The sequence below is a fragment of the Beijerinckia mobilis genome (assembly GCF_000745425.1).
In the GTDB taxonomy this organism is placed as follows: Bacteria; Pseudomonadota; Alphaproteobacteria; order Rhizobiales; family Beijerinckiaceae; genus Beijerinckia; species Beijerinckia mobilis.
In genome coordinates this window covers 1-41,465 of sequence record NZ_JQJH01000025.1, presented here as the reverse complement: position 1 = coordinate 41,465, position 41,465 = coordinate 1, and the positions used below count along the sequence as shown (strand labels likewise).

Here is a 41,465-nt window from a genome sequence, read left to right as displayed (position 1 = left end):
GTCTCGCCGACACCTTCGGTCTCATTCAAGGCTTCGAGCAGCGTTTCCCACAATCCAGCCAGCGTCCAGCGCCGAAACTGGCGATAAACTGATGACCATTTGCCGAAATGCTCGTGCAAATCGCGCCATTGCACGCCCGTGCGGGAAATCCAGAAAATACCATCAAGAACAAGGCGATGGTCCTTCGCACGTCGCCCGCTATGCGGCCCGCGCCGCGTCACGAACGGCTCAAGACAGGCCCATTCTTCATCCGACATCAGCCCACGAATCAAAGTCGCCTCCTTCTGAAAGCGACTTTGAATCAGAACCTTCGCAACTTGGGAATCCTATTCGTCAACAGGACCTAGACTTTCTGTCAGCTTCGGATCAACCGGGCTGGCGGCGCTAAGCCGCCACCACGGCGAGATTCACGTGAGCGAAACAACGGTTTCGACGATGACGGTCTCGCCGTCATCAATTTCTTCGCCATCAAGCCCCAGCATGACAAGCAAAATGACCATCTATTGCTCTATGTCGATCGAACAGTCTGCAACGAATATACATCGCCTCAGATGTATACCGGCTTGCCAGGACTTCGGCATTGAGCCCTTCGACATGCTGCATCCATCGCAAGGCATAGAGGGTTTTCCGCCCTCACGTCCGATGGGTTTTACTTCCCATTGTTCGTTAGGCAACGCGACGCGACGGCCGGAAGCTTGCCGCTATCATAGGCGAAGTTCCCGCACCGATGATTGAAGCATTGGTTCTCTCTTCAGGCTTGAGTTGGAACTGTTCGATGAGACGCGACAATTCATTGGCTTCATTTACTAAGGAATGGCTCGCCGCGGTCGATTCTTCCACCATCGCTGCATTCTGCTGGGTTGTCTGATCCATCTGATTTATAGCGGCGTTAATCTCAGCGAGCCCCGTTGCCTGCTCCTTTGCCCCGGTCGCGATTTCGGTCACAATGCCGTTGATCTCGTTGACCTGCGCAATAATCCGATCCAAAGCTTCACCCGCCTTGTTGACGAGCTGGACACCGTGATCGACTTCCGTCGTCGATACAGAGATTAGAGTCTTGATGTCTTTTGCAGCTTCAGCGGAGCGCTGGGCCAAGGCCCGGACTTCCGAGGCAACAACCGCGAAACCTCTTCCCGCTTCTCCGGCACGGGCGGCTTCGACTCCCGCGTTGAGAGCCAGAAGATTAGTCTGGAAGGCGATTTCATCGATCACACCGATGATCTGACCGATTTGCTGTGCTGACTTCGAAATAGAATCCATAGCCTTAACGGCATCAAGGACCACTGTTGCACTCTGTCTCGCATCCTGATTTGCGTTTTCGACAACAGAATGCGCATGGGATGCATTTTCAGCCGATCGTTTCACGGTCGCGGTGATTTCGTCCAATGCAGCGGCGGTCTCTTCAAGGCTCGCCGCCTGTTGTTCGGTTCTCTTTGATAGATTATCCGCCGCCTGGGAAATTTCGCCAGATCCGGAATGGATGGCAGTCGAATTTGAAACGATTGCGTGCATCGTTTCGTTTAATTGTGCGACAGCGCTATTGAAATCATGCCGCAAGCGTTCGTATTCCGGTGAAAAACTCTCAACCAAATCGAAAGCCAAATTTCCCTCGGCCAGTTTAGCAAGGCCGGTCGCAAGGCGATCAATGGCCTGCGTCTGATACGCAAGCGACTGAGCCCGCTCTTCTTCGACAGCTTTACGCTCTTTTTCCGTGCGAGAACGAGTCTCAAGTGCTTCCTGCTCTAGCTCGTCCTTTTTGATTGCTGCGTCCTTGAAGATTTGAACAGCCTCGGCCATTTCCTGAATCTCATCGCTTAGACCCTTGCTAGGGACGGTGACCGACTTATTTCCCGCAGCCAGTTCTCGCATGGTTAGGCTGAGATCCAATATCGGCTTTGCTAATCGCCTGGCTGTGAACCAAAGGGCGATGACGCCAGCGCATACCACGCTGATTGAAACCAGGATTTGAAGGAGACGGTCCGAGGCATTCCGTTCATCCAACTTTTGGCTCAGTTCGGTCGCTTCTGCCATTGCGACCGATGTTGGAACTTCGATCAAAACGGACCATGGTGTCGATGTGCGACCCAGGGTAATCGGTGCGAAGGATTTGAAGACCCGCAAATCTCGATCTTCCGCAACCTGTGCACGGCCATCTCGAACAATTTGATTATACTGGCTCCAGTTTGCATCCAACCTCCCGAACGGCTGGCCTATCACGTCAGGATGATCGCTCGATGCCACTACCAGTCCTTTGGAACTGATAATCGACACGGATGCCTTAGCATTAAAGATCGAACTTTTGACTTTCTCGGCAAGCTTCTGAACGAATGCCAAATCGTAATCAGCACCTGCCACGCCGAGAAAACGTCCGTTCAAATTGATCGGGACCGACATAGTCGCGAGATAGACGTTTTTACCCTGAACAACATAAGGAAGGGGATCAAGGATACTTTCCCCGCCACCATTCTTAGGATTGATATACCACGCCCCCTTCATCACCCCGTTGGGATGGAGGCTTTCGCTATCATACTCGACTAGCGGCTGGATTGCCACGTGACCTTTGTTATCACGGGTCCAGTAGGGAAGGAATCGGCCAGTCCCGTCCGAGCCTAAGTCGCGTTTGTTGTGAAATTCCGCGTCACGCCCAAGCGCTTCTGGCTCCCAAGCACTATAGGTGCCGTTAAACCGTTGGTTATCCTTCAGAACTTTGAGAAGGATCGCATTGAATTGCGCTCTTTTCTCACCGAGTAATGTCGGATCATCTGTCTCTGACCTCAAACTCTCGAAGGCTCTTGCCATATCGCGAGCAGCATCGAAGGCTTCATTCAGCGTCGCGCCGATAAGGCCTGCCTGCGTCGAGGCAAGGGTTTGCAACGATTCTTTCGTTTTCGTAGCCAGAAGGGCGTTGACTTGTTCGTTCACGAAGCGTGCGCTGTTATTCGAGGCTAAAGTGTTAAAGCCGATCAGGACGAGCGTTGCACCGAGTACTGAAGCTCCAGACAAAAAGGCAATTTTAAATTGAATTGAATTCATCTTCATTGCGGCAACACCAGTAAGAATGATTAATGGAATCGCAAGCAACTCTGCATTGCTTATTTCATCAATTTCTCATGGAGTTATTACCGGAAGCTGAAACGAAAGCTTTCGAGTTGCAGTAATACAAAGGCGAATAAAGTATAATTCCATCAATCTATCTGCATTTTTTCAATCTCATAGATCAAAAATCACATCTGATTTGGTTTTGATCGGTTCCACGACATGAGTTCATCGATGTGGCTGTCGAGCCAGTCGGCAATGGTCTTCTCCATAAACTCGGCATGGATGCCGTCGCCCAGAGACAGACATCATGCTTGGCCTGCAAGGCCACATCAGCGCAATCATGCATTCCCAGAGCCGGACACAAAATATACAAGATTATTATCTCGATGACAACTATGTCATACACAGACTCCAAGCAACACGAAGAATGCAGTTACAGCGAACGCTTCCTAACAGACTGAAACGGCTTCTCCAGTACGCGCAACAGATTATGGCAAACAGCCCGCCAACGATCATGTTACGATATCGCTTTGATGCGGGGACCTCTCCTGCCCATGATCGTCTGTATTGCGTTGATTACCGCGCACCCGCTCGACTGTACAATCGGCCAGCCGATCCAGTTCTCCGAGTTCGGCGGCATGGCGCCGTCCCCATTCACACAAAGCCGTCAAGACCGGTTCCAGGCTTCGCCCGAGTTCAGTCGCGCTATATTCGACGCGTGGCGGCACCTGCCGGAATATTTCGCGGGCGACAATGCCATGCATCTCCATTTCGCGTAGCTGCTGGATCAATACTTTCTGGCTGATCTCCGGCATCAGCCGCGCCAATTCGGATAATCGCTGGGGCCGCTCGAACAGATAGTAAAGGATAATCGGTTTCCAGCGTCCAGCGATGACCTTGAGCGCCCGTTCCGCTGGAAGGATCGGTAATCTCTTGATCGGATCGCCCATGGTTACCTCAAGGTGAGTATTGCACAAATTGGTTCGTAGATCCCAGAACATCTGTATCGCTATTTGAGGCCAGAACAAGCAAATTGCGAGGCCGTTCATGAAAGCGATACAACTCACCCGGTTCGGAGAACCCGAAACCCTTGAGCTTTTGGACCTACCGACTCCTGAGCCGGGTGTGGGTGAAGTGCTCTTGCGCGTCGGGGCATCGGGGATCAATTTCGCCGATACATTGATGCGCCGGGATCGTTACGCGATCACGCCGCCACTCCCATCAGTGCTTGGAAATGAAGTCACAGGTGTCGTCGCAGCCCTGGGTCCCGGCGTGGATGGCATCGATGTGGGCATGCGCGTCGCAGCCCCGCTTTTCGCCACGCCTTGCGGCTTTGGCGGCTATGCCGAATATGCCTTGGTTCCTGCTGATTGTCTCATAGCACTACCGGATACGGTCTCATTCGGCGAAGCTGCAGCTCTGATGGTCCAGGGATTGACTGCGCTTCACCTGGTGCGGCGGGTCATGCCGGAAGGCAAGGTGGTGCTCGTCAATGCCGCTGCGGGTGGCGTCGGTTCGATGCTCGTGCAGCTTGCCCGACGCGCAGGCGCACACATCATCGCTGCGGCTGCGAGCAGCAGCGAGAAACTCGCTTTCGCACATTCACTTGGTGCCGACATTGGCGTTGACTATACACAGCCCAATTGGATCGACACACTGACAGAGGCCCTTGGCGGAAAAGGCCCTGATATCATCTATGAATCCGCCGGCGGCGCGGTGACGGCGGCAAGCCTGCAAGTCCTTGCACCGCTCGGCCAGATCGTGATTTACGGGGCGCTCAATATTCAGCAATTCGACTTCGGCGTACCCGAATTGCTCCGATTGATTTTCAACAACCAGTCGGTCACGGGCTTCGCATTCGCGCCTCTGCTGACGCCTGAAAGTCTTAAGGCGGATCTCGGCGAATTGTTCGACCTCGTCGGGTGCGGTGAGCTTAAGGTCACGATAGGTGGACGCTATCGGCTGGATCAGGTCGCGGAAGCGCATCACCTGTTGGAATCGCGCGGCTCGATGGGCAAACTCCTTCTCGTGCCACACGCGGAGACGCCAGCGGCAGATCCCGCGCCTTAACGAGACCCAGATAGCCCCGCCAGTGCCAGTACGCCTTCCATCCCGCTGCTGACGATTTCGGGGCGAACATCAAGCGGCTCGATAGGCAGATTCATCCGGTTGATCCAGGCGGTGCGATAGCCAAACCAACTCGCGCCCGCGGCATCCCAACCGCCAAAAGCGGCAAAGCCGATCGTTTCGCGTGGCATGCCGAAGGCAGAAATCGCCATGGCATAAGCCTCTGGCGCCGGCTTGAATCGAGCGACGCGATCCGTACTGAGCGGCGGCTCAAAAAATTGCGTGATCTTGTTGCGCGCCATATTTGTATTCAGCGTGTTTTCTCCGAGGTTCGACAGGAACGCGAGCCGAACGCCCGCGCCGCGCAACTTCTCGAGTGCAGGCACGACGTCAGGCCAGAGATCGAGATTGTCGTAGGCATCAACCAGCGCGATGCGTGTCGCGGCGTCGAGTTGCACCCCCATCGTCGCCGCCACATAGCGTAGCGCGGCATCCGCCAGCGTCCTGAAATCCTGATAGCGCCCCGCAGCTGTCACCAACCAGCTGTAGCCAAAGAGTTTCGCGGACCATTGTATGGCCAATTGGTCGCCGACGGGACCGAGCAGCGTTCGCGCGCGTGCCACCACTCCGCGAGGGTCGAAAATGGGGAAGCCATCGAAAGCAATTGCACGTGTCGGCTGTGTGTCGGCATGCGCTGCAGGAGACATCGCCATTGCTCCTGCGAGCCCGGCGAGGCCAGCGATCACCTTGCGGCGATTTGTTTTCCAATCCATCACGGGGAAGCCTTTTCGTTCAGTACCGATGTTTCCTCATTCGCATCCCGGAGCGGGATGGTTACACCCACGGACCAGTTTTTTCGAAAGGCTTATCCCAATGATCGATGGGCCAATGTTGGTGCTCTCCGCCAGACGGCTTGTGTTATCCGAGCCATAAAGCGACCAGTGTCGGTGATTGTCCCTCCTTACGATGCCGGAGGCTCATCGTTCATCGTAGCTCGATTGCGCTTCCCGAACCTGTTGCCAGTTTTCCTTGGCCCAATCGACCAGTCCCTGCGTTGGGCGCAGCAGGCTTCTGCCCAAATCCGTCATCTCATATTCGACGCGAGGCGGCACCTCCGCGAACATTTCCCGGATCACCATCCCGTCGCGTTCGAGATTTTTCAGGGTCGAAGAGAGCATCCGCTGCGAAATGCCCGGAACCGCCCGTTCGAGTTCCGAGAAGCGGGCGCGGCCGCCGAGAAGGTCAAGCGACAACACAACGAAAATCGTCCACTTGTCGCCGATCTTCGTCAGCAGTTCCCGCACCGCGAGCGGGTCCGAACTCCGGCAGATCGCCGCAGGGTCCAACTGTCTGGGCTGGCTCGCCTTTCCCATAACTTACCTCAACGTAAGCAACTGATTTCAAAGTGCCTTCTTCCACGAAACAGGCTTCCGATTTATAGGTAGCTCTCATTCAGTAAGCAACCTTGCGAGCCGCAGAGAGAGCCAGATGCCAAATCCGGAATATGCCGCCTACCGATCCGCCGCCCCCTATTTCTATCTCGTCCGAAATGCGCTCGGCGGCCTCGTCGATGGCGAGCACTTCTTCGATGTCATCACCGAGGACACCATTTACGAGGTTCTCTACGATGTGCCCGGCTGGCCGCGCATCATCAAAGGGCGGCCCGACCTGATGGCTGCATTCAAGGGCTATGTCGGCGCCATCGCGCTGCAATCCGCCGACAATCTGGTCGTGCACAAAACAGACGACAGCACCGTCATTGTCATCGAATACGAGGTCCACGGGACGATCCTCGCGACCGGAGTGAAATACAATAACCGGTTCTGCTCGATCATCAGGATCGAGAATCGCAAGATCGCGCATTGGCGGGACTACATGGACTCGCTCGCGGCCTGGAACGCTCTGACGGCACCGGCTCGGGGGTAAGGCAATGAAGCAGATTCTCATGATCGAAATCAGCCCAAGGGGCCGGGACTCGGCGAGCCGGGCCGTCGCCGACACGCTCGCCGCTCGGCTGGGTGACCTTTATCCGTCGGCAAAGCTCGTGCGCCGCGATCTGGCGGCCGAGCCCTTGCCTCATCTGGACGGAATTACGCTCCAGGCCATCTCGACGAAGGACCCGGCCGAAGCGGCGCAGTTGCAAGAGGCCGCCCGCCAGTCGGACCAATTGACCGACGAACTTCTGGCCTCCGATCTTCTGGTGATCGCGACGCCAATGTGGAATTTCGGCATCCCCTCGGCTCTCAAAGCCTGGATCGATCTCATCGTTCGGCCGGGCCGGACGTTTCAATATGCCGATGACGGTGTCCTCGGCTTGGCAAAGGGCAGGAAGGCAATCCTGGTCCTTGCTTCCGGTGGCGTCTTTACCGATGGCCCGTGGCGACCATGGGATTTCGTCGAGCCGTATCTGCGTCAGATCCTCAGCTTTATCGGCATCGTGGATGTGCAGACCATTCGCGTCGAGGGAATGAACATTCCGGCCTTGGCGCCGGATGCCGTGCCGAAGGCGAACAAGGCCGTCGAGGAGCTTGCGCTGTAGCTGTCGGCGACCGCTGATACTGCCACCACGCTGCTAGCGGAAACAACCTGCCGTCACTGTGTCCGTTCTTTTAGTACCAAGGGGGAGGCATGGAGGGAAATCGGCGGCGCTCGGCGGCAAGTCGTTTGTCAAACAGTCCGTTGCGGCCAAGATATTATAAGCGCCCGATGAAGAATGATTACTATGAAATCGTCATATACCTCCGAAAATACGAAGGATATTTTGCTTCGTGCGGCAATCGACGGGTTTGGGTGGCAATAGCGCAGTTGATAGCGGTGATATCGAACATTTCGTGGATAACTTCCGCTTTGCCAATGTAGGTCATCTGGTTTGCAATTCCGCTTTCTTAAATGCAGACATTTAAGGATAGATAAGTTTATATCATCAATGCAACAACAATTTGCTAGCGTCGTTTCGAGCACGTATGATGCAAGCCATAAAACTTCCGTCGACAAAGTATTTCTAATGATACCTTCGCCGCTCGCCGCATTGATGAAACTTTCGGTCACCGTCAACGGTATTTTAGTACCGTTAAAAAACGTAGAAAACGCAATCGCTCGTTTTTGCAAACCCGCGCTTTTTCATAACAAAAATGAGACCACCTATGATTTATCGAAATCCGGTTCAACCTTTCTTCTGAGGTATAAGAGGCGCAATATCGCACTCTTTACACGCCATCAGCTCGGCAACGAGCAGAGCTTATTCAAGCCAGAGCAGTCCACTATTACTTTCACCGATATCGATGGGACTGTTATAGGAATAGGGCCTATTGCAGCCTCCAGAGTACTAATGAAGCACACTGAACATTCAAATTTGGAAGACGTTGTTTTTCTTGATTATGGCAATGAACACAACAAAAGAAATCTGCGGGGACTGTTTCTTGATATCGATTCAATGAGCACTTTGAGCACTGTCAATCAAGATCTTATTAAAGTTATTTTTGCGATTGGTTATCCAACTGCCTATGGAATGATCGACATCAAATGCGATGATGATGGCATTGTCACATGCGTGAGCATGCAATCGAATAAGGTGAAACTTTACCTCAGCATAGATGAACCAATGACATTTGATCCCGAAAATCGAATTCCAATGGTACAAAACGAAAGAGCTAACCAAGAAACCATTGCCCCTGACGGAATGAGTGGCGCTCCTGTTTTCTTCGTCTGGTTAGATAATTCATCCAACGCGCATTTAGGTTTTGCAGGAATAATAACGCATGCTCGTGATCGGCGTTATATGATTTACGACGGAGAAATTTTGCGGCAGATCTTAGATAGCTCTATCAAAGATAGTCGATAACAGTTATAGATCTAAACTTTTGTACATTAGCCGCTGAGCTTACACTTTGCTAAATTACGAACCGGCCAATCATCTTTATACGATTTTTTCCTAATGGCAGCTTTCCTCGATATCCGCTGCTAAAGTTGTCGATCTGCTCTCGGCCCAATCCTGCGTCTGATCCCCTTTATTGCTTGAGCCGGTAGCCGATTCCCGGCTCGGTCACGATGAAGCGGGGCCGGAGAGGATCATCCTTGAGCTTTTCGCGCAGGTGTTGGGTGTGTATGCGCAGATAATGGGTGTTTTCCAGACTGTGCTGGCCCCAGACTTCCTTGAGCAGCTGGCCATGTGTCAGCACCTTGCCGGCGTGACGCACGAGGAGGACGAGCAGTTTGTATTCGATTGGCGTCAGATGCACCTCTTCTCCATCGACGCAGACCAGGCGGGCAGCGAGATCGACCTTCAATCCTTCGGATTCATAGATTTCCGAATTGTTAGCGCCGAGTTTTTGAGCATGGCGCAGGGCGACGCGGATACGCGCCATGAGTTCGCCGGGCGAGAAGGGTTTCGTCAGATAATCATCGGCGCCATTCTCCAAGGCAGCGATCTTCTCGGATTCCTGTTCGCGGGCCGAGACCACGATGATGGGCGTCTCGCTCCACTCACGCACCTTGCGGATGAACGCCTGCCCGTCCTCGTCCGGCAGGCCGAGGTCGAGCAGCACGACATCGGGGCGACGGGCGATCAAGCTGTTGAGACCGTCACGCGCGGTCGCGGCAATCTCCACGGCAAAGCCCTGCGCCTCCAGTGCCGTGCGCAGATATTTCGCGATTGCGGGATCGTCCTCGATCGACAGGACGCGGTGACCTTCATTCATGACTATCCCCCTTGGTGAGGGGCAGCGTGAAGATCACGCTGGCACCAGCCGGGCCGCCGGATTTCGACGCCGGATTGTTCTTGGCATAGATGATACCGCCATGGGCACCGACAATGCCGCGGCAGATAGCGAGGCCAAGGCCGGCGCCCGCGCCCTCATGCTGGTCGGGTTTGCCCGAAGCCTCGCGGTGGAACTTGTCGAAGATTCTTTCCTCCTCGCCCTCGCGGATCCCCGTGCCATTATCCGACACACGGACACGCAGAACATCCGCATCCTTTTCAGCGTGGACGGTGATCGTACCACCGGGCGCAGTGTGTGCGATGGCGTTCTCGATGAGGTTCACCAGCACCTGCTCGATCAGCGCGCCATCCATCATGATGAGAGGGATCGTCCCGGTGGTCGAGGCGTTGATCTGTCGGCCCTCGCGCTGCGGTTCGACTTCGGACATCGCCGAGCCGATGATCTCCTGAATGAGATAGGGCTGGAAATTGAGCTTCAGCCGCCCGGAGGTGATCGCAGCCATTTTGAGGAGATTGCCGACGAATTTCTGGAGGCGCGTTAGCTGGCCCCACAGCCCGGTCAATTCCTCGATCGCCTCGCGCGGCAGTTTTTTGCGCATTCTCAAAAGGTTGGCGACAGAGCCGTTCATCACCGTGAGCGGTGTTCTGAGATCGTGGGAGACCGAGGCCAGAAGGATGTTGCGGAGCCGTTCGCTCTCGACCTCGACGCGTGATTTCTCCGCCTCTTCGGTGCGAATGGCACGCTGGAGCGCGCTGGCAATGAGGTCCGCGAAAGTTTCGAACCGCATGATTTCGGCACCCGAGAACTGGTGGTCGGCATCGTCGGGCGTGAAGCCGATGACACCAAGAATTTCGTCCTCGGCCCGCAGAGGCAGATAGAGGCCCCTGGCGCTCGGCATTGTATCGGTGTGACGCCCGGCCATCCGGGCATTTTCCGCGACCCATTGCACGACGCCCATCTCCTTGACGTCATTGGTCTCTTCGCCTGCGGGATAGGACCGCAGCTGCCCCCCGGCGCGGATATGGAGCGAGACCGAAATGCCGTAGGGTCCGCTGAGCCTCCCGATCGCAACCTCGCATATGCCGTCGACGCCTCGCACCGAGGAGAGGCCCCTCGTAAGGCCGTAAAGGATCAATGTGTCCTCCTCGCTCTTGCGGGCCTGCCGGGCGTGGCCATGGAGTCGCGCCGTCATCGAGCCGACGATCAACGAGGTGACAAACATGAAGGCGAATGTGAAATAGTAATGATTGTCGTAGAATTGGAACGTGTAATAGGGCTGCGTGAAGAAGAAATTGAATGCGGCGACACTGAGAAACGAGGCCAGCAGAGCCGGACCGATGCCCAGTCGCGCGGCCGCCAACACCACGCCGACAAGATAGACCATCGAGATATCGTTCGCATCGGTCAGGCCACGAAACGGCAGGCCGATGAGCGTGAAACCGGCAATGATCGCGACAGCCCAAAGATAGCGCAGCACCGGCTCGCGGTGACCGGCATCGTCGTCAGGCTCCTGCGCGGAACCCTGCTCCGCCGCCTCCTCGCCAATCGTAACGACTTCAGTCCCGGCACCTCCTTCGATCAATTGCTGGGACAATGATTTTCGCCATTGCAGCAATCTCAGCCGGGGTCGATCATAGCCAACGATGATGCGGGTGAAGCCGTATTTGCGGGCGTATGCGAGCGCGGTCTCCGCGGGATCGGCGCTCGGCAGCCGGGTTACTGTCGCACCGAGTTTTTCGGCGAGCCGCAGATGCTTGTCCAGCCGCAGCCGCGCCTTTTCACCAAGGGCTTCGTGACGATGGGTGTGGAGATAGAGTACGGTCCACGGCGCCTTGGCGCTCACCGCCATCCGCCTTGCGTGGCGGATGAGGCGCGCCGAATGCAAATCCGCGCCGGTGAGAACGAGAATTTTGGTAGCAACCAGCGCGCCGCGAGAGCCGGAGACGGCGCTGAGTTCATCACCCTCGGCATCGACCCGGTCAGCGGTGCGGCGAAGCGCGAGTTCGCGCAGCGCGGTGAGATTGGCCTTCTTGAAAAAATGTTCGGCGGCGCGGCGGTTGGCGCCCTCTCCGACATAGACTTTACCGGCCGCGAGCCGCTGGAGAAGATCGTCGGAGGGGATATCGACAAGCGCCACTTCGTCGGCATCGTCGAAAATCGAATCCGGCACCGTTTCCTGCACCCAGACGCCGGTCAGACGGGCAACAACGTCGTTGACGCTTTCGAGGTGCTGAACATTGAGCGTCGAATAGACGTCTATGCCGTTATCGAGCAATGTCTCGACATCGAGCCAGCGTTTGGAGTGCTGCGTGCCGGGCGCATTGGTATGGGCGAGTTCGTCCATCAGGATCAGCGACGGCTTGCGCTTCAGCGCCGCGTCGAGATCGAATTCCTTCAGCTTGACGCCGCGATGGTCGATTTCTGCAAGCGGGATCGCCGGCAAACCCTCGGCGAGCGCGGCGGTCTCGGCGCGGCCATGGTGTTCGATGATTCCGATAACGACGTCACGCCCCTCGTCGAAATAGAGCCGGCGCGCCTCGTTCAACATGCTGAAGGTCTTGCCGACGCCAGCGGCCGCGCCAAAGAAGATTTTCAGGCGTCCGCGCCCGCTGACGCTGCGGTCGGCGCGGACGAGTTCGAGAAGCCTATCGGGATCGGGGCGTTCGTGTTCCGTCATTTGCCGATTGTGTCGAGCGCCTGATTCACCTCCAGCACGTTGACGCGCGGCTCCCCAAGCAGGCCGAAGGTTCGGCCGCGTGTCGCCGCCGCAATCACAGACCGCACCTTATTGTCATCCAAACCACGCGCTTTCGCAATGCGATGGACCTGATAGAGCGCCGCAGCCGGGCTGATCTCGGGATCGAGGCCGGAGGCCGAGGACGTGACGAGGTCAACCGGAACAGGAGCAATATTGTCGGGATCCGCCGCTTTCAGGACCGCGATGCGCGCTTTGGCGGCTTCGACAAGAGCGGTATTGTTGACACCAAAATTGGAGCCGGAGGACGAAGCCGCGTTGTAAGGCTCGGGCGATGTCGCCGAGAGCCGCCCCCATAAATATTCCGGTTCGGTGAAGTTCTGGCCGATCAGGCTGGAGCCGATCACCTCTCCCTCATCATTGAGAATTTGGCTTCCGTTGGCGGCCTTGGGAAAGCTGCTTTGCAGGATCAATGTGGTCAGCCCCGGATAGAAGCCGCCGGTCAGCACCGTGAGCAGCAGGAGCATCACAATGCTCGCCCGGAGATTGGAAACGATATCCTTGGAAACGATGATCACGGCCCTCTCCTTCAGGTGAGCCCGGCAGCAGCAAGCATCAGGTCGATGAGCTTGATGCCAATGAACGGGGTAAGAACGCCGCCGAGCCCATAAAACAGCACATTGCGGGTAAGAAGCTGCTCGGCGGATTCAGCCCGGTATTTGACGCCCTTGAGGGCAAGCGGCACCAACGCAATGATGATCAGCGCATTGAAAATAACCGCCGAAAGGATGGCGCTTTCCGGACTTGCCAGCCCCATGACGTTGAGCTTTGCCAGCGCCGGATAGGTGCCGGCGAACGCCGCCGGAATGATCGCAAAATATTTGGCGAGATCATTGGAAATCGAGAAAGTGGTCAGCGCCCCACGTGTCATCAGGAGCTGCTTACCAATTTCAACGATCTCGATCAATTTTGTCGGGTCACTATCGAGGTCCACCATATTGCCGGCTTCCTTGGCGGCCTGTGTACCGGAATTCATCGCCACCGCCACATCCGACTGGGCAAGGGCCGGCGCGTCATTGGTGCCGTCGCCCACCATAGCGACCAGTTCGCCGCCTTCCTGCATCTTGCGGATGTATTTCAGCTTTGTTTCTGGCGTGGCCTCGGCGACGAAATCGTCGACACCAGCTTCCGAGGCGATGGCAGCGGCGGTGAGCGGATTGTCGCCGGTGATCATCACGCTCTTGATACCCATTTTCCTCAAGTCAGCGAGGCGTGTCTTGATTTCCGGTTTGACGATATCCTTGAGATAGACGACGCCAAGCACCTGCGGGCCTTCCGCGACCATCAGCGGCGTGCCACCCTTACGCGCAATCTCCTCAACTTCGCGCATGATTTCGGGGCCGCAGAAGCCCCCTTTGAGGGCGACGAGCCTGGCGATGGCATCGCCGGCGCCCTTCATGATGTGGCGCTCGTTGATGACAATACCGCTGATGCGCTGTTCCGCGCTGAAGGGGATGAAGGTAGCGGCAAGATCCTTCGGATTGCGCTCAGGTAAGCCGAACAGCCGGCGCGCCAATGTGACGATCGAGCGGCCTTCCGGCGTCTCATCCGCGAGCGAGGAGAGTTCGGCGGCTTCGGCGAGCTGCTGACGGGTGACGCCCGGCGCAGGGTAGAATTCCACCGCCTGCCGGTTGCCGAAGGTGATGGTGCCGGTCTTGTCGAGCAGGAGGACGTTGATGTCGCCAGCCGCTTCGACCGCGCGGCCGGAGGTGGCGATGACATTGGCCGAAATCAGCCGTTGCATTCCCGAAATGCCGATCGCCGAAAGCAAGCCGCCGATTGTCGTGGGTATGAGACAGACCAGGAGTGCGATCAGCACGGTGACGGAGATAACCGAACCAGCGCCAGCCTGCGTTACCGAAAAGGCCGAGAATGGTAACAAGGTCGCACATACCAGAAGAAATACAATCGTCAGTGCCGCAAGCAGGATGGAGAGTGCGATTTCATTAGGTGTTTTTTGGCGCCTGGCGCTCTCAACAAGCCCGATCATGCGATCGAGAAAGCTTTCTCCCGGATCGGATGTGACGCGCACCACGATCCAGTCGGACAACACACGCGTGCCACCTGTCACGGCGTCGCGGTCGCCGCCGGATTCGCGGATGACCGGAGCGCTCTCTCCGGTGACGGCACTCTCGTCCACCGAGGCGATGCCGTCGATCACCTGCCCATCGGCCGGCACGAAATCACCGGCCTCAATGAGCACGAGATCACCCTTGCGCAAGGTGTTGGCCGGCACGGAATGTTGTTTCGAGTGGTCCGACGCTTTTTCGAGCTTCCTGGCTGCAACGTCGCGGCGCGCTTTCTTCAGGGAATCGGCCTGCGCCCTGCCTTTGCCCTCGGCGATCGCTTCGGCGAAATTAGCGAACAGCAGCGTGAACCACAGCCAGAACGTCACCCATGCGACGAACCATACCGGCAGGCCGCCACCGACTACGCGTGCGGGAGTAACCAGCATGATGGTGAGGATCGCCGTGGTGAGGATCGAACCGACAAACACCACGAACATCACCGGATTGCGTGCCTGATACAATGGGGTGAGCCGGACGATCGAGAGGCGCATCGCAAGGCCAACGTCGGCGCCCCGGAACGGATTGCGGGATTTTATGTGTTTCTTTTGGGACATCTTTCAGCCTCCGATCATCTGGAGGTAAGCGATCACCGGCCCGAGGGCGAGCGTCGGCGCGTAGGTGAGAATGCCAACCAGCACGAGCACGAAGATCAGCACGAGAACGAAAAGCGGCGTATGCGTTGGCAACGTGCCCGCCGAGGGCGGTGTTGTATTCTTGGCGGCAAGCGAGCCGCCGATCGCCAGTACCGGGATCAGCACGAAATAGCGGCCGACGAGCATGCACAGGCCGAGAGCAGTGTTGTAGAAGGGGCTGTTGGCGGAAAGTCCGGCAAAGGCCGAACCATTATTGTTAGCGGCCGAGGTGAAAGCATAGAGCACTTCCGAATAGCCCTGCGGACCGGAATTGAAGAGGCCGGCGCGTCCGGCCTCGGTCATGACGCCCAATGCGGTGCCGATCAGGACGCAGGCGCTGGGCGCGAGGATCGCGATGGAGGCCATCTTCATCTCGAAACTCTGGATCTTCTTGCCGAGATATTCAGGTGTCCGGCCAACCATCAGCCCAGCGATGAAGACCGTGATGACGACGAAGATCAGCATGCCGTAAAGCCCGGAGCCGACGCCACCATAGATCACCTCGCCGAATTTCATGAGAAGCAGCGGCACCATGCCGCCGAGCGGCGTGTAGCTGTCGTGCATAGAATTCACCGAGCCGTTCGAGGCAGCGGTCGTCGCCGCGGCCCACAGGCCGGAATTGACAATTCCGAAGCGGGTTTCCTTACCCTCCATATTGCCACCGGGCTGCTGAGCGGAAGCCGTCTGGTCAATTCCCAGAGATGCCAGGTGCGGATTGCCGCCCTGCTCTTCCGCGATACCGAAGAGCATCAACGGCACAAACACCAAACTCATCGCGGCCAGCAGCGCAAATCCCTGGCGTCGGTCACCAACCATGATGCCGAAGCTGTGGCAGAGCGAAGTGGGAATGACGAGGATCGCGACGAGTTCAAGAAAATTGGTGAGTGGATTGGGGTTCTCGAACGGATGCGCGGAATTGACGTTGAAAAATCCGCCGCCGTTGGTGCCAAGCATCTTGATCGCCTCTTGCGACGCGACCGGTCCGAGCGCGATGGTCTGCTTCGTACCCTCCAACGTATGGGCATCGATTGAGGCCGAGAAAGTCTGCACCACGCCTTGTGCTCCGAGCACCAGCGCGAGAATGAAAGAGAGCGGCAGAAGAATATAAAGGATCGAGCGCACCAGATCGGCCCAGAAGTTGCCGATTCCTGCAGCCTTGCGGCGGGTCATGCCCCGGATCATCGCCGCAAGCGCCGCCATGCCGACGGCAGCGGAGACAAAATTCTGCACCGTCAGCCCAGCCATCTGGCTGAAATTGGTCATCACCGTCTCGCCGCTATAGGACTGCCAATTGGTATTGGTGATGAAGCTGACTGCGGTGTTGAAGGCGAGATCGGGTGAGAGACCCGGCAGGTTTTGCGGGTTGAGCGGGAGCACACCCTGTCCGATCAGAATCGCATAGAGCAGCGCGAAACCTGAAAAGGACAATGCCAGAAGAGCCAGGGCATATTCTTTCCAGCTCATCTCTCTATCGGGATCAACGCCGCAGGCCCGATAGATCAGACCCTCGACTGGCTGGAGCGCCGGAGACAGAAAAGTGGATTTGCCCAGATAGACACGCGCCATGTGGCCGCCAAGCGGCACCACCAACGCGAACAACACAATGAAGTAGGCGACAACCTGCCACCCACCCCATCCAATAAGCGAAGCGGTCATGATGACCTCTGTTGTTTAGGGGAAGAGTTCAGGCCGGATCAACGCGACGACGAGATAGGCGAGAAGCGCGACAACGACGGAACCGAAGACGGCGTAAAGCGCGATCATGACCCGCTCCGCATCAATCGGTCGGCAAAATCGACGAACCAAAGGCTGAGCGCGAAGAACGCCGCTCCGCCGAAAAAATAGATCGTACCCATCGCAACCTCCCCGAGGGTTTCAAGAACGGTTCGATGGCAGTGCTATCCCGCTAGCCATATGGCGGGCATAAAGACGCAGCGGCGCGGCATATAGATTTCGTAAAGGCGGCACGACCCGCGAAATCCACTTGCAGGATCGACGGCGAAACGCACCCGGAGACGTCCGGCCGCGCAAAATCCTTATGAAGGTTTCATCCGACGGAATCGATGCGCCCTCTTTGGCGGCACCTTCACAGCACTCGGAGGTTGTTCCTGATCGAGATGATCACGTTGTCACAGGCGTGATTCTGCCGACGCGGGAAGCGTCGATCGGCTCCAGCTTGATCACCAAACGACGAGGATCGCGCAGATGAATCGCAAGCCACCGATCAAGGAAAGATTCGGCAGTGGGCTACGTGAGTTTTGTGACAAAGGGGAAAGTCGGCGAAGTCACAGCTTATGTTCATCAAGGGACTAGGACGCGGCTGTTAGATGGCTACCAGTTACAGGCGTGAAACCGTGACAGCTATCAAGCAAGGTGGTGCTGTAGTCGTAACCCTAGCCTCGTATCCCGCACCACTTTCATAGGTGCGGGCGATAGCCAATAAGCCTTAAGAGCACCAACATCCTGAAATCAGGATGGTGCGGCCAAGAGGACTCGAACCTCCACTGGTCTCCCAACTAGCACCTCAAGCTAGCGCGTCTACCAATTCCGCCATGGCCGCGAATCGTTGCCGTTGAAAAGTTGCTTTCGAACCGGCGACTGGGGCGTCGTCTAACAAATCAATGACGGCATGGCAAGCCGCCTTTCACAATCAATCGCTTCAATACCGATGAAGGCCGGACTTTCCCCGGACTTTCGTTTCGGGCAAATTATCCTCACTTATTACGAGAGGTCTGGCGACAGACGCGGCCCTGATTCCCGGGTCCGCTCTGGTGAGCCAAACCTCTGGGTCCAAGATCCCTGAACCAGATTCCGCTGAATCATGCGTTCCAAGGGCCTTGCAGGATGAAGCGGTTTCCGCCCCGGGAGATTTTCGTGCTTACCCGTGACAATCTTTCTCCAGCCATGCTTCCGGATGGATCCGAATCCGCCATTGAATGGCGGATCGCCGATTCCTACGTGCCCTATCCCGAAGCGCTGGCTTTAATGGAGGAGCGCGCGGCGGCGATTGCAGAGGGAACTGCCGGTGAACTTGTCTGGCTGGTGGAGCATCCCCCGCTTTACACCGCGGGCACTTCGGCGCACGATTCTGATCTGCTCGACCAGCGGTTTCCGGTCTATCGCGCCGGGCGCGGCGGCCAGTTCACCTATCATGGACCGGGCCAGCGCGTCGTTTACGTCATGCTGGATCTCAAAAAGCGAACGCCTGATTTGCGCGCCTATGTCGCCGCGCTGGAAGCTTGGATCATCGCGACGCTGGCCTCATTCAATGTGAAAGGCGAGAGACGCGAGGATCGTGTCGGCGTATGGGTCGCCCGGCCAGAAAAGCCGAGCGGTCTGCTCGGCGAAATGGCCGAGGACAAGATCGCCGCAATCGGCATAAGGGTACGCCGCTGGGTGACGTTTCATGGCATTGCCCTGAATGTCGAGCCGGATCTCTCCCATTTCTCAGGCATCGTTCCTTGCGGCATAGCGAGCGCCCATTATGGCGTGACCAGTCTCGTCGATCTTGGCCTGCCGGTGGGAATGATGGAAGCCGATCTCGCGCTGCGCCAGGCGTTTGAGCCCATATTCGGCAAGACGCGGTCGTAATGACCGCATCCAGTGACCACATCCGGTTTGAAATCATAGCAAAAGCGAAACTTTGGCTTCGCTTTTGCTTGGCTAATCAAACCTTCCGGAACATTGCTACAAGGAAAGCGAACATCCGATGACCACCGGTTATGATGTCAAATTTGCCAAGGCCTTCTTCGATCTGCCGATTGAGGCGCGACTGACCAAGATCATCGACAATTCCTTTCCCGACTGGGTCAACAATTGTAATACTGGCGTCAGTCTCATTTATGCCAATGCCTGCAAGATGCTTGAGGCGGTCACCGAGAAAGTTCTCGAAGTCAACGAGGACCAGCTAGGTGATTTCGAAGTCTTCGCTTCAAGCACGGCGCGTGAGGTCGAGACCGGCTATGACCTCTACAATCCGGATACGGGCGCGCATGTGTTGGCCGGCACGAATGGTGTCGCAGAAGGCTATTTCTATTATCTGGAAACCGGCATTCGCTGCATGAGTTCGGATAATGCCAAATTCGAACCGCGGTGGCTGGTGCCGGAGGATCCCGCCCTCGTCGCCGACCTTGTAAAAAGCTATCAGCGCGTCTTCGCTGTCCAACTGCGTTTCTGGGCGCAGGATGCCGAGGATTATCAATCGCTTTATGATACGTTCAAAGAACAGATCAAGGAATTCCCGAAAGTCAGCGTTGTCGAGAAACAGCTCTCCACCTCCTTGCGCTCGAAGCTGCGCTTCCGTCCGAAGCGCAAGGAGAAAATCGATCTCGTCGAGACGCCTGTGACTGCGATTGCCATCGGCCTCGAACTGTAAAAAGCGTCCTTTCGACCGGATAATGATTGTCCGGAGACTGTGTTTTATGATGGGGTCTCGGAATATCATTCCGGGACCTTTTCTGTTGTCATACTGTCTTATGGCATCTCGCCAGATGCGAGCGTCGTCAAAGCCACGAGGTCCTGACGCAACCGTTCCGCTTGGTTTTTCGTCAGCCTCTGCTCAAGCTCCGCATGCGCGTTCCGCCAGGCGGGAAGAGCCGCTGCCAGAACCGCGTGCCCCCGCGGCATCAGACGGAGGCGCTTACTGCGCCGATCCGCCATATCCTGCACAATCTCCAACAGACCATGGCGTTCCAGCGGCTTCAAAGCAGCGGTCAAAGTGGTACGATCCATTCCGAGGATCCCGGCGACCGCTCCCATTCCCGGCGGTACCGGCTGGTTGAGCGCCATCAGCAATGAAAACTGACCATTCGTCAGACCGAAAGGACGCAGCACTTCATCGAAATGACGCGCCAGCGATCGCGCCGCTTTCTGCATATGTAAACAAAGACAGCTGTCGCGAACGAGAATGGTGGTTTCAAAGGGAATGACTGGGGTGTTTGACATGACCCATATATGTTGATATCAATGTTTTTTGTCAAGATTGTTCATGGATGGTTCCGATTTATGGAATACCGTCACGTATTTGTCTGCGCATAGAGCATATTCGGTTCGGATTGCATCGCTACGCGATTCAAAATCATTGAAAATGCTCTAACTTTTCCAAGTGGAGCGGTTCGGAAACATTCGAACATACTCCAGGTATCTTTTCTTCGCGAAGCCGATCGGAATGGGAGGGGTTCATGGCTGACAACATCGCAACAGACGAACATTCAGCGACACAAACAAAGCACGGCATTTTCGTCTGGTATGAGCTTATGACAAGCGACACCAAGGCGGCCGAAGTTTTCTATCGAAATGTCATAGGCTGGGGCGCACAGGCAGCCCCCGGCGGCATGCCCTATACATTATTTATGACACATCAGATTCCCGTGGCGGGAATGATGACCTTGCCGCCAGAAGCCCGTGATCAAGGCGCACGCCCGGGCTGGATCGGCTACATCAACGTCGATGATGTGGATGTAAGCGCGACCCGTGTCGTCGCACTCGGCGGAAAAATTCTTCGCAAGCCGGACGATATTCCCACGGTCGGCCGTTTCGCCGTGGCTGCAGACCCACAAGGCGCGGTCTTTGTTCTGTTCAAATCGTCAGGGGAAATGCCGCGATCAGAACCGCCGCCGCCATGCACACCAGGCCTCGTCGGTTGGCATGAACTCCAGTCCTCGGCCTGGGAAGAGGCTTTCACGTTCTACAGCGCCTTGTTCGGCTGGACGAAGGATCAGCCCATGGATATAGGCGCTATGGGTATTTATCAGCTCTTTTCCTACAATGGCGGACAAGCCATCGGGGCTATGATGACCAAGCCCACGGAAATCCCCCTTCCCTTCTGGACCTATTACTTTTACGTCGATTCCATCGAGGCCGCCATCGGCCGGATAAAAGAGAATGGTGGCACGTTGACCCATGGCCCGCATCAGGTCCCAGGCGATCAATGGATTGCCCTGGGCTTTGACCCACAGGGCGCTTTGTTCGCGCTCGTCAGTCCGAATACGTAATCACGGATAACCAGACACCGCTCTTCGAGCATTCAGGATCGATGACAAGAAATCTGCTGACATGTGGAATGAGCACCGCTCGATAGATCGGTTTCACGAGCGATGCTCATTATTTGTATATGCGACAATGTTACAGGAAAGAGCACCCACCTTTAGCTTGTGTTCTTTCCTGCGAAAGGCGTCGATCGAGGATCACTCACCCTTCAGACGTTTGTTGCATTCGCTGTAATATCCGCCGCCTTTCTGAATCCATTTCAGGCCGCCATTGCCAGCACCACCCGCGGCCTTGTTCGCGTTATATTGGTCAAGACAGGTCTTCTGCCGCCCCTTTGCAGGCTTCTCAGCCTGATATTTCGCTGAAACGGCGGGCGGGAAAACCGCCGTCCCGGTTACGGCCGCCTCCGGATGTTCCGGCACGAGCTGCGGCTTTGGCGCGGTCGGCGTCGCGGGTTTGGTCGGTTTCAGCGGGTTTGCCGGCACGGCCGGCGCCGTCTGGGCCACTGCCTCGGCGGGTGCATTGGCGGCGCCTACGCGAAAATCCTGCACGCAATCGGAATAATATTGTGTCCAGTTCCTTCCGTTCAGCAGGCCGGATGCTTTATCCGCCTGATATTTCTGATTGCATTGCTCGCGGATGGTCTGAGCCTGAAGCGATTGGGCCTGCGCCGGGGCAACCGGCAGCAGAGCGATGGAAAGACCCAAACTTGCCGCACCGGACAGGAGCAGCGCAAGACGACGGCCGTTTCCTTTTTCTTCTGCTTTCATGCAACGAAGATAGCGCATCGAAAACTCCTCGGGCGAATCAGCTCGAACGCTGAGAACGGACTATTCATAGCACGCGCAATATAGAGAGCGGCTGAACGCTTTTTGACCCGCCAGCCTGAATGGAGAAAGTCTCGCCTCCGGCATGCGGAAAAGAATTTACGGCATTAAAAAACGCGTCATAGCGTTCCGGATAAATCCGAAACACCTCGATTCAGAAAAATAATTGTATTTTCAAAGCGAATCGATGTCATCGGAAAAGGCTCTGACTTCCCCCCTGCCACACCCTGAAAGGCCTTGGCTCAACGCGCCGGTTTTCTGGCGCGCGGAGTCCTGCTGGGCCATTTGACGATATGTTCGATATAATCTTCGAGAGGCACATCGGTTTCGCTTGCGGCAACGCGGCCATGAACGGAAATACCGGCTTCATGCACGCTGCGCGGATCACCGGAAACGAGTGGATGCCACCATGGGAGATCCTTGCCTTCGCCAATCAACCGATAAGCGCAGGTCGGCGGCAGCCAGCGTAGCTGACTGACTTCCTGTGGCGAAAGCTTGATACAATCAACGACCTGCTGCTGGCGATCCGGGTAATCCCGGCATCGGCAGCTTTTCGCATCAAACAAGCGGCAAGCGACATCGGTGAAATGAATTTCGCCGGTATCTTCATCCTCGAGCTTGACGAGGCAGCAACGCCCGCACCTGTCGCAGAGACTTTCCCATTCGGCTTCATTCAAATCTTCGAGCCGCCTGCCGTGCCAGAATTTGTCGATGGAGGAAACCTTGTTCATACGCTTGTCATTACCGGGAAACATGAAAGATCAGCAAGCGAATCATCATTTCTTCGGCGCCTAGCCGACGTTGAGAGAATGTTCAATTATGGTGAATTTTGTGATGCGGGTATCCTTTTGAGGCTGCGACTTTTTTCAAAAGGCGGTCAGATTTGGATCAAGCCGTCGTGGTGGAAACTGGTGAAAACTGAGCTTGACCATTTGAAATGCGCGAAGCGCGTCATACATTGAATTCATTGCTGGCGCCGTCGCCAGCTTGTGTCGTTCCGGTTTCGATGGATAGATCGTTCGTGGCGCAGCAGCGTCGAAGCGGTCACGTCTCGGACACGACGATCTTCGTGGTTTCGTCACCGGTTTTCTTCCCACGTTCCAGGTGCGGAAGAGAGGGGGGAGTTCGTGAGCACTCCGTGGTTCTCCCGTCTGCGTAAAACATTCGGACGCGCGTTCCTCGCCGTTGACGCCTGGATCGATTCCTCGCTTTACGACACGCAAAGCCGCCTGCGTGAGTCGTATCTCAATTTTTCGACATTCATGGAGCGGTTCCACATTTACGGGTGGCGCCGCATCCTCGTCGAAGCCTCCTGTGAAGCCTTTACTCTTGGTATTGGCGGTGGCCTCGTCGCATTGTTTCTCGCCATGCCGGCCTTTCAGGAAACGTCAGAAGACTGGCTCAAGAAACAGGATCTCTCCATCACTTTTCTTGACCGTTCCGGGGCAATCGTCGGCAAGCGCGGCATTAAACATGACAATTCAGTCGCCTTCGCGGATCTCCCGCCGACGCTGATCCATGCGGTGCTCGCAACGGAGGATCGGCGCTTCTTCGAACATTTCGGCATAGATGTGATCGGCACATTCCGTGCGCTCACCGTCAATGCGCGCGCCAGCAATGTGGTCCAGGGCGGCTCCTCGATCACCCAGCAATTGGCCAAGAATCTTTTCCTGTCGAACCAGCGCACGCTGGAGCGCAAGATCAAGGAAGCCTATCTTGCGCTCTGGCTCGAGAACCATCTGTCGAAACGCGAAATTCTGCGCCTCTATCTCGATCGCGTCTATATGGGTGGGGGCACCTTTGGCGTTCAGGCGGCGGCGCAATTCTATTTCGGCAAATCGGTGCGCGATCTCACCTTAGCGGAATCCGCCATGCTCGCGGGCCTGTTCAAGGCGCCGACCAAATATGCTCCGCATGTGAATTTGCCGGCCGCCCGCGCCCGTGCGAGCGACGTTTTGAACAATATGGTCAATGCCGGCTATCTCAGTGAAGGGCAGATCCAGACGGCGCTACGCAAGCCAGCGACTCCAATCGACCGAGGCCGCGACAACAGCCCGGACTGGTATCTCGATTATGCCTATGATGAAGTTAAGAAAATTGCCGAATCGGGCAAGCTTGGCGACGAGCGGGTTCTGGTGGTCCGCACAGGACTCGATTCCGGTTTGCAAAACCAGGCCGAGACGACAATTGAAGAACAATTGCGCCAGCACGGACCGGATTATCACGCCAAACAGGCCGCTATGGTGGTGCTCGAACCGTTCGGGGCCATCCGCGCTATCGTCGGCGGACGCGATTATGGCGCGAGCCAGTTCAATCGTGCGACAGATGCCTTGCGTCAGCCGGGATCATCGTTCAAACCATTCGTCTATCTGACGGCCCTGATGACAGGGAAATTCAAGCCTTCGACAGTGGTTCTTGACGCGCCAATCTGCATCGGCAATTGGTGTCCGCACAATTATGGCGGTAAATATGCTGGGCATCTGCCGCTCGTGAACGCGCTGGCGCGTTCGCTCAATACGGTAGCGGTCCGTCTCGCAACCGCCATAGGCGATGGCAGCCCGAAGGCCGGGCGAGCCAAAATCGTCGAGACGGCCCGTCTCATGGGCCTGACCACACCGCTCTTAGATACGGTCTCGCTGCCAATCGGCGCGGCGGAAGTCACCGTGTTCGACATGGCATCAGCCTATACGACATTTGCCAATGGCGGCCTGCGGACACCCGCCTATGCCGTTATGGAAATCGCCAATGGTGGCGGCGAGATCATCTACCGCCACGATCGCGACACACCGCCACCGAAGCGCATCATTCCTGAAGAGACGATCATCGACATGGATTCGATGTTGATGCAGGTCGTACAGGCTGGCACCGCCCGCAGGGCGCAGCTCGAAGGAATCGATGTCGCGGGCAAGACGGGCACGACGAATGGTTATAAGGATGCCTGGTTCATCGGTTTCACCGGCAATTATGTCGGCGCGATCTGGTTCGGTAACGATGACGATAGCCCGATGAACAATATGACGGGCGGCTCCCTGCCTGCGGCGACATGGCATGATATTATGGCCTATGCACATCAAGGCATAGAATTAAAGCCCCTGCCCGGCCGCGAATTACCCGAGGCGGTTGCGACGAGCCAATCGAAGTCCCGCGAACCATCGACCGCCAATGCCGAACCGGCGCAAATCCTCCGGCCCGCGACGCTGACGCCGCGCGGCTTCGAAATTCTGAAGGATATTGCGACGAGCCTGTCGCAGCAGGAAAAGCAGCGCCTCGCGGCAGGTCCGGTATTTCGCTGAAATCGTCGCTTTTTGCTTCGTCGTCGCCTTGCCGCTATCCGATGGGTTCGATACCAACTCCAAGCGCGTCGAAATCCTTCCAGAAACCTGGATAGGTCTTGGCGACGCAGCCCGGATCGAGAATCGTGAGCCCCTGCATCAGCAAGCCGGCGAGAGCGAAGCTCATGGCAATCCGGTGGTCATCATAGGTCTCAATCCGCGCATCCGTCGTCTGGCCGATGAGATCCTGCCTGCCGAGGACGACGAGATCATCGCCCTCTTCCCGCGCAAGATCAGGCGCAATGCGGTTCAGCTCATTGGCGAGGGCATGGATGCGGTCGCATTCCTTCACCCGTAGATTGGCAATACCTGTGAAACGCACCGGCGTCTGGTTGAATGCAGCCATGACGGCGAGAGTCGGTACGGCATCCTGAATCTGCGATCCCTCGATAACCGCGGGCATATGGGGAAAGGCGGCGATCAGCGCATGGGCCTTGGCATCCGGTTGGGTGAAGGCCCGCACCGGCGTACCAAGATCGATCGCGCCGCTGGTCAGGACTTCTGCCGCCCAGAGATAAGTTGCCGCCGAAGCGTCAGGCTCGATGGCGAAATCCCGAGCCTGATAGCCGGAGGGGGCCAGCGTCCAGGAGGCTTCATCCTCTGCAACGATTTCCGCGCCGAAATGGCGCATGGCGGCAAGCGTCAGATCGACATAGCCACGCGCGCCGATGCTCTTGCCTTGCAGGCTCACCGTGATCGGCCCCCGGCCGCAGGGCGCCAGCATGAGCAGCGCCGAGACATATTGGCTTGAAAGACCAGCGTCGATTGAGACAGCACCACCTGCCACGCCGCCGCATCCTTCGATCGTCACGGGCGGACAACCCGTCGGCGCCTCGATAGCGACACCAAGGCTGCGCAAGGCATTGACAAGCGGCGCGATCGGCCGCTTGCGCATGTTGGAATCGCCGTCAATCACGACATGGCCTTCGGCCAGCACAGCGGCGGCCGTCAGAAATCGCGTGGCGGTTCCCGCATTCCCCAGAAACAGCGCCTCGCTTGGCGTCTGAAGACGGCCAGTGCCCTTGATATGGAAAGTCGTGGCGTCAGGATTATCGATTGCGACGCCCATAGCACGCAACGCTTTCGCCATATAGGTCGTATCGTCACTTGCCAACGCGCCGGTGAGACGGCTTTCTCCGCGCGCAAGCGCTGCAAGAAGCAAGGCCCGGTTGGTGATCGATTTGGAGCCGGGCGGCGTTAAACGGCCGTGTGGAGGATGACGAGGGGGAGCAAGGCGAACGGCTTGCGCCGCGGCGGGCATGAACATTTGCGGAATCGATCCAGCTGTGCCTTAAGGCTCGTTGCGACGGAGATCACCCGTCTTGCGAAAGGCTCACCGGCAAATTATCACCGTAAGCAGCCCATCGCGGCGAAGACCAGCCTTGATTTTTCTTTCGCGAAGAAAAATCAAGGCTGATTAGGATTTTCGCGATAAGCGAAGCCGACAAAATCCGCCTATCGTCAAGGGATATTCCGGCCCGGCGCCGTACCGCCATCTACATGAGACGTGGTCCAAACCATGTCTCGACCAGTCATCGTCATCAAGATTTGGTATTAGGACGCATGGCGACATTTGTCAGGTATCTGGTGGTTCTCCTCGCCGGTTGCTTCAGCGGCCTCGCCCTCACCGCATTGGTGCTGGAACTTGGCCTGAATTTCAGCACGGTAGCGGTCGGACCCTGGAAAGATTATTCCGGGCAAGATATCCATGAACCCTATCGCCGCGCAGCTCTGGCCGTGACCGGAGAGATTCCTCTCGCGAAAGGCGAAGGAACGAGTTTTATCGCCACGCATGACAGCGACGGGCGACGCCTTGATCCCGCATGCGATTATCTTTTCACGGGGCCCATCAGCCAAGGCCGCTTTTGGACGTTGACGCGTCTTTCAACGGAGGGCTTTCCCTTTTCAGACCATTTGCGGCAGGGATTTACCTCCAGCGAGATCCTGCGGAATAATATTGGCAACTTCGACATCATTCTGTCGCGCCACGCGCGACCGGGCAATTGGCTACCCTTGAGCGATGCCCCTTTCGTTCTACTCCTCCGGCTTTATGACAACGAGCTTTACACGATTGATGCGGCGCTCACCGCCCCCGTCTTTCCCCAATTGATCCGGACCAAATGCGCATGAGGTCTTCGCCGCAGAAAAACGACCTTGGCCCCATGCGCCGTGAACGCCTGCTGATCGCCTGCCTGACTTTCACGGGCTTTCTCTGCGTCACCTTATCTATCCATATCGTCTCGATCCTGGCCTTACCGCATTATTTTGGCGACCGTGCCATGGCTTATTGGTCCACCTTCGCCACCGACGGGCATCCTGGCCTTAGAACGGATCCGCCGACCGGAACCGCTCCCCCTTTCGAGGATCCCGCGCTTCTGCAAGGCGTTTGCCTTTATGATCTCGCCTCGGCGCCATTTCGCATCCATGCCACGATCGATCCCGGACAATTCACCAGCTTCGCCTTTCACCGACCGTCAGGAGATGCCTTCTATGCAGTCACGGATCGTGCAGCCCAACAGGGAAAGATTGACATTCTCTTGATGACGCAACAGCAATTCGACGAAGATGAAGAAACATCGGAAGAGTCCGACGACACAAGCCACACATCGGCCGCGCCCCCAGAACTGCGCCTCGTTTCGGAAGATGAGAGAGGATTCGTGCTCATCAGCGCCCTTGTCGCAAGGCCGAGCGAACGGGAGAGGATCAAGACCTGGATCGGTACGATCGAATGCGGCAAGGTCAATGATATCGCTCATGATAGCATCCCCTGAGCAATGGATTTCTTGAGAAACGATCTCTGACGCGACACGTACATTGTTAAATTCGAATTACTTTCTTTCGGAAAGCAGCTTTCGCGCACCCATTCTTCGTCACTGACCACGGCATGTCTTAGGAATATGCCGAAGCATACCATACGGTGACACAGATATCAGCCTTACCTCACAGGCATCTCTCTGCACGTAAGATATTCTGGAGAATTGGGCTCCAACTCCTCCGCGCGACTGTGATATTGGACACCCGTGAAAAATATGATTTGTGCGGATAGGACCTTATCCTGCTCCTTCGTATCCGGCGCACACAAGATGGGAAATCTGTGTGGTCTCGTCGGCACAGCGCGAAACGGAATTAAATCACCCATCGTTCGATAAACCTCTTCGCGAGATATCATGCAATCGAACATATTAATGCTCCTTATTGCCATGATAGCGATCTCGTTGAAGCGCGAAGCGCCGTGAATCAGAGTATGTTGATGCAATGACAAAGTGTCATGATGGGAATTGTTGCCCCGAAACGGGCAAATTTTGATAGATCGCAGTTGCCACGCGGAGTGCACTGACTACCCTCGCTGCTACCGCAACGACCTTCCCAAGCTTTTATCCGATCGGATAAATCAGCTTTTACCGGGTTAAGCTTGTGCGGGGCTGGCTCGCTCCGCAAGGTGAGCTCGGCCGAGCGACGTCGGCATTGCATAGGAAATCTGGCACAACTTCTGGATATTCGCGCTACCTGTGGGCGGATTGAACGGAATAATCCATTGGAAATAATGGAAGGCATCCCGCCGGGATGCGCTATTGATGGCCCATCTCGGACCGGTTCAACCCTGGCTGACCAGAAGCCTTTGATTCGAGCTGATGATTTCGTCCGCCTCCGCCTGACAGCCGAGCGCCGGTGGCTTGAAGCAAGAGACGTTGGGAGATTTGAGCGAAAGCAAGATTTCATCGGAACTTGATGAGAGCGCATCGCCCTTAGGTGCGACATGGTATAGGAAAACCATCAACGATTACCCGCTGGCCGTTTTAGCAACGGTAAGCCGAACCATTCATAGGAGATTATCATGGCAACGGATTATGCGTTCATTCGTGCCTTGGGCAAATATAACGGGTCAAAGGAATCCTTCGTCGACGACGTCGTTCGCCGCGCGCGCCGTGCCAATGTGGCGGATGATGTCATGAGCTATGATGAAGAAACCAAGAGCTGGAGCCATTTTGCCGAGCTCGAAGCCAAGGCCGAGGCTGGCGATAATGAAGCCGCCGAGATGGTCAAGAAGATCCGGGAAATCATGAGATAGAGTGTTTCGGAGCCGTCCGAAACACTCTGCGCAAAGAGTTGAGAGCTTTTTCAAAGTTCCGCATCGCATCGCGATGCCATTCAAATAGAAAAGCCTCCGGATAAAATCCCTGCCGTTCATCTAGTCGGGTGCAAGAATCCGGAAGTCCCCGGGCCTCTGCCCCTCAATCTCTCGGATGATGAAAATCATGATCCGAGAGCTTCGACACGAACCCCGCGCGCTTGTTACGGGGCCAAATCGCAATGAGCATCCTCATCGCATCTTCGAAAATTAAAGAACCTGATCGAGCCCTGGGATGGCGGCGGAAATCCGGTTGAGTTCTTCCTCTCCAAACCTCTCCCGCAGATCGTGGAAAAGCGCATTTCCGAGCGTTTGAAGATCGCTCATCGAGAGGCCGAGCGACATCAATTGCGCCGCGAGCGCCATGATGCCGCCCCCCATCATATTCATGATGCCGCCGAACAAGCCGCCCTTGCTACCACTGCCTTCCTTGGCAATGGCCGCTTCCAGCGCCCCAGGAATCTGCGCCAGCAGCGCATCGACATCTTCCTTCGGACCTTCCTTGCGCAGGAAGGCGAAAATCTGCGTGATGGCTTGCCCTGTGGCATCAGGAGCAAGCCCCGTGGTCGCCGCAATCTTCTTGATCAGTTCTTCCATGCCATTCCCCTCATGAATAATTAAAGTTGCAAGCGGCGCTGCCTCGCTTCCTGGTACGAACCCAGGCGCTTTCGCCTCAATCCTGAGCCGGGCTCCGCCCCATCAAGCTGCGCCAATCACGCCCGTCGCAATCCGAGTGGTTCCGCGGAGATGCTGTGCCACAGGCGTATTATTCCTTTTTGAAATAAACGTGGATTTCATCCTAAAATTATCAACTGTTGCGGTAGTCAATGCTCTACAATAGTCAATTCGAACAGAATGTAACTCAAAACATGGGAAATTGAGGGGAAAGTGATGGCCGAAACCACGAATCCTCAAGACGCCATCGCGCATGGCCGCATTCTGATCGGCAAGAGCGAAAAATATGAATATCTTACCCTGAAAATGGGCAACCGGCACGGGCTCGTTGCCGGGGCGACCGGTACCGGCAAGACGGTCACGCTGCAACTTCTTGCGGAAGGTTTTTCACAGGCAGGTACCAGCGTTTTCGCCGCCGACATCAAGGGCGACCTCTCTGGTCTCGCAATGCCCGGAGAAAGCAAGCCAGCCTGGGTCAATCGCGCCAGAGATATCGGCATTTCCTATGTCCCGGACCGTTTTCCGGTCGTCTTCTGGGATCTCTTCGGCGAGGAAGGTCATCCGATTCGCGCAACCATTTCAGATATGGGACCGCTGCTGCTCGCTAGCATGCTCGATCTGAACGATGTGCAGGAAGGTGTCCTCAATATCGCTTTCCGACTCGCCGATGAACAGGGCCTGCTCCTGCTCGATCTCAAGGATTTGCGCGCCCTGCTGCAGCATATTGGCGAGAATGCTGCCCAATTCCGTCAATACGGCAATATAGCACCGGCAACCATCGGCGCCATCCAACGGCAATTATTGGTGCTCGAAAATCAGGGGGCAACGCAATTTTTTGGCGAACCTGCCCTCGATATCCATGATTTCATCCAGACCGACAAAGACGGACGCGGGCGCATCAATATTCTTTCCGCTGATAAACTCATGCGGTCGCCGCGCCTTTACGCAACATTCCTCCTATGGCTGCTCTCCGATCTCTTCGAGCAAATGCCGGAAATCGGCGATCCCGATCATCCGAAGCTCGTCTTCTTTTTCGACGAAGCCCACCTGCTTTTTGACAGGGCTCCCAAGACTCTCCTTACGGCCATAGAGCAAGTTGTCAGGCTTATTCGCTCGAAGGGCGTGGGTGTCTATTTCGTCACACAAAATCCAATCGACATTCCCGATAATGTGCTCGGTCAACTTGGCAATCGTGTCCAGCATGCTCTGCGTGCCTTCACCCCACGGGACCAGAAAGCGGTCAAGGTTGCTGCCAGCACTTTCCGCCAGAACCCGAAACTCAATACCGAAACCGTGATTACACAACTTGGTGTCGGTGAAGCTCTGGTCTCCATGCTTGATGAAAAGGCGATGCCGGAAATGGTCGCCCGCACGCTCATCGCTCCTCCTGCGGCGCGTGTCGGGCCGGTGACACCGCAGGAACGCGGAGAACTCATTCAAACGAGCCCGTTGCGCGGCAAATATGACACGGCGATCGATCGCGAATCCGCCTTCGAACGGCTGCAGCAGCGCGTCGGTGATCGTCAGGAAGGAACACAAACAAGCGAAACGACCGAAGGGCGGCAAGATCCATGGGGCCGGACCACACAACCTCCGCCCGCCAGCAATGGCTGGCTGGGTGGCCTTGGTCAGATCGTCGGAGGCCTGTTCAGCCGCGCGCCTGGCAGCAAAGCGCTCTCACCTGCGGAGATTGCCTTGCGATCTGCTGTTCAATCAGCCGCACGGTCAGCCGGAACACAGATCGCACATGTCATCGTGCGAAATATATTCGGCAACATCAGCAAATGAAGTGAATGGCCATGTGTTTTTCGGAGAGCGTCAAGCAATGATACAGGCTGTCATATAAGCGTCACGGCCAATGACTAAAGCCTGCTCCCAAAGAGGGGGCAATCATGGTTGATGTATCTGCTGAATCTTACTATCAAGAGAATGAGCAACCTGAACATCCGTCGCTCGACGAGCCGATGGGTACTCGTACACTCATTGGCTTGGTTTTGACAATAGCGTTAGGTTTATTTTTTACAGCATATAGTATTTATTTGGATGTCTCCAAGACCGGAACGACCGTTCAGAGCCTCTTGCCGTTCCTGTTGCTGGGTGTCGCTCTTTTCATTGCGCTTGGCTTTGAATTCGTCAACGGTTTCCACGATACTGCCAACGCGGTTGCAACGGTCATCTACACCCGCTCACTCAAGCCGCAGATAGCCGTTGTCTGGTCCGGCTTCTTCAACTTCCTCGGCGTGTTGTTCTCCAGTGGTGCGGTCGCCTTCGGCATCGTTTCGCTTCTGCCGGTCGAGTTGATCCTGCAGGTCGGCTCGGAAGCAGGCTTCGCCATGGTCTTCGCCATGCTCATCGCGGCGATCATCTGGAATCTGGGAACCTGGTGGTTTGGCCTGCCCGCTTCGAGCTCGCATACGCTCATCGGCTCCATCATCGGTGTCGGCATCGCCAATGCCCTCATGCGCGGGCGTGACGGCACCTCCGGTGTCGACTGGGGCAAGGCAACAGAAGTCGGTTACGCGCTTTTATTTTCGCCGATCGTCGGTTTTGTCTGTTCCGCGCTCCTGCTCCTCCTGATGCGCTTCCTTATCCGTAAGCCGGAGCTATACAGCGAGCCGAAAGGCAACAACAAGCCGCCGCTCTGGATTCGCGGATTGCTGATCCTGACCTGCACCGGCGTCTCCTTCGCGCATGGATCGAATGACGGCCAAAAGGGTATGGGCCTGATCATGCTCATCCTGATCGGCACCGTGCCTACAGCCTATGCCTTGAACAGGACCTTGCCGGAAAGCCATATTGCAGCCTTCACAGAGGCTTCAGATGCCGCAGCGGCAGTCGTCAAGACAAAAGGAAGTGGCTATGCCATCATCGGTGATCCACGCCCCGCTGTGACACTCTATCTGACGCAGCATGAAATCAACGAAGGAACTTTTCCTTCCCTCGCCGTTCTGATCCAGCAGATCTCGCATCAGGTCTCCACCTATGGCACGATTGCCGATATTCCTGCCGCGGACGCTGGTAATACACGTAATGACATGTATCTCGCATCAGAAGCCTTGCGCATTCTCGCCAAGGATAAAGCAGCCGAGCTGACCATGGCTGATCGCGCCGCGCTTGCCGCCTACAAGAAGGAGCTCGACTCGGCGACAAAATTCATCCCGCCGTGGGTGAAGATCGCCGTCGCAATCGCGCTTGGTCTCGGTACGATGGTCGGCTGGAAGCGGATCGTTGTGACTGTGGGTGAAAAGATCGGTAAAACGCATCTGACCTATGGCCAGGGCGCCGCCGCCGAACTCGTCGCCATGGGAACAATTTTCGCGGCGGACAATTATGGCCTTCCCGTCTCGACGACCCACGTGCTCTCCTCAGGCGTCGCTGGCACGATGGCAGCGAATGGCTCTGGTGTGCAGCTTGGAACGCTTCGCAACATCGCTCTTGCTTGGGTGCTGACCCTGCCTTGCGCAATGGCTTTGTCGGCCTTCTTGTTCTACTGCTTCCGCCAGATTTTCTGAGGGTTGCGCGGTTTCATCCAATGTGAAGCAAAACGTGGAGCGTTTCGGATCCGTCCGAAGCGCTCCACAAAAACACCTCGCATATATGCGTCGGACATGAGGCATTTCAGCGTTTTGAGCCTCTTCCAATAATTATTGGCAATGCCAGCCGCTTCAGTCTCTGTCTCTGTCTCTGTCGAACATATCGGCATATAAAAGTGCGGTGGGCCGTATATGTTGCGCATGGCTAGCAAATCGAATTTGCCTTCGACGCTCTCGGACCCAGACAATTTCACAAAGATCCGACGGCTCGCTCGACGCAGAGAACAAACCATTCAAATGGGTCTTGAATTTACTCTTGCTAGTTTCTCACCATCCGCTTGAGATCCTTGCGGCTGCCGGCAAGGCATAAACAATTCCCCGTTTCTCCGCGTTGATGACATTCTTATGATCGGATGGCCGATCTGGCGTCGGCGCTTGAAACGATATCTTTCGCTGACAGATGAAGAGACGACAGGTCCCTCGATCTCTCCCAGACACGGTCGAACATCAGATCGTCCTGAAGGATTTGACGCTCTCAATGCATCGGAGGATGACGCGTTCGATGCGTGCAACATCATCGGTCGCCGTCAAGTCGAGGGTGGCGCCATGGAAGATGATCATGATGAGCGTCGCAAGCTCCTGCTCTTCATTATCAACGATGCCGAACCGGGCCAGGATGATGCCAATGAATTTCAAACGCTCGGTGGCCACCCATCTCGCATAGCCGTCAAACCGGTCCGGATGGTTCACCGAGGTGCCAAAGATCTCGTAGAGAAGTTTCAGAAGTTTGCGGTTTTCCTGAGCGGACGTCCAGGCCCAGAGCTTGCGCAGAGCATCCTCAACCGAGGCAGCATCCTGCTGGATCCCGCGGAAATCTTCATACATCCGCTCCCTGATCGTATTGAAGATCACACACAAAAGATCCTCTCGCGAGCCAAAATGATAGGCGATATTGCGCGGGCTCGATCCGATGGCAACGGCAAGCGGACGTAACGAGAAATCCGCTATGCCGTGTTCCCAAATATAGGTGACGATCTTTGCAAGTAATGCGGCTTTCAGTTCTGGGTCAACGGGTCTGGCCATAAGCTGGATAGGGTCTCCGACAGCAATAACACCAAGTCTCGATGAGAATGACTCATTGAGACTTGCGCATCGAAACATGGTCCCCGCGACGGCGGGGCGGCAGCTTTCCTCCGAGTTTTCCTTGATCCCACCATGTTGGGATCAAGGACGCCTGGTATGAGCAAGAAAATTGATATTGCCACGTTCGTGGTAATAATGTTATTACTCCGATCGTGGCGATAATTGCATAAGGCCACTAAACAGCGAGAAAATCAACTGTTTCTCTTGCGCTCGGGTGATGAGATGCTCTGCACACGGTGCCGAGGGAGGCAAAAATCGGGAAGGAAGTGCCATGACGGAAATCGACCATGAGGCCGTGAAACAAGAAACAATGGCGCGATGGGACAGCCAGCAACGCTCGGCGGCGTCGCGCATCTTCAATGAAATCGTGCCCGTGCCATCAGGTGACACTATCCTGACCGGGGGAGAAACGGAATGGACCCGCACGGGATATCTGGTCACGAAGGGGCAACATTTCAGTGTAAGTTCGAGTGGTGCCAATATCCTTGACCAGGATCACGCTGTCATCATTCAGCCCAAATATTCGCTCTGGGTTCGGATCGGCGGAAATGGTCCTATCCGGAAGATCGTTTTCGAGGCGGAAACCGTCTTTGAGGCTTGGGCTGACGGGGAGATCGAGACGTTCTGCAAGGCGCTGTCCTGGTGGGACGGGACCGATGGCGCCGTGATTCCGGGCGCCAGAACAGCTTTAGGCGGTGGCATTGGTTATTCAATCAAACTCACGGACGCCCCTCCGACCAAAGTGACACCGCCCGATCATTGGACATTCATGAATATGTTCGGGGAGGTGAACATCTTCTCTGGCACCGGCACCGACATTCTGGTCGATACACATGATGGCGATTGCTGTATTCTCCAGACGGCTCTCGACATTCCACTGAATGAGCAAACCAGACTATCCTGGTCATGGCTGGTGGAGAAGCTCCCCTCTGAATTGCCAGAGGATCTGGCATTGACGCATGACTATATCAGCGTGGCAGTCGAATTCGATAATGAGTTGGATATAACCTATCTCTGGAGCAAGGAACTGCCAACGGGCTATCATTTCGCTTGTCCCCTCACGTGGTGGTGCGATCGTGAGACTCATTGGATCGTCGAAACGGGCACGGAAAAACTTGGCAAGTGGAAAGACGAGACCCGGCCTATAGCTGCCGATTATCGCAAAGCGATCAGCAATGAGGTACCGACAAGGATTGTCGGCGTCTGGCTCATCGCAAATTCGCTCTTCCAGCGTCTTGGGGGTCGAGTTCGTTTCCGCGATATTAGAATTTTCGAGGATGATTCAGGCCGTTCGGTCGTCGCCGGCAGCGGGATCCGCTGTTATGCCGTCACCTGAGGGCATAACCGCTAAGTTTTTGAATTGGGCGTCCGAAGATATTCGGCCGCCTGCTCCGGAGATATTCAGACAAGACTATCGATCGCCGCTCCGCACGCGGATACCAACTGCCCGAGGCTGCATCCCTTTTGGTAAACTGCGCTTTATCATTATTGGAATAACAACAATAATAAATTCTACACTCAATAATATTAAGGCGAGTTTTAAAGCAGAATATTAAATTATATTATAATATCCTTAAAGTCTTACTAGAACGTCATCTCCCTGCAATGTTCGCTCATTTAAGAAAAACGGATTCACCATTGCGTGAATTCTTAAGGGAGAATTTAATATGATGCCATTCCGGCGTTTTTTTATGGCAAGTGTTGCCTTGTTAAGCGTTTCTACGGCCGGTGGGGCAAATGAATTGCCGGATCCGTTAAAGGGTCAATTGGGCAATCATTTGAAACATGTCCTGCTGATCAGCGTGGACGGCATGCATGAGGTCGATCTGCGGCTCTGGATCAAAAACCATCCCAATGGAGCCCTTGCCGCTTTGGCCAAGCGCGGCACGACTTATTCGAATGCCCTCACCACCGCTCCATCCGACAGTTTTCCGGGCATGGTCGCCCAGGTCACCGGCGGCACGCCATTTTCGGCGGGCGTGTTTTATGACGACAGCTATGATCGGACCTTCTTCGCGCCTAGCTCCAACTGCGCCGGCACTCCCGGAGCCGAGACGACCTTTGCCGAAAATCTCGATAAAAGCCTCGCCGATGTGACTGGCGGCGGCACGCTCGGGGACGCATTGTCGCAAATTGATCCGGCAAATCTGCCCATGACTTTCGTCAATGGCAAATGCACAATCGTCTATCCGCATCAGTTCATTCGCGTGAACACGATTTTCGAAGTGCTGCGCGCCCATAGCCTCCATACAGCCTGGTCCGATAAACATCCTGCCTACGAAATTCTCAATGGCCCTTCCGGCAAGGGAATTGAAGATCTGTATACACCGGAAATCAATTCGCAGCTGCCGGGCGCTCCGTCCGGCAAGGATTACACCTCAAGCTTCAGTGGTGTGCGTCTCTACGATAGCATCAAGGTGACAGCCGTCATCAATCAAATCCAGGCAAAAAACAGCGTCGGCACTTATGTCGGCTATGTCCCGGCCGTGTTCGGCATGAACTTCCAGGCCGTGAGTGTTGGCCAGAAGCTCGCCACCGCAGGTTATGGTGATGATGCCGATCTGGTTGGCGGCTACACAGATGCGGTCGGTACCCCCGGCAATGCGCTGAGCCTGCAACTCGCTTTCATCGACGATTCGATCGGCAAGATTGTAACGGCGTTGAAGACCTACAATCGTTACGACGATACGGCCATCATCATCAGCGCGAAGCATGGCCAGTCTCCGATTAACCTCGCCAAGCGCCGTGCGATCAAGGATACTTATTCCACCGTGCTGGCCAATGATGGTTACGGATTCAATATTGCCGACGACGCCTCGCTGATCTGGCTCGATCCCAGCAAGCGCACAGAGGAAGCCCTGGAAAAAACCAAGGCCGATCTCAAGGCCGCTTCAAGCGCGCTTGGCATCGAGACCATCCTCGGCCGTGAGGAGCTGAAGAAGATCTATCGCGATCCGGCGACGGACGACCGTACGCCTGATTTCTTCGTCGTGTCGCAGAAGGGTGTGGTCTATACGTCCGGTACCAAACTGGCCGAGCACGGCGGCGTGGCCGATGATGATCGCCATGTCGGGCTCTTGGTCAGTGCGCCGGGTCTCAAAGGCAAAACCGTCGACGCTCCCGTCTTCACCACCCAGATCGCGCCCTCAATTCTCGCCTTCTTCAATATTCCGGGGATCGAACTGGAAGCCGTGCGGATCGAAAAGACGCTTCCTCTGCCATCGCTGCGGGATTGAATGCGGCCCGCAGACGCCCATCGGATAGATTCGATGCAGTCGTGAAGGTCTCAAGCTAGCTCTCTGGTAGCAAATCGCGTTGATCATGACCCGTTGCGATCAACGAGGACCGTGCAAAGGATGCGATTCCGCAGCCGAGGCTTTGCCCCGATCCAATAAAAAAGTGTTAGGGCATTTTCGATGAATTCGAAAATGCCCTAACTGATTCAAGAGCGACGGCTAAAGCCTTCAAAACAGACCTTAGAACGCGTCGGCGAGACCCATACCGGGATCGCTGACCGTGTGACGGCCAGTCTCGACACGGCCGGCCAGGCGACGGGAGAAGCCCACGTCAGCGTCATTGGTCACGACGAAATCGTACCAGCAGCCGTTGGCGCCCAGATCCCAGAAAAGCTCAACCCGCCGGTGAGCCGGGACCGCCACCTGCCAGGAGGTCGTGGGGACCGGGCTCAGGGGATGCGCCGGAACGAAATCAGGAAGCGGAGCGACGAGCGGGATCGGGGCAAACCCAGAAGCCATCGGCTTGAACACAGGAACCGGGCAACTGAAGCCGACGAGCGATTCATAGATCTTGTTCGACTTCACCGTCAGATGTGCCGCACTGCCGCCACCGTTGCGGATCTGCATATAAAGCCCGCCACGCACGGCATCATAGCCGGAAGTGATTTCCGGATTAGCCGAATAGCCCGCCTTGGCAACGGAAATATTCCCCTTGAAGGAGCGGTGGAAACCGTTCGGGCCGAGCACCCAGAGGTCATAGGCGCCTTCTGACGACACCGTCCATTCGTCCTCAAGCACCTTTCCGGGTTCCACCGCATAGCGCTGTGGGAGGTTGGTGAGGTTCAGCTTGTCATAGACATGGAACACCGCACCGGCATAGCCGGTATTGGCGAACAGCAGCTTGACGGCATTTTTCGCCGGCTCGACGCAGGCCGAGGCATGCAGCGCATAAGGCAGAGAACGCGAGGGCCGAACACCCGTTACCTGCACCGGCAGGCCACGATCGGCAGCAGGCGTGATCTGCGGCAGGGCCTGCTGCGCCGCACGCAGCGCATCGGCCTCGGCCTTGGTCTTGCCGCCCGCAAGTGTGGGGAGCTGCTCGTTGTTCGGGAAGGCGAAGTTGAAAGCACTGGTGAGATCACCATTCACGACCCGACGGAACGGAGCGATATTGGGTTCCTTGATACCAAAGCGCGCCTCGAGGAAACGCAGGACCGAGGTGTGGTCGAAAGTCTGTGAATTGACCCAGCCGCCGCGGCTCCAGGGAGAGATCACATACATCGGCACACGCATGCCTGGACCATATACATTCCCATCCGGACCGCTCGAAGGCTGTGTGCTGGGATCAAGACCGGGAGGGATCGGATGGTTGTAATATTCGTAGCTCAGATCGTCGCTGTTCAGCGTGGTCTTGCCGGCATAGGTGCCGTCACCGCGGGGAGACGGAGCCGATGACGACGGGACGTGGTCGAAATAACCGTCGTTCTCGTCGAAATTGACGATGAACACGGTCTTGCTCCAGACCTCTGGCACGGCAGTAAGCGCGTCAAGAATCTGCTGGACATACCAGGCGCCCTGCACGGGGCTCGATGGTCCGGGATGTTCCGAATAGGTACTCGGCGGGATGATCCAGGAAACTTCCGGCAAGCGACCGTTCTTGACGTCGTTGCGGAAAGCGTCAACGAAATTACCGGCATCGAAATCGGCTTGGCTGGCTGCCGGCAACGTATTGCCATAACCCTTTACGAGAGGGTCGCCGATGGCATCGGCCGGCGAATAAGCCGGCTGATCGCCGTAGCTCCCGGATGACTTTACCTGGCGAGCAGCAGGTAAAGCCTCGTTGGCCTTACGGTACTGAACGAAGCCGAGAAGCGGGTTACAACCGTAGTGGTTGGGGATGTTCTCATAGACGAGCCAGCTCACGCCGGCTTCTTCCAGACGCTCGGCATAGGTCTTCCACTGGAAGCCCGCCGTGGAAGGACCGACCGAATACCAGCTCGTATTGTTCACGAAAGCCACGCCGGCACCCGTCGGACCATTGGTACCGGTCACGTGGAACGAACGATTGGCATGAGTGCCTGTGTGAATAGCGCAGTGATAATCATCACAGATCGTAAAAGCTTCCGCCAGAGCGAACTGGAACGGAAGCTCGGCCCGCTCGAAATAACCCATCGAGGTGGTGTTCTTGTAGCGCGGCCATTGCGAAAGGCGACCGCCATCCCATGCATTATGCGTATCGATCCAGGTGTGCGGCGTGCCGCTGGCGCGCTGGGCATTGCCCTGGGTTTCGTCAAGATGGTAGGGCAACACGACATTGCCATTGGCATCGGTCTGTTCCCAAACCTTGCGGCCGTCGGGAAGCGGAATGGTGAAACGATCGCCGAAACCGCGCACGCCCTTGAGCGTACCAAAATAATGGTCGAAGGCGCGGTTTTCCTGCATCATAATGACGACGTGCTTGACGTCCTTGATGGTGCCGGTCTCGTTGAAGGCGGGAATGGCCAATGCGCGGCGGATGCTTTCCGGAAAGGTCGCCAGAGTCGTCGCGGCGAGACCGCCGGTGGCGGCACCTGAAAGAAATTGTCTACGTGTAGTCACAGTCTGTATCCACCTTTCTTGAGACAACGAAATATTGCCGGCGCGCAATTCGCACCACGCGCCTACTGACATGCTGAAGGAATGTGAGGCCCGGCGACTTGCCTGGACCGCCACGATGCGGGCGTTCAGCCAGCCACGGTGAAATCCCATCTCCGTGCATTCACACGGGCTGGGCTACGGCCACTCGAAAAGGACGGTGACGGATACGGCACGATGGCTGCGCGCGATTGCCAGTGGTTTCGTACCTGTGATCGCCGCCGGATGAATCTCACCAGGCAGGGAGTGAAGGTCGAATGACAATGCTAGCTGCGTATAATCAGCGATGATGACAATCATTCGTAATAAAAATGATAGTAAAATGACAGTATGATCCGTAACTACGACCGATCAGTTATATAAAAAAACGTAAACAGAAGTCCCGCCTGTATTCAAATTTTTGTTAACGGAGATCGGGGCGGCTTTTTGGACGGTGCAACATTGGACATCGTCACGGAATCGTCGTTCGTCGTCGCACTCTCATGGTCGAAGGATATACACTCGAATATTTGCCGGTAAAGAGCGCCCCTAAGGGCGCTCTGCTCGATCGTTGAAAGACTTGATCCGGTTGCGCTTAAAACGCGTCGGCAAGCCCCATACCGGGATCGCTGACCGTGTGACGGCCAGTCTCGACACGGCCGGCCAGGCGACGCGAGAAGCCAGCGCCAGCATCATTGGTCACGACGAA

At 56.1% G+C, this 41,465-nt stretch carries 33 protein-coding genes and 1 tRNA gene; 15 read left to right on the top strand and 19 right to left on the bottom strand.

All coding sequences use genetic code 11. The features are described 5' to 3' along the window. From DL88_RS16000 to DL88_RS15990, 3 genes are all read right to left on the bottom strand, one after another. A partial coding sequence (locus DL88_RS16000; protein ID WP_034998391.1) for a transposase occupies positions 1-257 on the bottom strand: 257 nt, incomplete at its 3' end. A gap of 409 nt (positions 258-666) precedes the next feature. Further along, entirely contained in the window at positions 667-3,081 is a 2,415-nt protein-coding gene (locus DL88_RS15995; protein WP_051956074.1) for a methyl-accepting chemotaxis protein, read from the bottom strand. A 470-nt stretch (positions 3,082-3,551) separates the two neighbouring features. Then, a complete protein-coding gene (locus DL88_RS15990; RefSeq protein WP_051956073.1) occupies positions 3,552-3,989 on the bottom strand; it encodes a winged helix-turn-helix transcriptional regulator in 438 nt (145 codons plus the stop codon). Between the two features lie 97 nt (positions 3,990-4,086). On the opposite strand from DL88_RS15990, the gene DL88_RS15985 reads away from it, so the two are divergent. Then, the gene (locus tag DL88_RS15985) at positions 4,087-5,109 is read left to right on the top strand and encodes a quinone oxidoreductase family protein (RefSeq protein ID WP_051956072.1); all 1,023 of its coding nucleotides are present in this window, start codon (positions 4,087-4,089) and stop codon (positions 5,107-5,109) included. Here the strand turns inward: DL88_RS15985 and DL88_RS15980 are convergent. Further along, positions 5,106-5,879, bottom strand: coding sequence for a haloacid dehalogenase type II (locus DL88_RS15980; RefSeq protein ID WP_034998388.1), 774 nt, complete (start codon positions 5,877-5,879; stop codon positions 5,106-5,108). The two genes, DL88_RS15985 and DL88_RS15980, sit on opposite strands and share 4 nt — an antisense overlap. 204 nt (positions 5,880-6,083) lie before the next feature. Further along, entirely contained in the window at positions 6,084-6,479 is a 396-nt protein-coding gene (locus DL88_RS15975; RefSeq protein WP_034998386.1) for a winged helix-turn-helix transcriptional regulator, read from the bottom strand. A gap of 115 nt (positions 6,480-6,594) precedes the next feature. On the opposite strand from DL88_RS15975, the gene DL88_RS15970 reads away from it, so the two are divergent. The 3 genes from DL88_RS15970 to DL88_RS15960 all read left to right on the top strand — a co-directional run bounded on the left by DL88_RS15970 (position 6,595) and on the right by DL88_RS15960 (position 8,947). Then, positions 6,595-7,032 carry a nuclear transport factor 2 family protein gene (locus DL88_RS15970; RefSeq protein ID WP_034998384.1) on the top strand — a complete coding sequence of 146 codons (438 nt, stop codon included), beginning with the start codon at positions 6,595-6,597 and terminating at the stop codon, positions 7,030-7,032. 4 nt (positions 7,033-7,036) lie between these two features. Beyond that, entirely contained in the window at positions 7,037-7,645 is a 609-nt protein-coding gene (locus DL88_RS15965) for an FMN-dependent NADH-azoreductase (RefSeq protein WP_034998381.1), read from the top strand. A 492-nt stretch (positions 7,646-8,137) separates the two neighbouring features. Then, positions 8,138-8,947, top strand: a complete 810-nt coding sequence (locus DL88_RS15960) for a hypothetical protein (protein WP_210165324.1) — start codon at positions 8,138-8,140, stop codon at positions 8,945-8,947. Positions 8,948-9,113: 166 nt separating this feature from the next. On the opposite strand, the gene DL88_RS15955 is transcribed toward DL88_RS15960, so the two are convergent. The 7 genes from DL88_RS15955 to DL88_RS15925 form a co-directional block, all read right to left on the bottom strand. After that, a complete protein-coding gene (locus DL88_RS15955; RefSeq protein WP_034998375.1) occupies positions 9,114-9,803 on the bottom strand; it encodes a response regulator in 690 nt (229 codons plus the stop codon). Continuing rightward, positions 9,796-12,501 (bottom strand): DUF4118 domain-containing protein, encoded by a 2,706-nt coding sequence (locus DL88_RS15950; protein ID WP_034998373.1) that lies wholly within the window; start codon positions 12,499-12,501, stop codon positions 9,796-9,798. Before DL88_RS15950 ends, DL88_RS15955 begins: the two co-directional genes overlap by 8 nt. After that, positions 12,498-13,076, bottom strand: a complete 579-nt coding sequence (gene kdpC / locus DL88_RS15945; RefSeq protein WP_034998418.1) for a potassium-transporting ATPase subunit KdpC — start codon at positions 13,074-13,076, stop codon at positions 12,498-12,500. The genes DL88_RS15950 and kdpC overlap by 4 nt, the downstream gene beginning before the upstream one ends. A gap of 32 nt (positions 13,077-13,108) precedes the next feature. Beyond that, on the bottom strand, positions 13,109-15,139 hold the full coding sequence (gene kdpB / locus DL88_RS15940; RefSeq protein ID WP_245270912.1) for a potassium-transporting ATPase subunit KdpB: 2,031 nt from the start codon (positions 15,137-15,139) through the stop codon (positions 13,109-13,111). A gap of 66 nt (positions 15,140-15,205) precedes the next feature. Then, entirely contained in the window at positions 15,206-16,936 is a 1,731-nt protein-coding gene (gene kdpA / locus DL88_RS15935; protein WP_034998368.1) for a potassium-transporting ATPase subunit KdpA, read from the bottom strand. A gap of 15 nt (positions 16,937-16,951) precedes the next feature. Further along, positions 16,952-17,044, bottom strand: coding sequence for a K(+)-transporting ATPase subunit F (kdpF, locus tag DL88_RS15930; RefSeq protein ID WP_034998364.1), 93 nt, complete (start codon positions 17,042-17,044; stop codon positions 16,952-16,954). 711 nt (positions 17,045-17,755) lie between these two features. Beyond that, positions 17,756-17,840 (bottom strand) — tRNA-Leu (locus DL88_RS15925). 344 nt (positions 17,841-18,184) lie between these two features. Here DL88_RS15925 and lipB point away from each other — a divergent pair. Together lipB and DL88_RS15915 are read left to right on the top strand one after the other, a co-directional pair. Then, positions 18,185-18,871: a lipoyl(octanoyl) transferase LipB gene (gene lipB / locus DL88_RS15920; protein ID WP_034998414.1), complete on the top strand. Its 687-nt coding sequence runs from the start codon at positions 18,185-18,187 to the stop codon at positions 18,869-18,871. A 118-nt stretch (positions 18,872-18,989) separates the two neighbouring features. Beyond that, complete coding sequence (locus DL88_RS15915; RefSeq protein ID WP_034998361.1) at positions 18,990-19,655, top strand: hypothetical protein; 666 nt, start codon at positions 18,990-18,992, stop codon at positions 19,653-19,655. A gap of 98 nt (positions 19,656-19,753) precedes the next feature. Here the strand turns inward: DL88_RS15915 and DL88_RS15910 are convergent, their stop codons facing one another. Continuing rightward, positions 19,754-20,224: a MarR family winged helix-turn-helix transcriptional regulator gene (locus tag DL88_RS15910; protein WP_034998357.1), complete on the bottom strand. Its 471-nt coding sequence runs from the start codon at positions 20,222-20,224 to the stop codon at positions 19,754-19,756. Positions 20,225-20,460: 236 nt separating this feature from the next. On the opposite strand from DL88_RS15910, the gene DL88_RS15905 reads away from it, so the two are divergent. Then, positions 20,461-21,273, top strand: coding sequence for a VOC family protein (locus DL88_RS15905; protein ID WP_051956071.1), 813 nt, complete (start codon positions 20,461-20,463; stop codon positions 21,271-21,273). Positions 21,274-21,465: 192 nt separating this feature from the next. On the opposite strand, the gene DL88_RS15900 is transcribed toward DL88_RS15905, so the two are convergent. Beyond that, entirely contained in the window at positions 21,466-22,056 is a 591-nt protein-coding gene (locus tag DL88_RS15900) for a hypothetical protein (RefSeq protein ID WP_245270910.1), read from the bottom strand. Positions 22,057-22,337: 281 nt separating this feature from the next. After that, positions 22,338-22,826: a YcgN family cysteine cluster protein gene (locus tag DL88_RS15895; protein ID WP_034998402.1), complete on the bottom strand. Its 489-nt coding sequence runs from the start codon at positions 22,824-22,826 to the stop codon at positions 22,338-22,340. Between the two features lie 396 nt (positions 22,827-23,222). On the opposite strand from DL88_RS15895, the gene DL88_RS15890 reads away from it, so the two are divergent. Then, entirely contained in the window at positions 23,223-25,388 is a 2,166-nt protein-coding gene (locus DL88_RS15890; RefSeq protein ID WP_034998355.1) for a transglycosylase domain-containing protein, read from the top strand. A 34-nt stretch (positions 25,389-25,422) separates the two neighbouring features. Here DL88_RS15890 and DL88_RS15885 read toward each other — a convergent pair whose 3' ends face one another. Then, complete coding sequence (locus DL88_RS15885; RefSeq protein WP_034998351.1) at positions 25,423-26,694, bottom strand: 3-phosphoshikimate 1-carboxyvinyltransferase; 1,272 nt, start codon at positions 26,692-26,694, stop codon at positions 25,423-25,425. A gap of 296 nt (positions 26,695-26,990) precedes the next feature. Between DL88_RS15885 and DL88_RS15880 the strand changes: the two genes are divergently transcribed. The 3 genes from DL88_RS15880 to DL88_RS15865 all read left to right on the top strand — a co-directional run bounded on the left by DL88_RS15880 (position 26,991) and on the right by DL88_RS15865 (position 29,496). Further along, entirely contained in the window at positions 26,991-27,557 is a 567-nt protein-coding gene (locus tag DL88_RS15880; RefSeq protein WP_034998346.1) for a DUF1214 domain-containing protein, read from the top strand. After that, positions 27,554-28,198: a DUF1254 domain-containing protein gene (locus DL88_RS19560; protein WP_051956070.1), complete on the top strand. Its 645-nt coding sequence runs from the start codon at positions 27,554-27,556 to the stop codon at positions 28,196-28,198. Before DL88_RS15880 ends, DL88_RS19560 begins: the two co-directional genes overlap by 4 nt. 1,064 nt (positions 28,199-29,262) lie before the next feature. Beyond that, positions 29,263-29,496, top strand: a complete 234-nt coding sequence (locus DL88_RS15865; protein WP_034998337.1) for a hypothetical protein — start codon at positions 29,263-29,265, stop codon at positions 29,494-29,496. A 270-nt stretch (positions 29,497-29,766) separates the two neighbouring features. On the opposite strand, the gene DL88_RS15860 is transcribed toward DL88_RS15865, so the two are convergent. Further along, positions 29,767-30,153 (bottom strand): hypothetical protein, encoded by a 387-nt coding sequence (locus tag DL88_RS15860; RefSeq protein WP_034998334.1) that lies wholly within the window; start codon positions 30,151-30,153, stop codon positions 29,767-29,769. A 294-nt stretch (positions 30,154-30,447) separates the two neighbouring features. On the opposite strand from DL88_RS15860, the gene DL88_RS15855 reads away from it, so the two are divergent. Continuing rightward, positions 30,448-32,019: a helicase HerA-like domain-containing protein gene (locus DL88_RS15855; RefSeq protein WP_034998330.1), complete on the top strand. Its 1,572-nt coding sequence runs from the start codon at positions 30,448-30,450 to the stop codon at positions 32,017-32,019. Positions 32,020-32,123: 104 nt separating this feature from the next. Further along, positions 32,124-33,743, top strand: a complete 1,620-nt coding sequence (locus tag DL88_RS15850) for an inorganic phosphate transporter (protein ID WP_034998325.1) — start codon at positions 32,124-32,126, stop codon at positions 33,741-33,743. Positions 33,744-34,271: 528 nt separating this feature from the next. Here DL88_RS15850 and DL88_RS15845 read toward each other — a convergent pair. Continuing rightward, on the bottom strand, positions 34,272-34,847 hold the full coding sequence (locus DL88_RS15845; RefSeq protein ID WP_034998322.1) for a TetR/AcrR family transcriptional regulator: 576 nt from the start codon (positions 34,845-34,847) through the stop codon (positions 34,272-34,274). A gap of 331 nt (positions 34,848-35,178) precedes the next feature. Between DL88_RS15845 and DL88_RS15840 the strand changes: the two genes are divergently transcribed. Then, a complete protein-coding gene (locus tag DL88_RS15840) occupies positions 35,179-36,243 on the top strand; it encodes a DUF3047 domain-containing protein (RefSeq protein ID WP_034998317.1) in 1,065 nt (354 codons plus the stop codon). A gap of 406 nt (positions 36,244-36,649) precedes the next feature. Continuing rightward, complete coding sequence (locus DL88_RS15835; RefSeq protein WP_245270908.1) at positions 36,650-38,143, top strand: alkaline phosphatase family protein; 1,494 nt, start codon at positions 36,650-36,652, stop codon at positions 38,141-38,143. A gap of 240 nt (positions 38,144-38,383) precedes the next feature. Here DL88_RS15835 and DL88_RS15830 read toward each other — a convergent pair whose 3' ends face one another. After that, positions 38,384-40,741, bottom strand: a complete 2,358-nt coding sequence (locus DL88_RS15830) for a phosphocholine-specific phospholipase C (protein ID WP_034998395.1) — start codon at positions 40,739-40,741, stop codon at positions 38,384-38,386. Positions 40,742-41,465: the final 724 nt, after the last annotated feature.

Coding starts and splice junctions, on each gene's coding strand:
- DL88_RS15985 (WP_051956072.1), top strand. CDS start 4,087: ATGAAAGCGATACAACTCACCCGGTTCGGAGAACCCGAAACCCTTGAG.
- kdpF (WP_034998364.1), bottom strand. CDS start 17,044: ATGATCGCGCTTTACGCCGTCTTCGGTTCCGTCGTTGTCGCGCTTCTC.
- DL88_RS15990 (WP_051956073.1), bottom strand. CDS start 3,989: ATGGGCGATCCGATCAAGAGATTACCGATCCTTCCAGCGGAACGGGCG.
- DL88_RS15965 (WP_034998381.1), top strand. CDS start 7,037: ATGAAGCAGATTCTCATGATCGAAATCAGCCCAAGGGGCCGGGACTCG.
- lipB (WP_034998414.1), top strand. CDS start 18,185: ATGCTTCCGGATGGATCCGAATCCGCCATTGAATGGCGGATCGCCGAT.
- DL88_RS15970 (WP_034998384.1), top strand. CDS start 6,595: ATGCCAAATCCGGAATATGCCGCCTACCGATCCGCCGCCCCCTATTTC.
- DL88_RS15980 (WP_034998388.1), bottom strand. CDS start 5,879: ATGGATTGGAAAACAAATCGCCGCAAGGTGATCGCTGGCCTCGCCGGG.
- DL88_RS15955 (WP_034998375.1), bottom strand. CDS start 9,803: ATGAATGAAGGTCACCGCGTCCTGTCGATCGAGGACGATCCCGCAATC.
- DL88_RS15865 (WP_034998337.1), top strand. CDS start 29,263: ATGGCAACGGATTATGCGTTCATTCGTGCCTTGGGCAAATATAACGGG.
- kdpB (WP_245270912.1), bottom strand. CDS start 15,139: ATGCGCCTCTCGATCGTCCGGCTCACCCCATTGTATCAGGCACGCAAT.
- DL88_RS15880 (WP_034998346.1), top strand. CDS start 26,991: ATGGCGACATTTGTCAGGTATCTGGTGGTTCTCCTCGCCGGTTGCTTC.
- DL88_RS15845 (WP_034998322.1), bottom strand. CDS start 34,847: ATGGCCAGACCCGTTGACCCAGAACTGAAAGCCGCATTACTTGCAAAG.
- DL88_RS15895 (WP_034998402.1), bottom strand. CDS start 22,826: ATGAACAAGGTTTCCTCCATCGACAAATTCTGGCACGGCAGGCGGCTC.
- DL88_RS15840 (WP_034998317.1), top strand. CDS start 35,179: ATGACGGAAATCGACCATGAGGCCGTGAAACAAGAAACAATGGCGCGA.
- kdpA (WP_034998368.1), bottom strand. CDS start 16,936: ATGACCGCTTCGCTTATTGGATGGGGTGGGTGGCAGGTTGTCGCCTAC.
- DL88_RS15950 (WP_034998373.1), bottom strand. CDS start 12,501: ATGACGGAACACGAACGCCCCGATCCCGATAGGCTTCTCGAACTCGTC.
- DL88_RS15910 (WP_034998357.1), bottom strand. CDS start 20,224: ATGTCAAACACCCCAGTCATTCCCTTTGAAACCACCATTCTCGTTCGC.
- DL88_RS15855 (WP_034998330.1), top strand. CDS start 30,448: ATGGCCGAAACCACGAATCCTCAAGACGCCATCGCGCATGGCCGCATT.
- DL88_RS15885 (WP_034998351.1), bottom strand. CDS start 26,694: ATGTTCATGCCCGCCGCGGCGCAAGCCGTTCGCCTTGCTCCCCCTCGT.
- DL88_RS15975 (WP_034998386.1), bottom strand. CDS start 6,479: ATGGGAAAGGCGAGCCAGCCCAGACAGTTGGACCCTGCGGCGATCTGC.
- DL88_RS15960 (WP_210165324.1), top strand. CDS start 8,138: ATGAAACTTTCGGTCACCGTCAACGGTATTTTAGTACCGTTAAAAAAC.
- DL88_RS15905 (WP_051956071.1), top strand. CDS start 20,461: ATGGCTGACAACATCGCAACAGACGAACATTCAGCGACACAAACAAAG.
- DL88_RS15850 (WP_034998325.1), top strand. CDS start 32,124: ATGGTTGATGTATCTGCTGAATCTTACTATCAAGAGAATGAGCAACCT.
- DL88_RS15900 (WP_245270910.1), bottom strand. CDS start 22,056: ATGCGCTATCTTCGTTGCATGAAAGCAGAAGAAAAAGGAAACGGCCGT.
- DL88_RS15915 (WP_034998361.1), top strand. CDS start 18,990: ATGACCACCGGTTATGATGTCAAATTTGCCAAGGCCTTCTTCGATCTG.
- DL88_RS15860 (WP_034998334.1), bottom strand. CDS start 30,153: ATGGAAGAACTGATCAAGAAGATTGCGGCGACCACGGGGCTTGCTCCT.
- DL88_RS19560 (WP_051956070.1), top strand. CDS start 27,554: ATGAGGTCTTCGCCGCAGAAAAACGACCTTGGCCCCATGCGCCGTGAA.